51 protein-coding genes and 1 riboswitch (2 of these 52 running past the window's edge) are annotated in these 57,671 nt (G+C 37.3%); of the genes, 45 read left to right on the forward strand and 6 right to left on the reverse strand.

All coding sequences use genetic code 11. The annotated features are described in order from the left end of the window. Both ACIQXI_RS14600 and ACIQXI_RS14605 read left to right on the forward strand, forming a co-directional pair. On the forward strand, positions 1-64 hold the final stretch of the coding sequence (locus ACIQXI_RS14600) for a hypothetical protein (RefSeq protein ID WP_402926220.1). The gene continues 575 nt to the left of window position 1, outside the view; the window shows 64 of its 639 coding nt (coding positions 576-639); the start codon falls outside the window, past its left edge; the stop codon is at positions 62-64. 247 nt (positions 65-311) lie between these two features. Next, the gene (locus ACIQXI_RS14605; protein WP_402926222.1) at positions 312-1,373 is read left to right on the forward strand and encodes an S-layer homology domain-containing protein; all 1,062 of its coding nucleotides are present in this window, start codon (positions 312-314) and stop codon (positions 1,371-1,373) included. Positions 1,374-1,498: 125 nt separating this feature from the next. Here the strand turns inward: ACIQXI_RS14605 and ACIQXI_RS14610 are convergent, their stop codons facing one another. Together ACIQXI_RS14610 and ACIQXI_RS14615 are read right to left on the reverse strand one after the other, a co-directional pair. Then, positions 1,499-2,185: a ZIP family metal transporter gene (locus tag ACIQXI_RS14610; protein ID WP_402926504.1), complete on the reverse strand. Its 687-nt coding sequence runs from the start codon at positions 2,183-2,185 to the stop codon at positions 1,499-1,501. Positions 2,186-2,394: 209 nt separating this feature from the next. Further along, the gene (locus ACIQXI_RS14615; protein WP_402926224.1) at positions 2,395-3,297 is read right to left on the reverse strand and encodes a MerR family transcriptional regulator; all 903 of its coding nucleotides are present in this window, start codon (positions 3,295-3,297) and stop codon (positions 2,395-2,397) included. Between the two features lie 221 nt (positions 3,298-3,518). Between ACIQXI_RS14615 and ACIQXI_RS14620 the strand changes: the two genes are divergently transcribed. The 3 genes from ACIQXI_RS14620 (at position 3,519) to ACIQXI_RS14630 (ending at position 7,602) form a co-directional block, all read left to right on the forward strand. Then, positions 3,519-4,826, forward strand: coding sequence for a protoglobin domain-containing protein (locus ACIQXI_RS14620; protein ID WP_402926226.1), 1,308 nt, complete (start codon positions 3,519-3,521; stop codon positions 4,824-4,826). 232 nt (positions 4,827-5,058) lie between these two features. Further along, positions 5,059-5,784, forward strand: coding sequence for a tryptophan-rich sensory protein (locus ACIQXI_RS14625; RefSeq protein ID WP_402926228.1), 726 nt, complete (start codon positions 5,059-5,061; stop codon positions 5,782-5,784). Between the two features lie 126 nt (positions 5,785-5,910). After that, positions 5,911-7,602, forward strand: a complete 1,692-nt coding sequence (locus ACIQXI_RS14630) for a GNAT family N-acetyltransferase (RefSeq protein WP_402926229.1) — start codon at positions 5,911-5,913, stop codon at positions 7,600-7,602. A gap of 52 nt (positions 7,603-7,654) precedes the next feature. Here the strand turns inward: ACIQXI_RS14630 and ACIQXI_RS14635 are convergent, their stop codons facing one another. Further along, positions 7,655-8,248, reverse strand: a complete 594-nt coding sequence (locus tag ACIQXI_RS14635; RefSeq protein ID WP_402926231.1) for a 3-ketosteroid-delta-1-dehydrogenase — start codon at positions 8,246-8,248, stop codon at positions 7,655-7,657. A gap of 175 nt (positions 8,249-8,423) precedes the next feature. Between ACIQXI_RS14635 and ACIQXI_RS14640 the strand changes: the two genes are divergently transcribed. The 10 genes from ACIQXI_RS14640 (at position 8,424) to ACIQXI_RS14685 (ending at position 17,269) form a co-directional block, all read left to right on the forward strand. Continuing rightward, positions 8,424-8,627: a helix-turn-helix transcriptional regulator gene (locus ACIQXI_RS14640; protein ID WP_173479531.1), complete on the forward strand. Its 204-nt coding sequence runs from the start codon at positions 8,424-8,426 to the stop codon at positions 8,625-8,627. A gap of 1 nt (position 8,628) precedes the next feature. Continuing rightward, on the forward strand, positions 8,629-8,931 hold the full coding sequence (locus tag ACIQXI_RS14645) for a hypothetical protein (RefSeq protein ID WP_402926234.1): 303 nt from the start codon (positions 8,629-8,631) through the stop codon (positions 8,929-8,931). A gap of 45 nt (positions 8,932-8,976) precedes the next feature. Then, entirely contained in the window at positions 8,977-9,420 is a 444-nt protein-coding gene (locus ACIQXI_RS14650; RefSeq protein WP_402926506.1) for an SACOL1771 family peroxiredoxin, read from the forward strand. Positions 9,421-9,573: 153 nt separating this feature from the next. After that, on the forward strand, positions 9,574-10,209 hold the full coding sequence (locus ACIQXI_RS14655) for a sugar transferase (protein WP_402926237.1): 636 nt from the start codon (positions 9,574-9,576) through the stop codon (positions 10,207-10,209). A gap of 50 nt (positions 10,210-10,259) precedes the next feature. Next, a complete protein-coding gene (locus tag ACIQXI_RS14660; protein WP_402926239.1) occupies positions 10,260-11,354 on the forward strand; it encodes a glycosyltransferase family 4 protein in 1,095 nt (364 codons plus the stop codon). Continuing rightward, entirely contained in the window at positions 11,347-13,032 is a 1,686-nt protein-coding gene (locus tag ACIQXI_RS14665; RefSeq protein WP_402926240.1) for a GNAT family N-acetyltransferase, read from the forward strand. The genes ACIQXI_RS14660 and ACIQXI_RS14665 overlap by 8 nt, the downstream gene beginning before the upstream one ends. A 22-nt stretch (positions 13,033-13,054) precedes the next feature. After that, positions 13,055-13,759, forward strand: a complete 705-nt coding sequence (locus tag ACIQXI_RS14670; RefSeq protein ID WP_402926242.1) for a hypothetical protein — start codon at positions 13,055-13,057, stop codon at positions 13,757-13,759. Beyond that, the gene (locus tag ACIQXI_RS14675) at positions 13,747-14,763 is read left to right on the forward strand and encodes a polysaccharide deacetylase family protein (protein WP_402926244.1); all 1,017 of its coding nucleotides are present in this window, start codon (positions 13,747-13,749) and stop codon (positions 14,761-14,763) included. Before ACIQXI_RS14670 ends, ACIQXI_RS14675 begins: the two co-directional genes overlap by 13 nt. A gap of 185 nt (positions 14,764-14,948) precedes the next feature. Beyond that, entirely contained in the window at positions 14,949-16,220 is a 1,272-nt protein-coding gene (gene hutI / locus ACIQXI_RS14680) for an imidazolonepropionase (RefSeq protein ID WP_402926246.1), read from the forward strand. Positions 16,221-16,381: 161 nt separating this feature from the next. Then, a complete protein-coding gene (locus tag ACIQXI_RS14685) occupies positions 16,382-17,269 on the forward strand; it encodes a 5'-3' exonuclease (protein ID WP_402926247.1) in 888 nt (295 codons plus the stop codon). Here the strand turns inward: ACIQXI_RS14685 and ACIQXI_RS14690 are convergent. Then, the gene (locus tag ACIQXI_RS14690) at positions 17,262-17,765 is read right to left on the reverse strand and encodes a C39 family peptidase (RefSeq protein WP_402926249.1); all 504 of its coding nucleotides are present in this window, start codon (positions 17,763-17,765) and stop codon (positions 17,262-17,264) included. The genes ACIQXI_RS14685 and ACIQXI_RS14690 overlap by 8 nt on opposite strands. Positions 17,766-17,984: 219 nt before the next feature. Beyond that, a complete protein-coding gene (locus ACIQXI_RS14695; protein WP_402926509.1) occupies positions 17,985-18,389 on the reverse strand; it encodes a thioredoxin family protein in 405 nt (134 codons plus the stop codon). Between the two features lie 353 nt (positions 18,390-18,742). Here ACIQXI_RS14695 and ACIQXI_RS14700 point away from each other — a divergent pair, with 353 nt between their 5' ends. The 19 genes from ACIQXI_RS14700 to ACIQXI_RS14790 all read left to right on the forward strand — a co-directional run bounded on the left by ACIQXI_RS14700 (position 18,743) and on the right by ACIQXI_RS14790 (position 42,880). Then, positions 18,743-21,127: a 3-hydroxyacyl-CoA dehydrogenase/enoyl-CoA hydratase family protein gene (locus tag ACIQXI_RS14700; protein WP_402926251.1), complete on the forward strand. Its 2,385-nt coding sequence runs from the start codon at positions 18,743-18,745 to the stop codon at positions 21,125-21,127. 44 nt (positions 21,128-21,171) lie between these two features. After that, positions 21,172-22,344, forward strand: coding sequence for an acetyl-CoA C-acetyltransferase (locus ACIQXI_RS14705; RefSeq protein WP_402926252.1), 1,173 nt, complete (start codon positions 21,172-21,174; stop codon positions 22,342-22,344). Positions 22,345-22,424: 80 nt separating this feature from the next. Then, on the forward strand, positions 22,425-24,209 hold the full coding sequence (locus ACIQXI_RS14710; RefSeq protein ID WP_402926255.1) for an acyl-CoA dehydrogenase family protein: 1,785 nt from the start codon (positions 22,425-22,427) through the stop codon (positions 24,207-24,209). 280 nt (positions 24,210-24,489) lie between these two features. Further along, positions 24,490-24,843 (forward strand): arsenate reductase family protein, encoded by a 354-nt coding sequence (locus ACIQXI_RS14715; protein ID WP_402926257.1) that lies wholly within the window; start codon positions 24,490-24,492, stop codon positions 24,841-24,843. Between the two features lie 81 nt (positions 24,844-24,924). Beyond that, positions 24,925-25,305, forward strand: a complete 381-nt coding sequence (gene gcvH / locus ACIQXI_RS14720) for a glycine cleavage system protein GcvH (protein WP_402926259.1) — start codon at positions 24,925-24,927, stop codon at positions 25,303-25,305. Positions 25,306-25,520: 215 nt separating this feature from the next. Beyond that, a complete protein-coding gene (locus ACIQXI_RS14725; protein ID WP_402926261.1) occupies positions 25,521-25,862 on the forward strand; it encodes a toprim domain-containing protein in 342 nt (113 codons plus the stop codon). Positions 25,863-25,876: 14 nt separating this feature from the next. Then, on the forward strand, positions 25,877-26,188 hold the full coding sequence (locus ACIQXI_RS14730; RefSeq protein WP_402926263.1) for a thioredoxin family protein: 312 nt from the start codon (positions 25,877-25,879) through the stop codon (positions 26,186-26,188). Between the two features lie 55 nt (positions 26,189-26,243). Further along, a riboswitch (SAM riboswitch) is annotated at positions 26,244-26,348 on the forward strand. Between the two features lie 85 nt (positions 26,349-26,433). Then, on the forward strand, positions 26,434-27,462 hold the full coding sequence (locus ACIQXI_RS14735) for a methionine ABC transporter ATP-binding protein (protein WP_402926265.1): 1,029 nt from the start codon (positions 26,434-26,436) through the stop codon (positions 27,460-27,462). After that, entirely contained in the window at positions 27,452-28,120 is a 669-nt protein-coding gene (locus ACIQXI_RS14740) for a methionine ABC transporter permease (RefSeq protein WP_402926268.1), read from the forward strand. The genes ACIQXI_RS14735 and ACIQXI_RS14740 overlap by 11 nt, the downstream gene beginning before the upstream one ends. Positions 28,121-28,180: 60 nt before the next feature. Further along, complete coding sequence (locus tag ACIQXI_RS14745) at positions 28,181-29,041, forward strand: MetQ/NlpA family ABC transporter substrate-binding protein (RefSeq protein WP_402926270.1); 861 nt, start codon at positions 28,181-28,183, stop codon at positions 29,039-29,041. A gap of 262 nt (positions 29,042-29,303) precedes the next feature. Beyond that, positions 29,304-30,317 carry a hypothetical protein gene (locus ACIQXI_RS14750; RefSeq protein ID WP_402926272.1) on the forward strand — a complete coding sequence of 338 codons (1,014 nt, stop codon included), beginning with the start codon at positions 29,304-29,306 and terminating at the stop codon, positions 30,315-30,317. Then, positions 30,292-31,149 carry a diguanylate cyclase domain-containing protein gene (locus tag ACIQXI_RS14755; RefSeq protein WP_402926275.1) on the forward strand — a complete coding sequence of 286 codons (858 nt, stop codon included), beginning with the start codon at positions 30,292-30,294 and terminating at the stop codon, positions 31,147-31,149. The genes ACIQXI_RS14750 and ACIQXI_RS14755 overlap by 26 nt, the downstream gene beginning before the upstream one ends. Further along, the gene (locus ACIQXI_RS14760; protein ID WP_402926277.1) at positions 31,139-32,578 is read left to right on the forward strand and encodes a hypothetical protein; all 1,440 of its coding nucleotides are present in this window, start codon (positions 31,139-31,141) and stop codon (positions 32,576-32,578) included. Before ACIQXI_RS14755 ends, ACIQXI_RS14760 begins: the two co-directional genes overlap by 11 nt. Beyond that, the gene (locus ACIQXI_RS14765) at positions 32,571-33,830 is read left to right on the forward strand and encodes a glycosyltransferase family 2 protein (RefSeq protein ID WP_402926280.1); all 1,260 of its coding nucleotides are present in this window, start codon (positions 32,571-32,573) and stop codon (positions 33,828-33,830) included. The genes ACIQXI_RS14760 and ACIQXI_RS14765 overlap by 8 nt, the downstream gene beginning before the upstream one ends. Positions 33,831-33,841: 11 nt before the next feature. Then, positions 33,842-35,896 carry a cellulose biosynthesis cyclic di-GMP-binding regulatory protein BcsB gene (locus ACIQXI_RS14770; RefSeq protein ID WP_402926283.1) on the forward strand — a complete coding sequence of 685 codons (2,055 nt, stop codon included), beginning with the start codon at positions 33,842-33,844 and terminating at the stop codon, positions 35,894-35,896. Positions 35,897-36,355: 459 nt separating this feature from the next. Beyond that, positions 36,356-37,240 carry a response regulator gene (locus ACIQXI_RS14775; RefSeq protein ID WP_402926286.1) on the forward strand — a complete coding sequence of 295 codons (885 nt, stop codon included), beginning with the start codon at positions 36,356-36,358 and terminating at the stop codon, positions 37,238-37,240. Next, positions 37,237-38,283: a HEAT repeat domain-containing protein gene (locus ACIQXI_RS14780; RefSeq protein WP_402926288.1), complete on the forward strand. Its 1,047-nt coding sequence runs from the start codon at positions 37,237-37,239 to the stop codon at positions 38,281-38,283. The genes ACIQXI_RS14775 and ACIQXI_RS14780 overlap by 4 nt, the downstream gene beginning before the upstream one ends. Continuing rightward, complete coding sequence (locus tag ACIQXI_RS14785; protein ID WP_402926290.1) at positions 38,280-39,701, forward strand: glycosyltransferase family 2 protein; 1,422 nt, start codon at positions 38,280-38,282, stop codon at positions 39,699-39,701. The genes ACIQXI_RS14780 and ACIQXI_RS14785 overlap by 4 nt, the downstream gene beginning before the upstream one ends. Next, positions 39,698-42,880 carry a hypothetical protein gene (locus tag ACIQXI_RS14790; RefSeq protein WP_402926293.1) on the forward strand — a complete coding sequence of 1,061 codons (3,183 nt, stop codon included), beginning with the start codon at positions 39,698-39,700 and terminating at the stop codon, positions 42,878-42,880. The genes ACIQXI_RS14785 and ACIQXI_RS14790 overlap by 4 nt, the downstream gene beginning before the upstream one ends. Before the next feature lie 95 nt (positions 42,881-42,975). Here ACIQXI_RS14790 and gltC read toward each other — a convergent pair whose 3' ends face one another. Further along, the gene (gene gltC, locus ACIQXI_RS14795; RefSeq protein WP_402926296.1) at positions 42,976-43,878 is read right to left on the reverse strand and encodes a glutamate biosynthesis transcriptional regulator GltC; all 903 of its coding nucleotides are present in this window, start codon (positions 43,876-43,878) and stop codon (positions 42,976-42,978) included. A gap of 238 nt (positions 43,879-44,116) precedes the next feature. Here gltC and ACIQXI_RS14800 point away from each other — a divergent pair, with 238 nt between their 5' ends. From ACIQXI_RS14800 to ACIQXI_RS14850, 11 genes are all read left to right on the forward strand, one after another. Next, the gene (locus ACIQXI_RS14800) at positions 44,117-47,062 is read left to right on the forward strand and encodes a response regulator (RefSeq protein ID WP_402926298.1); all 2,946 of its coding nucleotides are present in this window, start codon (positions 44,117-44,119) and stop codon (positions 47,060-47,062) included. Next, a complete protein-coding gene (locus tag ACIQXI_RS14805) occupies positions 47,034-47,792 on the forward strand; it encodes a response regulator (RefSeq protein WP_402926300.1) in 759 nt (252 codons plus the stop codon). Before ACIQXI_RS14800 ends, ACIQXI_RS14805 begins: the two co-directional genes overlap by 29 nt. A gap of 686 nt (positions 47,793-48,478) precedes the next feature. Beyond that, positions 48,479-49,258: a Fe-S cluster assembly ATPase SufC gene (gene sufC / locus ACIQXI_RS14810; protein ID WP_370635669.1), complete on the forward strand. Its 780-nt coding sequence runs from the start codon at positions 48,479-48,481 to the stop codon at positions 49,256-49,258. 18 nt (positions 49,259-49,276) lie between these two features. After that, positions 49,277-50,581, forward strand: coding sequence for a Fe-S cluster assembly protein SufD (gene sufD / locus ACIQXI_RS14815; protein ID WP_402926302.1), 1,305 nt, complete (start codon positions 49,277-49,279; stop codon positions 50,579-50,581). Beyond that, the gene (locus ACIQXI_RS14820; protein ID WP_402926304.1) at positions 50,581-51,810 is read left to right on the forward strand and encodes a cysteine desulfurase; all 1,230 of its coding nucleotides are present in this window, start codon (positions 50,581-50,583) and stop codon (positions 51,808-51,810) included. The genes sufD and ACIQXI_RS14820 overlap by 1 nt, the downstream gene beginning before the upstream one ends. Beyond that, positions 51,800-52,228 (forward strand): Fe-S cluster assembly sulfur transfer protein SufU, encoded by a 429-nt coding sequence (sufU, locus tag ACIQXI_RS14825; protein ID WP_402926306.1) that lies wholly within the window; start codon positions 51,800-51,802, stop codon positions 52,226-52,228. Before ACIQXI_RS14820 ends, sufU begins: the two co-directional genes overlap by 11 nt. 24 nt (positions 52,229-52,252) lie before the next feature. Next, positions 52,253-53,650, forward strand: coding sequence for a Fe-S cluster assembly protein SufB (gene sufB, locus ACIQXI_RS14830; protein ID WP_402926308.1), 1,398 nt, complete (start codon positions 52,253-52,255; stop codon positions 53,648-53,650). Positions 53,651-53,752: 102 nt separating this feature from the next. Continuing rightward, positions 53,753-54,610 carry a DUF72 domain-containing protein gene (locus ACIQXI_RS14835; RefSeq protein WP_402926310.1) on the forward strand — a complete coding sequence of 286 codons (858 nt, stop codon included), beginning with the start codon at positions 53,753-53,755 and terminating at the stop codon, positions 54,608-54,610. Further along, positions 54,610-55,431, forward strand: coding sequence for a sulfite exporter TauE/SafE family protein (locus ACIQXI_RS14840; protein WP_402926311.1), 822 nt, complete (start codon positions 54,610-54,612; stop codon positions 55,429-55,431). Before ACIQXI_RS14835 ends, ACIQXI_RS14840 begins: the two co-directional genes overlap by 1 nt. Before the next feature lie 16 nt (positions 55,432-55,447). Then, positions 55,448-56,815, forward strand: a complete 1,368-nt coding sequence (locus ACIQXI_RS14845; protein WP_402926313.1) for a bifunctional metallophosphatase/5'-nucleotidase — start codon at positions 55,448-55,450, stop codon at positions 56,813-56,815. Between the two features lie 39 nt (positions 56,816-56,854). Next, on the forward strand, positions 56,855-57,671 hold the 5' portion of the coding sequence (locus ACIQXI_RS14850) for an HD-GYP domain-containing protein (RefSeq protein WP_402926316.1). It continues 293 nt past the right edge of the window; 817 of the gene's 1,110 nt are visible here — the first part of the coding sequence; it begins with the start codon at positions 56,855-56,857; its stop codon lies beyond the right edge, outside the window.

A 57,671-nucleotide genomic window follows, 5' to 3' on the forward strand; every position in this document is an offset into this window, starting at 1 on the left:
ACCTCCTAAAAATATATATGATATTAAAGTAGTGAATGCCCAAGGGGAAAATTTAATTGAGTAAAATTGTATGAGTGCCAGTCACTCATACAATTCTCACACAATTAGCGAGTGGTATTATTAGGGTTGTTTTTTTCTTTTTAACCATTGTGTTTGTAGATGTTTAGACTTAGGTGGCTAAAGATTAAGTCACTATCTTCGTTTTTAAAAAATAGGACTTTATAATAATTTTCAATATTTTACATATATTTATAGATTTGTAGATAGGGAATTGAGTACACTGATTTTATGACTTGAAGGGGGAAAGAGAAATGAAGAAAACGATTTTAGCTGGAGCTTTAAGTATTGCGTGTTTTACAGGGGGATTCGGTATACAAGCGTATGCAAAAGGTAATGAAGATGTAGTAAACATTATTCATCCAAAACAGGTCGTTGCAGCGACAAATCAAGTGCAATCCATGTCATATCAAGATGTTTACAAAATGCTATTACTTTCTAAGCTAGGGTTTGACAATGAGGATGATTTAACTTTAGTTACAACTAAAAATAGCATTACTGTTAAAATTTCGCTAAAGGCAATAATGGAAACTTATGCGGATGGGACAAACTTATTCCCTGAAGGCGAAAAGGCATTACAAGAAAATTTAGCCGAGTTTAAAAAACTGTTTGGTGATGCGATTCAAATGAGAATTACTCAATCAGGCAATAGTTTCACGGTTGAAATTTTTACAGCGGGGAAATGGCAAGCTGCAAGCAAAGAAGACATGAATGATTTAATTACAGTATTTAACCGCGCAGATGTAAATTTAAGACCAGGAGGCTATTTTACAGATGCAATTGGCCATTGGGCTGAGAGTTATATACAAGTACTTTATCAAGCAGGAATTGTCACGGGCACTACTGATACAACCTTCAATCCTAATGGGCAAGTAACGCGTGGGCAATTAGCAGCAATGATTTTCCGAGCTTCAGGGTTGGATGTAAATGAAGATTATGAAGGGCCAGCTTCTTACAAAGATATGCAAGGATTCTGGGGTGCAAAAGAAGTAGCGATTTTACAGGAATATGGTTTACTCGAAATTTTCGACGGTGAATATTTTGAGCCAAACAAGCCTGCTACCCGCGAGGAAATGGCACATGTAACAGCAAGCTATCTAGAAGCAATGGACTTTAATGTAGCGAGTGCCAATAAAAATAATACTTTCTCGGATAAAAATCAGATGCGCAATGAAGCTGTAGAAGCGATTGGCTTATTACAGCAATTAGGAATTATAGAAGGAGCAAACGGTAAGTTTAATCCAAAAGCGAACCTTACACGTGCTCAGTTTTCAAAAATTTTAACACTTACGTTAATGATGGCGAGTGAAGAATAAAGAGTGCCAGGCACTCACACAATTTAATACAATTCACTAAGTAAAAATCCACTCAGTTTCTGCGGCTTACATCGTGCACGCGAAAAGCGAAGTGGATTTTTATTCTTTAGAAAACCTCATTTTACTTATCCTACGAAAACATGGAACATATAGCTTAAAAAATAGCCTAATAGAATATAAGTAAGGAAGGCTTTTAAAGTTACGGTTTGTACATGGTGTAAAATAAATTCTGAAATACTAGCTGTGCCGATTAAACCAATTGATAGCCCCATCAATATGCCTTGTGCCCGTATTGTTAAATCCCAAAATTGACCTATTAAAATAAATACTATAAAGAAAATCGAAAACGCGATGAAATAAATAACTAATTTCCATAGCTTTGTACTTTGTGATAGGAATGCTGTTGTTAGTGCAAAGCCTTCAGGAAGATGATGGAGAATAATGGAGGCTGTAAGTGTAATACTTAGTGCAGAATTTCCTAGTAAGTTTCCTACGGTAAGACTAATTGGGATGGTATGAATAACCATAGCAATGGCAAGTAAGGTTACAGAGGAGTTTTGAAAATTAGTAGGATGAAAAAAACTATGGAGTAGCTGGAACACTAAATAGCCAAGAAGAATCCCTATTATAATGCCAAATGACTTGTACATTTGAAAAGAAGATGGAATGATATCTAGAAGAAGTAAACCTATTAAAAAACCACCACATAATAATGATAAGCCTTGGGTTGTATGTTGAAAAAGCTTAGAAAAAACCCAAGCGATTGTTCCACCTATGCTCACGCTGAAAAATAGAAATCCTCCAAGTATCATTGCACTCAACTGCGAAATTCCTCCGCCCCATATTAAACTGAAGTCCGTTTTACAAAATATATGCAACGTAAGGGGTTATATGAGGAAGCGTTGTCAAAAATAAATGGCAAGTTCATTTTTAAACATTTCTTTCTAAAGAACAATATAATTCACTACATACAAATGAAAGGAAAATCAGCAAAGTCCCTTCCATTTGTAGATAATATGCCTTACTGGAAAACCTCTTCTATCGATTGTGCAATTGAAATGCGTGTTAATTTTTTATCTTTTGTATATTCAATAGCGCCAGCTCCGCCTAAATAAAACTTGATAGAAGGATACGTGGCTGCAAAATCCTCCAATTGTTGTAAAAGAAAAGGATAGGTTTCAAATGGTATTGTCGTTACAGCTGACAGTAACACAATTTTAGGCTGAAATTTAGAAACGAGTGATTCAATTGCACCCATGGCAGGAGAGCTCCCAATTAAAAATGATTTCCATCCAAGTAACATTGCTTGTAAAAGTAAAATATGGAGCGGAACTTCATGGTATTCTCCAGGCAAACATGCACCCATAATAAGTGGGGCATCCTCTTTGTATTGATAACTGCGTCGTATCTGTACTAAATAATCACGTATAACCATCGTGATGACAGCTTCTTGATATTCGGACCATTCCCTTTTTTCCCAACGCATCCCTACTTCAAGTAATAATGGTATGACTACAGTAGATAGGAATTTGGGCAAGCCAAGTGCGTAATGTGCTTCTTGCAGAATTCGATTAATTTCGATTTCATCACAATGAGCGCCTTTTTCTAAAAGAAGAAACACAAAATCGTTCATTTCAGCATGTACAGGAGGCACGCTTGTTTCTATAGGCTGATCTTCCGGCTTCATCGTTTTTACAACGGAAGCAGCTTGTTTTATAGAATACCCTTGTTCGGATAGTTTTCGTACCTTTAACAGTATTTGAATATCTTTTTCAGTGTAAACTCTATGTCCATTGTCCAAGCGCTTAGGCTCAACAAGTTGATAGCGTTCTTCCCACTTTCGAATAACTTGCTTTGAAAGACCAGTTACTTCGGAAACTTGTGTAATATTATAATGCCATGTTGTTGAATTGACAGATGTCATAGTTCGTCAACCCTCTTTCCAGTTTGAAAAGTATCGAATTATCTTAACAATTATACTGTAGGTTTATTAAGAGTGAAAATCAAACCTATAGATATATTTTAACGGATAAAAAGCAATTTGTATAACTATTGTATAATTATTGGTTAGTAAAGTTTGACATTAATTAATTTTTCATGGTATACAGGTACTATAGAAAATTTTCGATGATGGGGGTGGGACATATGGCTAAATGGTGGAAACGGAAGGTAGCACATTCCAAAGATGGAATGTTTAGTTCGCCAAGCGACTTTAAACCAGTGATTGACTTGTCCGAAATGCCAGAGTTAGAAAAGCAGATGGCATTAATTGGACTTAAAATAGAGGATCTTTACATAATAAAAGCATGTCAGCCATTTGTTCGAGAGGGAATTGAAGATGTAACGGCTATATTTTACCAAAACATACTTGCTGTTCCGACGTTACGTCAAATCATTGAAGAGCGTACCCAAATCGAGCACTTAAAGAAATTGTTAGGTAATTATTTAATTGCGATGTTTGATGGTGTTTTTAATGCTGAAGCTATTGAAAGAAAAAGAAAGCTTGCTCGTATGCATTTCACAATTGGCTTAGAACCGAAATGGTATATGGGGACGTTTCAACATATCCAAGAAGCCATCATAAATTTAATTGTCAAAGAGATGACAGTACCTGCACTGCGTGAGCAAATAATGTTCACTGTATCAAAATTAATTAATCTTGAAATGCAAATTGTTTTGGAAGAATATGAAAAAGAAAATGTTAAAATAAGAAATAGTCAATACAATCAAATTAAAAATGAGCTAAAACAAAAGATTTCTTTAATCAGTCACGATTTAGCAAATTTGACCGAAGAAACAAATACATCAATCGATGCAGTAGATGAACAAACTACGTTTATTGCTCAAATTATTGAAAAAAATGTAGAAACAGTCCATTTAATAAATCAAGATGCAAACATCGGTAATCAACAAGTGATAAGGCTAGAAGAAGAGATGCGTCAAATCTCGAATAGTACAGAAGAAATGGGTGCGTTAATAGGCAATTTAAAACAATCCTCTGATCGAATTATAGATATTGTATTATTAGTAAAGGGCATAGCCGACCAAACAAATTTGCTTGCATTAAATGCTTCTATAGAAGCGGCCAGAGCAGGTGAGCATGGTAAAGGATTTGCTGTTGTAGCCCAAGAAGTTCGTAATTTGGCCGAACAGTCCAAGAAATCTGTTGAAGAAATTACCCAACTTGTCCAAACGTCGACCTCTCTTACAATGCGAGCAGTGGATATGATTGATTGTATTGAGGAACGTGTTGCCGATGGTGTAGGGGCTGCGCTTGAAACCCAAACTAAATTTCAAGATATTTTGCAAGCTATTGTGAAAAACGAACAGTTAATTGTTCAAGTAGAAGCTGATGTAAAAAATTTAGAAAAAGTTATTAGTTCTATCGGGAATGAAACACGTACGGTGGCGAGTACAGCCGATAGTTTATATCAAACAGCGATGCATTTATAAGTAACAAAATAAAATCAACCATAAAATAGAACCATTGCATGTAGTGCAGATGGTTCTATTTTTTATGTTTTGGAGATGATAATTTATATCTCAGACCCGATGTTGGAATTGTTTCAAAAGTATAATTTACAGGAATAAAAGGGTAACACTACTTTTAATAGGAATAACAAGGTATATCATGAATTGACTAGCTATATAGTAGCTTAAATAGGTTTCTAAGGGGGAGATGATATTGAAATGGGCTGCACTTGCAAGCTATTTAGTGATGATTATTATCAATGTTTTAGCAAGCACAATTGGTATTAACGGCAAAACAACAGGAGAAATATCGAATGAATTGCAGGTACTATTTACACCAGCAGGTTATGTTTTTTCTATTTGGCTCGTGATTTATGTGTTATTAGGTATATGGCTCTTTCTCCAGCTATTTTCAAAGAAAGTCACTCGGGACTCGGCCATTATCAGTCTAGTAACGTCAACATGTTTGTATAATATTGCTTGGCTCTTATGTTGGCATTATGAATTTTTTGCCTTATCTATTGTCATGATGGTCGGACTCTTGGTCAGCTTAATTTTCATTTATTCAAGTTATCCTAAAGAAGATAATCGTTTTGGGGGGAGATTGCCTTTTTCCATTTACTTAAGTTGGATTAGTGTAGCGTTAATGGCGAATATTAGTTTTGTGCTTACATACTATCAATGGGATGGCTTCGGCATATCTGCAGTATGGTGGGCAAATTTACTGCTATTCGTTGCTACATGTCTTGCGCTATATATTCGTTATGTTGAAGTAGATATTTTCTTCCCGATGGTTATAATTTGGGCTTTTATTGGTATCGCTGTTGAAAATGGTGTGGATGCAGGAAGCTTATTTTATATGCCAATTTTGTATAGCATCGTCCTTGTCATTTGGATTGTTATCGGAAAACAGCGATCGCCAAAAAGTGTCATCAACTAATGGCACATTACTTATGTAAACAACACAGCAAGTCCAATTGTTCTAATGCGGTTCTTATATGAATATAGTGGCTACTAAGTGCAGAAATAGTAAGAATGCAATGCTTTAAAAGGGGAGGACTCACACGTGCTAGCATATAAAGTCCTGACAACGATTAACGAGCTAGAGCCGTATAAGGAAACTTGGTCTGCAATACTAGAATGTCAACAAAACGATAATCCATTTATTGAATATGAATGGATTTCTACATGGTGGAAGGTTTTTGGGCAAGAAGAGAATGTGGAAATTTATATTGTGGAGCATAATGGGGAGGTCGTAGCCTTTTTCCCGTTTGTTCATAGTATTCGTTTTGGAAATATTCATCAATTTAGCTTTCTAGGACAAGGACTTGCTTCTTATATGGAGGTCATTTCTGATAGAAAATGGAAAGAGCAGGCTGTGTATTATGTATTAAAAGAAATTATAAGTCAATTTACACGGGTTCTCTTCGTCTTCCATGGTTTGCTCGAAAGTAAGGATACATCTCAAATACTGGAACAATATACATTAGAACGTCAATTGCCACATTCCGTTTTTCGTGTCGTCACACCGTATATAGATTATAAAACGATTGACTTGCCAGATTTTTTAAAGAAACATAAACGAAAGTTTAAGAGTATTCATCGAAGAGAGAAGCGATTAAAACAATTTGGTCAAGTAACTTTTCAAAGAGTGCACGGCGGAGATTTCGATAACATGTTTCAGCTGTTTGAAAGAAGATGGCAGAAGAAAATGGATACAAGTGAATTTACACATGAGCGAACACGGGCATTTATTGAACAGCTGGCAAATCAACAGAATGCTGCACTTTGTTTAAGAGTGCATAGTCTGCTATTTGAAAATATATGGATTGGATTTACAATAGATATTTGTTGCCGAGGGAGAAATTTTTGCCACGCTATGGGACATGAGCCGGATTTCTATATGTTTGGGCCTGGTCGTTTAATTGAGAAGGAAAATATGCTTGAGGCACACAGTGCAAACTTTCGGCTCTACGATTTTGGTAGTGGATATGAGCCTTATAAATTTGAATGGTATACCCATTTAGATTTTACGAGAAAATTCATTATGAGTACGACAGGTTTTAGAGAGCGATCATTGCGTAATGTAATAGTGCTGCAAGAAACGATTTTGGCCATGTTAAAAACAAATCGCAAAATTGTAGAATGGAAACGCAACACTTTAGGAGAATTACGGTATTTATTCACAAAAGCAAATATTAACGAGTGGCTAACGATGTTAAAATGTAAAGTTATTAATAGTCATATTTTTACGATTTATTACTTAGAGAAAAAAAGTGGAGAAAGCAAATCAAATTTTCATGAAATAGCTATCCAATCCGTACTCGAACACAATAAGCGTGCGGAAATCCTTACGAATTATTTTCAAGGGTATAAACTTTATGGGCTAAATAATCAGGAAATTGCATACTTACGCCATGATCAATGTATCCGTGAGGAGGCGGTTGGATTTATGCAGGAACTGCCTTTAAATACTACATATATTAAAAATTACGAACTACCAAAACTCCATCTTATCGTCAATGAAGTGCAGCGAGAAGGGCGAGCAATTAGTACTACTGCCAAATGGTTTGAATGGCGAAAACGTAAGCAGTTAGCTGCGTTAGGGTTTCAACGGGTAGAACATGTTTGGATGCATCAACTTTTTAAATGGAAAAAGGTGTATCGCCAACAATATAAATGGGGAAAATATTTATCCAGCCAAGGGCGGAAGTTAGAACATGGATGGCATTTAACATTGCTATCCCTATTAATATAAAAAAATCCTTAGCGTCTTAATAGATGCTAAGGATTTTTGCAGTCAGCGCTAGTTAAAAGTGAATACCAGGCTTGTCAATGAGCTTACAGCCTGTGCCATATTTTGCTTTTAAAGCACCTTTAAATTTTGTTTCCTCAAGCTCGGGGAAAGTCTGTTTCCATAATTCAAAGACATTATGGTTAGATGCTGTGCCATCCTTTGTTAAACGGACAATATGGAACCCATATTCATCATTGCAGCGTGTTAGTGGACGATTTTCACGCACTGTAATAATACGACCACTTGCTGTGATGTGATAAAGTTCTTCATAGCCTGTTATTGCACGGCTTTCTTCATCTGCATTTGCTGGTTTTTCGGCTTTCTTTACCGTTTCTTGTTTAATAGCTGGCGCTTCTGTTGTATTTTCTTCAGGTAGTTGTTCGACGATTATAAAATCTTTGTTGGAAGCTTTATCACTCATCGTTGCCATTACGTTCATAATGGAACCTACATAATGCATTGGTTTATCATTACCTTCTTCATATACGAAAATATTATAGTCTGTTTTATTGATTTTTTTCATAATAATATTTCCAGTTGTAATCGTAAATCCGATGAATTTGTTTTTATTAAGTGCTTGTAGTGCTTGTTGTTTTGTTAAAGTCATTACTAAATCTCCTAAAAAATTGTTTTTTCTATTTTACCATAAAATAAGATTGTGCTGTTTTTTAAGTCAGTTGTTATCCATATTGTGGCGAAAAATGTAAAGTGTACTTTACAAAGAGTGCGGTAGTAAAGTATACTTTACGTAAAGTTAACTTTACATCTTGCGGCGGTGAAATATGGAACAACGTATAAAAGAACTAAGAGCATCATTTGGTTGGACACAAGAACAGCTTGCCGAAAAATTAGGCGTATCGAGGCAAACGATTATTTCTATAGAAAATGGTCGTTACAATCCTTCTTTAGAGCTGGCGTATAAAATCGCAAAATCATTTCAATTAAGTATTGAAGAAGTATTTATTTTTGAGAAAGGTAGTGATTAACATGTCTTTGGAACAAATGCTAGGTTTTCTCGGTATAGGGCTAGGCATTTCTGGTGGTCTTTTTGGACTTTGGTGGGGACGTAAAATGGCAGCGCGTAAAAATGGACTCGATGAAAGGTATGATAAAATAACCATCCATTCATTGGCGAATGGATGGAAAATAACAGTTGTTTTCATATATTTGTTATTTCTACTATTCATAGCTGGTGTTCAATTATCTACTGCTCAAGTTTTAGGTATTCTATTATTAATTCATATGGCAGGATGGGCATTTTCTACAGTTTATTATCATGTGAAGTATTAAAAAAGCTTGAAGGGAGCAAATTCAACAGTGGAACATCAGTTTACGATGAACTTATCATGGTCTGAAGGTCGAAATGGGACCGGAAACTTAACAGCAACTAATTTGAATACAATTGTTTCTATTCCTCGGGAAATGAATGGACCAGGAATAGGCACTAATCCGGATGAAATGTTATTAGGTGCTTCAGCAACTTGTTATTTAATAACTTTTGCGGCATTACTTGAAAACGCAAAAATACCAGTAGTGGCATTGTCAATGGAATCTCAAGGTTTTGTGGATGTGACGGACGGTGTTTTTACATATCAAAAAATTGTTCATAAACCAAATGTCAAAGTGCTACAACTAACCGAACATGAAGAAAATCGACTATCTCGTCTAGCGCAAAAAGCGGAACAAACTTGTATGATTAGTAAAGCATTAAAGGGCAATGTGCACATTGAATGTCACCTTCAAATTGAGCATACATCTGATTGCCAACAATCAACCTAATACATGTAACGATAAAGGAATTATGCCAGAAGTTTTTCTGGTGTAATTCCTTTTGTCATATTTGCATGGTATTTGCTTTGTCTGAAATAGTTCTATAAATGGGTGAAATGAATATATAAAGTTAAGCACTAAAAAAATGTAAAGGATGATGTATTGCACGTACAGACAGCTGAGACACTTACATTTTATGGTCAGTATGGAAAACGAATTTTTGATATAGTGGGGGCCTTTATTTTATTACTTATGACATTTCCTCTTATGTTAGGTGTATTCCTCCTATTACTCATAACTACTGGACGCCCCATCTTTTTCAAACAAATTCGAACGGGATATGATCATCAACGTTTTATCATTTGGAAATTAAGAACAATGACCGTACAGGCAACTCCTGTCAATATGCCTGCAATTTGTGCGGAAGGGATACCCGATGATTATTATTTTAAAACTGACCAAGATACGCGCATTACAAAGATAGGAGCAATACTTCGTAAGTTAAGCATCGATGAAATTCCACAGCTTTTGAATGTCTTAAAAGGTGATATGAGTATTGTTGGGCCAAGGCCTGAAGTGCCAACAATAACAAATAGTTACAGTGCATTACAGGCGCGTCGTTTGGAAGTAAGACCAGGTTTAACAGGGCTTGCACAAATAAACGGACGATCCAATATTTCACATGGACAGAAAATTTCGTATGACATTCATTATGTCGATAATATATCGTTTTGGGTTGATTTTAAAATTGTCGTGAAAACCCTTTTTGTAGTGCTCGCTCGAACAGGTGCTTATTAATTAAATGCTGGAGGTGACGAATACTGAATATTGTTCAATTAATAACGCGGATGGATAAAGTAGGGGGCGCTCAAAAACATGTAGAGGCCCTTGCCATAAAGTTAAAGCAAGATGCCCATGAAGTGACGATTGTGACAGGTGCTTACGATGCATCATTATGGCGTTTACAAGAGGAGCAAATTACTGTCATTAGTATCCCGGCCATGCAGCGGGCTATTCATTTGACTAAAGATATTCAGGCGCTTTGGCAATTGCGAGTAGCTTTTAAAAAAATACAGCCGGATGTTATTGCGGCACATTCTTCTAAAGCGGGTGCCATAGGGCGTATTATTGGCCGCCTGTTACGAATCCCAACCATTTTTACTGCACATAGTTGGAGTTTTACAGAAGGGGTGCCGCAAAATAAGCAACGAATGTATCGCCAGCTTGAAAAAACGGTTCAGCCTTTAACAACCAAAATTATTACAGTTTCTGACTATGATCGTAAGTTGGCATTAACGAAAGGCATTGCACCTGCTCATAAAATGCTAACGATTCATAATGGCATTGAACAGATAGAGGGAGCAAATGTACCAAAAAGAGAGCATAATGAGCATCCTCATATTGTTATGGTTGCTCGTTTTGAAGTTCCAAAAAGACAAGATTTATTGTTACAAGCTTTGTTGGAGTTAACGGACATCCCGTGGCACCTTCGTTTGATTGGGGATGGTTCTTTACGACCTCAAGCAGAACAATTTGTGAAAGAAAAAGGTTTATTAGAGCGTGTATCATTTCTAGGCAATCAATTAGATATATCGCCATTGCTTGCCAAAAGTCAAATTTTCGTACTGTTATCGGACTGGGAGGGGTTACCTATTTCGATTATTGAAGCTATGCGAGCGGGGCTTCCTATCATCGCTACAAATGTTGGTGGGGTCAATGAGTTAGTGACGGATTATAACAATGGATTTTTAATTCCTCGCAATGATCACAGCTTGCTAACAACTAGGCTTCGACAGCTTTTAACAGATCCAACACTATGTGAAAAAATGGGCGATGCTAGTGAACGTCGCTTTTTACGGAACTTTACGTTTTCTCCTATGTACCAGAAAACCGTATCAATCTATGAACAGGCTATTTTAAAGTTTGCTAAGAAAGGTGATTAAATTGCAACTAATTCGCATAAGAACTGACGATGAACTGGTGTTTTATAAGGAATTATGGGACGGCATTTTAGCGAATGAACACAATGATAATCCATTTATTGAATATACGTGGTTTTATAACTGGTGGATCACCGTTGGGAAAAAAGAACGAGTTGAGTTGTATGCAGTACAAAATAATGGAGATATTATCGCATTTGTTCCATTTACAGTACAACAGCAATGGGGTGTACGAATATATGCCTTTGCAGGAGAAAGAATCGCTCATTATACGGGCATTGTGGCAAGAAAGGGTTGGCAATTACCTGCACTAGCATTTGTCTTAGATGAGCTTATAAAGAAACATCGCCATGTCGTTTTTGCTTTTCATGGCTTGCTAGAAAGTAAAGAATCATCCAAGGTGATAGAACAATACTTAGTTGAAAGGCAAATGCGACCGCATATTTTTCGGGTAGTTACACCGTTTCTTGCCTTTAATGAGGTCGATGTCCCTAGCTATATTAATAAGCACAATCATATACACGCTGTTGAGCAACGGGAAAAAAAGTTACGTAATTTTGGTTTGCTAAGAAGAATTGCCCCTAAACAGGAAGAATTACATCAGCTTTTTCATTTATACGAGCGTCGTTGGACAAAAAAACGGACTGCTACAAATGACTTTACAAAAGGAAAGAAAAAAGATTTTTTTGAACAGCTTTTGACTGTTAATGATGGAGCGATGCGCGTAGAAGTTGAAGCGCTTGCTTTTGACAACCAATGGTTAGCTTTTAGCTATGGTATTAGCTGTCGAGGACGATATGTAACGTATGCTCTCGGCCATGAACCGAACTTTGTGAGTTTTGGCCTTGAACATTTACTGAATCAGTCAACAATAAAGCGCACTTTTACGGAAAACTATCGACTGTACGATATGGCGATGGGCATGGAGCCATCCAAATTAGAGTGGCGCTCTGGTATGGATTTTACAAGACGTATAATCGCGAGTAGTAAAACGAAACGAGCTAAGCTAATGCGTAGTCAATTGGTATTGAAGCAACGATTCAAGGAGTTGTTTGAAGGCACTCACCCCTTCGTTAAATGGACACGTCATACATTTACTCAATTACGCTATTTAGGAAAGTATGGGAAAGGGAAAGATTGGCTAGAATATGGACAACAATTCGTTGAAAAGTTTGTTCGTTTGAAGCTAGTGGAATTGTACGAGTTATCCCCGAATGATCGGGTCATTCCGCAACAACCAGTAGGGGAGTTGTTTGAGGAAATGACGATGCAAGAGGCAATGCAAACCGATCAACAAGAGCTTATTTCTTTACTTTCTAAGGGGTACATCATTTATAAAGATTCCTTTGCACAAACGATTAAGCCTGCATTTGCGCTACATAAAGAAACTTTACGTGTGGATGCATTGGATATTGTGGAACCTTTGCCAAAGCATGCTTATTTTTTATCTTATAATCTCTATAAAAATATTGAGGTTGTGACGGCATTTATGCAAAAAATAAAGCCCAATCAAACACTTTGGATGACAGCAAGTTTTTGGCAATGGCGAAAACGTAAACGACTGCAGCAAATAGGCTATAAACGTATTTCTCGAATGAAGCATTTTAAATGCGCTCGTTATGAGCGCAATCATGTAGAAAATTACACAGAGAATGGGGGCGATGTTCATTCTATCCATTAGAAGTAAGCGATGGAATATCGCAATGCAGCATATTTATTTTGCAGAAAAGCTAGCAAATACTCGGCAGTCCATGAAGCTAGTTTGTCACACACATTCACTTGTCCCGAGCCGTAAGCTTGCTAAGCGTGAGGCGGTTCATATCCCCTTAACAGGTTATGAGTGCACGATGTATTCAGCGCTTTCGAAAAACAATCGAAAACTGCTACGGCGTGCCCAGCAAGAGGAATATCAAGTATTTTTATATAAAGAGCCTTCGGATGAGAACTTACGAGCTTTTCAGCACTTTTATAATGATTTTGCTAAAAGGAAAAAAATTGAGCAAATTACAAAATCTCAAATGGAAGCCATTGCGCTTTTAAATCAAAAAAACGCGTTGCTCTTGTCTGAAGTACGTAGTGTTTGTGGACAAACATTATGTTATCGACTGGATATTGTTCATGCACAAAAAGCGATGTCCTATTATGTAGCGACATGCAATGCTTTGGCGTTACCTGCACAATTAAATCGTCCTATTCGTTATGCCAATCGATTTTTACTGTGGCATAATTTAATGTATTTAAAGCAGCAGGGATATGTGCTGTATGATATGGGCGAGCTAACAAATGTCGAAACGATTCGTCAATTTAAAATGAGCTTCGGTGGACAAGTGGTGAACGTCTATTCGGGCTACATCGCACAATCGAAAATGAGTGCGTTGTTATTGGGCGTGCAAAAGTGGAGAAAATAGCAAGCAACAAACATCACGGTGGTTTAGTAATTTCATTGGATTTTGAGCTGAATTGGGGTGTCCATGATACATATAGGCATGGACAATATAATAAAAATTTATATGGTGTACGACAAGCTTTACCGAAAATCCTGATGCTGTTTAAGCAATACGAAATTCATGCGACATGGGCTACGGTAGGCTTATTGTTTGCAGAATCCAAGGGAGAAATGGCTCACTACTTGCGGGGCATTCCAGTGAAATATAAACAGATGCGCTATGCAGCTCATTCACAGCTTGTAAAAGTTGGGGAAAATGAGCAAGAGGACCCTTTACACTTTGGTAAATCATTAATTGAAAAAATTATGGATACACCACATCAGGAAATTGGCAGCCATACGTTTTCCCATTTTTATTGTTTAGAAAGTGGACAAACAGCCATGGACTTCAGTGCGGATTTACACGCAATGCGCACAATTTGTGATGGTTATATTGAACCGATGAAGTCAATCGTCTTTCCGCGTAATCAAGTGAACGAAGACTATTTTGCGGCTTGCCAGCAAGCAGGATTTATTTGCTATAGAGGCAATGAGCTACATGAATTATACAGTCCGAAAAAGTTCACTAGAAAAGATCGCTTAACATTAGGTCCTAGAAAGTGGCTAGATAGTTATGTGAATTTAACGGGCAATCATATGGTACGACTAGAAGAGATGAAAGACAATGCATTTATTAATGTTCGAGCGAGTGCATTTTTAAGACCCTATAACAGTCTGTTGCGCGCATTTGAAAAACGCAAAATACAACGAATTAAAGAAGGTATGCTTGCTGCTGCAAAGGAAGGGGCTTTTTATCATTTGTGGTGGCATCCGCATAACTTTGGAAAACATACAGAAAAAAACTTGGCGATGCTTGAGGAGCTTTTGCAATATTATCAACAATTACAAAAAGATTATCAATTCCAAAGCTATTCGATGCATGAGGTCGCCATGCTATGTAAAGTCAGCAATAACATTTCTGAATAGAGTGTTATTGCTTTTTTGTATTCAGGGAATTTTATGTGAATAAAAGGGAAATTACCTGTGGATGACGAAGATGTAAGTTGCTTACTATAAGAAGGCTTGGTAGTGTAGTTGCCTTCTAAAATGTAGCAATGAGCAGTTGAAGCAGACGCAGTATGCGTTTATACATAGACAAAGGGGAGTTAGGGATGACGCAAAAGCAACAAAAGCCAACTTGGATTCAAAATATTTCTCAATTAGTGACGCTTGCAAGTGACAAGAAGGGCCCCCGTGTACGCGAAGAAATGCGAGAACTCGGGATTATCGAAGGAGGAAGCGTGTGGATTGAAGATGGTGTTATTCAAGATCTCGGCACGACACGCGATATGATTTTGAAATATTTACCACGTGCAGAGGAAGCGGAGATTATAGATGCAACGGGGAAAATTGTAACGCCTGGATTAATTGATCCGCATACCCATGTCGTTTTTGGCGGTAGCCGTGAACATGAATTTGAGATGCGTTTAGAAGGTGCCAGCTATATGGACATTATGAATGCTGGAGGTGGCATTCATGCAACAACTCGAAAAATGCGCTCGTTGACAGAGGAGCATATTTTCAATCAAACGACGAGACGCTTGGACTTATTTTTACAGCATGGTGTCACAACATTGGAAAGTAAAAGTGGCTACGGCTTAGATGTGGAAAACGAGTTAAAGCAATTACGGGTGATGCAACGTTTGCAAAAAAAGCATCCAATGGATATCGTACCAACCTTTATGGGCGCACATGCAGTGCCCGAGGAATATCGAGACAATCCAGAGCACTATGTTGATTTAGTTATTAATGAAATGATTCCTGCAGTCGTGCAAGAAAATCTTGCGAAATTTATCGATGTATTTTGTGAAGTAGATGTTTTTACACCGGAGCAAGCACAACGTATTTTATTGGCGGGTAAGGCACATGGGCTTATCCCCAAAATACATGCTGATGAAATGGCAGAAAATCAAGGTGCACATGTTGCGGCAAAAGTTGGTGCGATATCAGCCGAGCATTTATTAAAAGTGTCGGATGATGGGATAGAAGAGCTTGCTAAATCGGGTGTGATGGCGTGCTTATTACCAGCCACAGCATTGTATTTGGGGGAACAACCAGCCCGTGCTCGAGACATTATTGATGCAGGTGTGCCTGTCGCCATTTCAACTGATTGTAATCCGGGGTCATCGCCAACGATTTCGCTTCCACTAGTGATGAACTTAGCGTGTATCACTATGAAAATGACTCCGGCAGAAAGCTTATGTGCTGCGACCTATAATGCGGCTTGTGCGTTGCAAATTGAAGATCGTGTTGGCTCAATCGAAGTAGGAAAGCAAGCGGATATCGTGCTTTGGGATGTTCATAACCATCAAAAGCTGCACTATATTTTCGGTGTCAATCATGTGAAAAAGGTTTGGAAAAAAGGTGTAAGAGTGGTAGGGTAAGCTGTTTATCCAAATTGAATGGCAATCGGTTTAAAAATTGGCTCAACTATGCAGTAGGTTCCGGTCATAAATAACAGAGAAGTTAGTAATAATTTGCTATAATAGAACAATGCTTATTACGCTTTAGCTAATAGGATAATGGATTAGAGAGGATTTTTATTATGACTATAAAACCAAAATTGCTCATTGTCGATGGCATGGCATTGTTATTTCGTTCTTTTTTTGCATCAGCTGCAATGGGGCATTTTATTCGTTTAGAAGATGGCACACCTACGAATGGTGCGCAAGGATTTGTGCGCCACGTATTGACAGCCCAATCAATTATGCGACCAACTCATTTAGCTATTTGCTGGGATATGGGTGCACAAACATTCCGCAATGAATTATATGATGGCTATAAGGCCAATCGCCCTGCACCACCTGAGGAAATGCTACCGCAATTCGATATGGCTAAAAACTTAGCCGCACAAATTGGCTGGCAAAACTTCGGCGTTGTCGGTATGGAGGCGGATGATTTAATCGGCTCGATGATTACAAAATGGCAAGATGAAGCTGATATTACAGTTATTAGTGGTGATAAAGATTTATTGCAATTGTTAACACCGACAACGCAAATTGCTTTTACGAAAAAAGGGTATACAGAGTATGATTTGTATACACATGCTCGCTTTAAAGAAGAGTATGGTATTGAACCGATACAATTTGCGCAAGTGAAAGCTTTTATGGGGGATACGAGTGATGGCTATCCTGGAGTGAAAGGCATTGGTCCGAAGCAGGCATTAACACTTATTCAAAACTACGGCTCGATTGACAATGTCATCAATTCCTTAGAGGAATTAAAGCCTGGTCAACGGACGAAAATTCAAGACAATCTTGATATGTTGAAGCTCTCACATGAACTTGCGACGATTCAAACAAATGTACCGATAGAAGCAGATTTTGCCCAGTTAGTCGTACCTAACTATGAGCAGCAGACATTTAAAGCAATCGAACAACGCGGCTATTCACTTATTGCGAAACAGGCTCGTTCATTGTACGCCCTTATTTAGGCGCTATTTTAACGAATTGCAATACTTTTGCGTTATTTTGAAAAAGAGCAGTACGAATTTGACTATCACGATTTTGGCCGCCATTATCGTGGAAAATGAGCAATAGCGTATCATTATGGACTTCATAGCCTATAAGTGGTACCCAATGATAAGCAAAGGTAGATTTTTTATTGAACCATTGTAGGCTAAAATAACGGTCAAAACGCATGGCAACGGGGCGTCCTGCATCGATTTCTTGCAGCGCCTCTTTCAATGTACAGCTGCGTATATCCCATGTCGGCAACAGCTTTCGAAGATTATGAAGCAAACGCCATTTAAACAAACCAATTTTTGTGCCGCCGAGTTTTTGATAAAGCTCGTTTACTGATGGGGCAGACGTATTAACGTACTGCAGGATAACATGAATAGTTGTCGGCCCACAGGCAGAGTTACGATAATGCGGTGCAATGGATGAATCGTATTGTGATTTTCCTTGTAACGACAATTGCTGTTTCATAAATGGCTCCCTTCGGAAAAGTTATTGTTGAAAATGGTCGTCTTTTACATCATTATTTTTTTAGTAGCGCAGACCGCCACTCCTGCTGAAGAAAGCATAGCACAAAAGACGAGGGCATTCCGCGATTAAGCAGAGCTGCAGCCGTAGTGCTTTACCATAGCATTGCAAAAAAGTGTTAGATTGATTGTAGTCAATCTAACACTTTTTCTTTGTTGATTATTATTGCTGAGCAGCTAAAAACTCAGTCACTTGCTGTGGTGTTTTAGCGTTTGCACTATGTAAGTGTGCTAATTTTTCACCGTTTTGGAAAATTAATAAGCTTGGAATACCCATTACATCGTATTTATCAGCGATTTCAGGCAGCTCGTCACGGTTTAGCTCGTACCAATCAAATTGGTTGTACTCTTCAATAATTGGATCGATGAACATATTCATGCGCGTGCAATCAGGGCACCATCCTGCATAAAATTTTACAAGTACTTTTTGGTCACCAGAGATTAGCTCATTAAATTGTTCAGCAGTAGTAATTGTTTTCATTCGTATTTCACTCTCCTTGCTTTCCATTCTACACATTTTTTCTCCATCCTGAAAGTTTTCTGTTTGGGATAGAGAGAAGCTACTTATTGTTTGATTTTCGCTCGTAAAAAACAAAAAAAGTTGTATAGTGCAAAAATAAATAAAGAAAAAAGATTGCTAATTTAGACAAAATAATCTACACTAAAAGCAGAAAAAGTAGTTTTTATTACCATTCAGTGGCAAACATCTCTCAATATATTTTAGAGTGAAATCCAACTGGATGCTAATACGTCTTTGGTGACCGCCTTAGATATAGCGCGTTTAGTGAAGATTATGAGCCTTCATTGAAATGGGGAAAGCGTTAAAATCTAGGCAAAAAAACACTAAAGCGAGATGTTGATTTTTTTTGGACAAAAAATGAATGGCTATTCATTCAATGGAAGAAAAAGGGGGAATTGCTTGTGACTTATCACATTAAAAAGGCGGCTGTTCTAGGTTCTGGGGTAATGGGTTCTGGAATTGCTGTACATTTAGCAAACATCGGTATTCCAACATTATTATTAGACATTGCACCAAAGGAACTGACGAAAGAGGAGGAAGCAAAGGGTCTTACATTAACACATCCAGCTGTAAGAAATCGCTTTGTGAATGGTGCTCTTCAAAAGTTAGTGAAGCAAAAGCCGGCACCACTTACTTCTAAGAAAAAATTATCACTACTGTCGGTAGGGAACTTTGATGACGATTTAGACAAACTAAAAGATGTAGATTGGATTATAGAAGTAGTTGTTGAAAATTTAGCGATTAAACAAAGTTTATATGAAAAAATTGATGCTGTGCGTACGCCAGGTACGATTATTAGTTCCAATACATCCGGTATTAGTATTAATGCAATGGCAGAAGGACGTTCAGAAGATTTCCAAAAGCATTTTTTAGGGACGCATTTCTTCAATCCTCCGCGCTATTTAAAATTACTTGAAGTCATCCCAGCAACGACAACTGCACCAGAAGTTGTAGACTTTATGAAAAAATTCGGTGAGGACATACTCGGCAAAGGCGTCGTATTAGCGAAGGACACACCAAACTTTATTGCCAATCGTATAGGCACATACGGACTGCTCGTTACTTTACAGGAAATGATGAAAGGTGGCTATTCAGTTGGCGAAGTAGATTCTGTGACAGGTCCACTGATTGGTCGTCCGAAATCCGCTACTTTCCGTACATTAGATGTGGTCGGCTTAGATACATTTATCCATGTGGCAAAAAACGTCTATGACCAAACAACGGGTGAGGAACAGCAAGTATTTGCAGTACCGGAGTTTCTACAAAAAATGGTTACAAACGGCTGGCTCGGTGCTAAGTCTGGGCAAGGTTTCTTCCTAAAGCAAGGGAAAGAAATTTTAGAAATTGATCCAACTACATTAACATATAGTCCAGCAAAAAAATTACAAACACCTTCACTTGAAATGGCGAAACAAACGCGTGGATTAGCTAATAAGGTAAAAGCATTAACATATGCGAAAGACCGCACAGGTGAACTATTATGGGGGATTTTTGCTCCTACATTAATTTACTCTGCACAGCTACACGGTGAAATTGCTGATGATATCGTGGCCATTGATAATGCTATGAAATGGGGCTTCGGCTGGCAACAAGGACCATTTGAAATTTGGGATGCCATTGGTGTAACAGAGTCAGTTGCGAAAATGGAAGCGGAAGGACTTGATGTTCCGCTATTTGTGAAAGAGATGTTAGCAAAAGGCTTTACTTCATTTTATTCCGAACTAGATGGAGACGTAGCGTATTACAACGGTTCACAATACGTAAAAGTTCCTATTAATGAAAAGGAAATTAACTTAAAGCGCTATAAGAAAAAACATGGCGTTATTAAGTCCAATACAGGTGCTAGCTTAATAGATTTAGGGGACGGCATTGCATTACTTGAGTTCCATTCCCAATCCAATGCGATCGGTTTAGATATTATTCAAATGATTAATTATGCAATAGATGAAGTGGAAGCAAATTATAAAGGCTTAGTGATCGGAAACCAAGGGAAAAACTTCTGTGTCGGTGCGAACTTAGGTATGATTTTAGTAGAAGCGCAGGATGATAATATTTTTGAACTAGACTTTGTAATTAAAGCATTCCAAGATGCGATGCAAAAAATAAAATATTCGAGCAAGCCGGTTGTAGCTGCACCATTTGCTATGACATTAGGTGGGGGCGCAGAAGTGTGCTTACCTGCTGCGCATATCCAAGCGACGATGGAAACATATATGGGCTTAGTAGAAGTCGGTGTTGGTTTAATTCCTGGAGGTGGCGGTAATAAAGCGCTTTACCAAAAGTTCTTAAAAGGCTTACCGAATGGCGTTGAAGTAGACTATCAACATATTGCCAATAAAGTATTTGAGACAATTGCGATGGCGAAAGTTTCAACTTCAGGAGAAGAAGCGCGCGAAAATAATTTCCTAGACTTTGCAGATGGTATTTCAGTCAATGCAGATCACCAAATTTATGATGCTAAGCAAGCGGCTTTAGCACTTTATGAAGCAGGCTACCAACCACCAGTGCCAACGAAAGTACCTGTTGTCGGTGCATCGGGCTACGGCACGTTATTAATTGGTGCGCAAGGGATGTTTGAATCAGGTTTTATTAGTGAGCATGATTTGAAAATTGCGAAGAAGTTAGCTTATGTCATTGCGGGCGGCAAGGTTCCATATGGCACATTCGTTGATGAGCAATACTTATTAAACTTAGAACGTGAAGCATTCCTCAGCTTAGTTGCAGATCCACTTTCGCAACAAAGAATGCAACACATGTTATTAAAAGGGAAACCACTTCGTAACTAACGAGACGAAAATGTTTGCACATGAAACAAAGGGGGATTTAGACGATGCATGAAGCCGTAATTGTAGCAGGAGCACGAACTCCTATTGGAAAAGCGAAGAAAGGTTCATTAGCAACGGTAAGACCAGATGATTTTGGGGCAGCAGTTGTCAAAGAAACATTGAAAAGAGCGGGCTATGAAGGTCCTGTCGATGACTTAATTTTAGGATGTGCAATGCCGGAAGCAGAGCAAGGTATGAATGTCGCACGTAGTATCGGAGCGCTAGCAGGGCTACCGGATACGACCCCTGCCCTGACAATTAACCGATTCTGTTCTTCAGGTTTACAAGCAATCGCCTATGCAGCGGAACGTATTATGCTCGGTCATTCAAAGGCCATTCTTGCTGGCGGAGTGGAATCCATGAGTATGGTGCCTATGGTAGGGAATACACCACGCTTAAATCCAACGTTAGCTGAAACTGCACCGCAATATTACATGGGGATGGGGCATACAGCAGAGGAAGTAGCGCGTCAGTATAATGTCAGTCGTGAAGATCAAGATGCATTTGCTGTACGCTCGCATATGCTTGCAGAGAAAGCAATCAAAGAAGGTAAATTTAATGATGAGATTGTTCCAATTGAAGTGGAACAACATTATGTGGATGACAACAATAAATTACAAGTGAAAAAATTTACGTTTAGTGTCGATGAGGGAGTACGTCCTGGGACATCTGTAGAAGGTTTAGCGAAACTTCGCCCTGCTTTCCATGTAAAAGGGAGTGTTACAGCAGGGAATGCTTCGCAAACTTCTGATGGCGCAGCAGCTGTTCTTGTCATGGATCGTGCGGAAGCAGAAAAGCTAGGTATGACACCGATGGCGAAGTTTTTAGGCTTTGCAGTTGGCGGCGTTCCACCGGAAGTGATGGGCATCGGCCCAATCGTAGCTGTACCAAAAGCGCTTGAAATTGCCGGTTTATCCATTCAGGACATTGATTTGTGGGAAATTAACGAAGCGTTTGCCTCACAGTCATTACAAGTAGTGCGTCATCTAGGCATTGACCAAGAGAAAGTGAACGTCAATGGTGGTGCTATTGCTTTAGGACACCCGCTTGGCGCAACTGGTGCCATTTTAACATTAAAGCTAATTCATGAGTTAAAGCGTCAAGGCAAAAAATATGGTGTTGTCACAATGTGTATCGGCGGCGGTATGGGCGCTGCTGGCGTATTTGAAATTTTATAAGTTGTAGGTATTGTTTTGAAAATTGTGAATTATACGAATTGCGTGAGTGCCTGGCACCGTAAAATAAGGAGGAATTGGATATGACAGAAAAAACAACAGATTTCATTAAAGGCGGCGGATTTATTATTGAGGACGTGGCTTTAGACCGCGTATTTACTCCAGAAGATTTTACAGATGAGCATAAAATGATTGCCAAAACAACGGAAGAGTATGTGGCAAATGAAGTATTACCTGTCGTTGAAAATTTAGAGCATCATGAGTTTGAGCATTCAGTACGTCTACTAAAAAGCGCAGGAGAGCTTGGCTTGTTAGCGGCAGATGTACCGGAAGAATATCAAGGTCTTGGATTAGATAAAGTATCATCTGCGTTAATCGCAGAGAAAATGTCTGTGGCTGGTGGCTTCTCGATTACACATGGTGCACATGTTGGAATCGGTTCATTACCGATTGTGCTTTTCGGGAACGATGACCAAAAGCAAAAGTATTTACCAAAGCTAGCTTCAGGTGAATTGATTGCTGCTTATGCATTAACAGAGCCAGGTTCAGGTTCAGATGCACTAGGTGCTAAAACAACAGCCAAGCTTAATGCAGCCGGTACGCATTATGTATTAAACGGTGAAAAACAATGGATTACGAACGCTGGATTTGCGGATGTCTTTGTAGTATACGCAAAAATCGATGGCGATAAATTCTCAGCATTTATCGTTGAACGTGCGTACAATGGGGTTTCTGTTGGGCCTGAAGAAAAGAAAATGGGTATTAAATCTTCATCCACTCGTACATTAGTGCTTGAGGATGCAGAAGTCCCTGTTGAAAATCTTCTAGGTGAAGTAGGACGTGGGCACGTCATTGCCTTTAACATTTTAAATATCGGTCGCTATAAATTAGGTGTAGGAACAATCGGTGGTTCTAAGCGTGCATTAGAACTAGCCATTCAATATACGAACCAACGTCAACAATTTAAAACAAAGCTTTCTGATTTCAACTTAACGAAAGAAAAACTTTCAACAATGGCGTCTCAATTATATGCGTCTGAGTCGTTAAATTACCGTACAGTAGGTTTATTCGAAGATCGTTTAAGCCAGCTAAGCCCTGAAGAACAAAAGCAAGGAAAAGTCATTGCCAATGCCATTGCTGAATATGCGATTGAATGTTCGATTGCAAAAGTGTTTGGGTCAGAAACTTTAGATTATATCGCGGATGAAGCGGTACAATTACATGGTGGCTATGGTTTTATGGCAGAATATGAAGTGGAACGTATTTATCGCGACTCCCGCATTAACCGTATTTTCGAAGGAACAAATGAAATTAACCGCATGATCGTGCCTGGCACATTTATGAAAAAAGCATTAAAAGGCGAATTGCCATTATTGCAAGTTGCACAGAACTTACAACAAGAGCTGCTTATGATGATGCCTGAAGAAGTAGGCACAGAGCCGCTAGCTCAAGAAAAATATCTTGTGAAAAACGCGAAGAAAATTGCTGTGTTAGCAGCAGGTATGGCAGCACAACGCTATGGAGCGAAGCTGGACCAAGAGCAAGAAGTGTTAGTGAATATCGCTAATATTGCCAACCAATTATTCGCTATGGAGTCTGCTGTGTTACGTACAGAAAAAGCGATTGCACGTGAAGGTGCGGAAAAATCGCAACAAAAACTACTTTACACACAAATTTTCTGCCAAGAAGCATTTGCAGAAATTGAAAAAGAAGCAAAGGATACAATTCTTGCTTCAGCAGATGGCGATGCTGCACGTATGACTTTATCTGCGCTACGTAAACTAACTCGCAACAATCCGTATAACCTAATAGCTAAAAAACGCGAAGCTTCCGTTAAACTAATCGAAGCCGAAAAATTCATCGTATAATATATTTTTTAACCTAGCTACTTGCTAAAAGTAGCTAGGTCTTTTGTTATGTATGAACCTATGTATGTGCCAGGCACTCAAACAATTCTGAATATTGCAGGACGGAATAGGAGCCGATATTGTGCGGTGTATCTATGGGAAAGTGCCTATGCAAAAGTGCCAGGCACTCACACAATTAGGTCCTCAAACAATTATAAAGCTACCTAAAAATTGTTTCATTTTGGCTCATGCTAGGGATGATGGTATACTACAGGAAATGATAGCAGAGGAGCCTACAAATATGATTCAATTAATCCATTATCCTAAATGTACAACTTGTAAAAAAGCTCAGAAGTGGTTAAACGACAATGGCGTTTCATACGAAGAGGTACACATCGTTGAACAAGCACCTACGAAAGAACAATTGAAGGCTATTTGGCAAGCGAGCGGACAGCCGCTAAAGAAGTTTTTTAACACATCTGGCATGAAATATCGTGAGCTTGGGTTGAAGGATAAACTGGCGGAAATGCCTGAAGATGAACAACTTGCATTACTTGCTTCTGACGGAATGTTGATTAAACGCCCAATTGTGACGGATGGAAAAAAAGTAACGTTAGGTTTTAAAGAAACAGAATTTGAACAAGCTTGGAATTAACTGCTTTTATCCTTGTTTTTATGAAAGAAGTATGGCACACTGAAAGTGAATATATTACATATTTATGGAGGGGTTTTTGGCATGAGCACACCTAAAGACTTACGTTACTCTGAAGAACACGAATGGGTAAAATTAGAAGATGGTAAAGTACGTATCGGTATTTCACATTTTGCACAATCAGAATTAGGAGATATCGTTTTCGTTGAGCTTCCACAAGTTGGCGACGAGATCAAAACAGATGATCCATTCGGAAGCGTAGAATCAGTTAAAACTGTATCAGAATTATACGCACCAATTTCAGGTACTGTAGTGGAAGTAAATGCAGACTTAGAAGATAGCCCAGAGTTCGTAAATGAATCACCATATGAAAAAGCATGGATGATCGTAGTCGAGCCTGCTGATGCATCAGAGATTGAAAACCTTATGACTGCAGAACAATACGAAGAATTAATTGCAGAATAAACAAGCCTATAATAGAAAAACGTCGGACAACATACCGGCGTTTTTTATTATATAATCGGTTCGTTTTATTCAGCTAGTAAACGATTTAAGTATTTAGAGAGCTAAATATTTTAGTGCCTAGCCGGTATAATGAATAGTAATATTGTCCAAATGGCAAAGCTGCAAACATGTAGGTCTTAGCATAGTAAGATAACTGTCTAAATGGGGGTGGCGTGATGTTCGAAGGGAAATGTTTAATCGTGGAAGGCCGTTCGGATAAGCTTCAAATTGAACCTATTTTGAGTGAAGATGTTACAATACTTTGTACGAATGGAACAATTGGTGTGCATCAGCTAGAAGAATTACTCGACCCATATGAGGGCTGTGAGCTATATACATTTTTTGACGCAGATGCATCTGGAGATAAACTCCGAGCATTAATGGACAGACATTATCCAGAGGCGGAGCATCTACGGACAATGCCTACTTATAAAGAAGTAGAAACAACACCGAGGAAAGTGCTTGCAACAATTTTATTGCGCGCGCATTTTTCCATCCATAATGAATATATTTTATAAGGTTGCGTGAAACAATGGAAGAATGGACAAAAGAGCAGTGGGAAACGGCTGTAAAGTCTGGTGAAAAAACTGCCTTTTATTTATATACACCGATGTGCGGAACATGTGCCGTCGCATCCAAAATGATGGATATTATTGACCAGTTATTGCCACAGCTTCAAATCGGCAAGGCAAATATTAATTTTTTAGAGCAAATCGCTTATGATTATCAAATCGAAAGTGTCCCTTGTTTACTCGTTAGTGATGGCGGTAAAGTGAGCGAAAAAGTGTATGCTTTTCAATCCGTACCATTTTTATACGAATTGTTAAAAAAATCAATTGACTGAACTTTGCTAGCGTGGTAAAGTAACAAATATATTAAAAAACATTAAATATATCGAACTCTTATAAAGAGTGGCGGAGGGAAGTGCCCTATGAAGCCCGGCAACCATCACGTATGTGAAAAGGTGCCAAATCACTCAAAGATTTATCTTTGAAAGATGAGAGAACGGTTTAGCGTATAAAAGTACGTGACCCCTTCTACTTGTCCATGAGTGAAGGGGTTTTTTATATAAGAAAAGGAGTATTCGCTATGATACAGCTGCAAAATATAACGAAGAAATACAAAACCGCAAATGGCGAATTAACTGCTGTCAAAGATGTCAATCTTACGATAAACAAAGGTGAAATTTTTGGCATTATCGGCTATAGTGGCGCTGGTAAAAGTACGATGATTCGTTTATTAAACGGTTTAGAAAAGCCAACAACAGGTACCGTGAAAGTTAACAACCAAGAATTTTCTTCTATTAGAGGTCAAAAGTTACGTGATGCCAGACAAAAAGTAAGTATGATTTTCCAACATTTTAACTTACTTTGGTCTAGAACTGTTGCAGAAAACATAGCCTTCCCGTTAGAAATTGCAGGGGTTGCAAAGAAAGAGCGAGAGGCACGCGTCAAAGAGCTTATTGCACTTGTTGGATTAGAAGGTCGTGACAAGGCGTATCCTTCACAGCTATCAGGTGGTCAAAAGCAACGTGTTGGGATAGCACGAGCGCTTGCTAATAATCCAGAAGTATTATTATGTGATGAAGCGACATCAGCACTGGATCCTGAAACAACGGATGCGATTCTTGATCTTCTGGTTGATATTAACGAGCGTTTAGGCTTAACTATTGTGTTAATTACCCATGAAATGCATGTTATCCGCAAAATTTGTCATCGTGTGGCGGTAATGGAAGCTGGGGAAATAGTAGAGCGCGGTGAAGTATTGCAGGTGTTCCAAGCTCCGCAGGCAGCCATTACGAAAAAATTCGTTTCTCAAATTACCGATAATAAGGAAACGCAGGAGACAGTGGCACAGCTAAGAATAAATTATCCGACAGGACAACTTGTGAAGCTTGTTTTTGTAGGTGAAAAAACAGAACAGCCGGTTATATCACATTTAGTGAAGCAGTTTGATGTAGAAATAAGTATTGTCCATGGCAATATTTCGCAAACGAAAAACGGCGCATATGGCACATTAATTGTGCAAATTGATGGCACAGAGGTAAATGTAGCTGCAGCTTTAAGTTATTTAAATACAGTTGAAGTACAAACGGAGGTGATTGCAAATGCTAACTAGTCTATTTCCGAATGTCGATTGGGAAAAAATGTGGTCCGCAACATATGAAACACTTTATATGACTACGCTGTCCACAGTCGTCACATTTATCCTTGGTTTAGCCATTGGCATAATCCTCTTTTTAACAAGTCCCAACCAACTATGGGCAAATAAGATGGTTAACTTTTTAACAGGATCGGTCGTCAATATATTCCGATCAATACCATTTATCGTATTAATTATTTTATTAATACCATTTACAAAGTTTTTACTTGGGACAATTCGAGGAGCAAATGCAGCTCTACCTGCACTCATTATCGGTGCTGCACCATTTTATGCGCGAATGGTTTTAATTGCATTACGAGAAATTGATAAAGGTGTTATTGAAGCGGCACGCTCGATGGGTGCTAAAACATCTACGATTATATGGAAAGTGCTTATTCCAGAATCATTACCGGCACTTATTTCAGGAATTACAGTTACAGCTGTAGCACTTGTTGGCTATACGGCGATGGCTGGTATTATCGGCGCTGGTGGTCTAGGAAACTTAGCATTCTTAGATGGCTTCCAACGCAATCGCCAAGATGTGACATTAATGGCAACTATTTTGATCTTAGTAGTTGTATTTATCATCCAATGGATTGGCGATATGATTACAACGAAAACGGACAAACGTTAAACAGGTTACACCGGTTATTGACCGCTAACATATTGAACTTATTAAAGGGAGTGTAGACAAATGAAGAAGTTATTAGCAGGGTTATTATTATCAGTACTTGTACTTGCTTTAGCAGCTTGTGGTGCTGGTAACAAAGACGAAGCAGGTTCTGGCGATAAAACAGAAGGTAGTGCAGATACAGCAGAAAACGTAACATTAAAAATTGGTGCATCGAACACACCTCACGCAGTAATTTTAGAAAAAGCAAAACCGATTTTAGCTAAAGAAGGTATTGATTTAGAAATTGAACCATACCAAGATTATATACTACCTAACCAAAATTTAGATTCTGGTGATATTGACGCAAACTATTTCCAACACATTCCGTACTTTAATCAGCAAATAAAAGATAATGGCTATGATTTCGCCATTGCTGGTGAAATTCATATCGAGCCAATCGGTATTTACTCTAAAAAATATAAATCTCTTGAAGAGCTACCTAAAGGTGCGACAATTTTATTATCAAACTCAGTTACAGACCACGGTCGTATGCTGTCATTATTAGAAGCAAAAGGCTTAATTAAATTAAAAGAAGGTATCGACAAAACAGCAGCAGAAATTAAAGATATTGTAGAAAATCCAAAAGACTTTAAATTCGATGCCAATACTGCACCAGAATTACTTGTGCAAATGTACGAAAATGAAGAAGGCGATGCCGTTCTTATCAACTCAAACTATGCAATTGACAATGGTATTAACCCAATCGAGGATTCTATTGCACTTGAAGATAGTCAAGAATCTCCATATGTAAATATTATTGCTGTACGTGCTGGTGATGAAAATAAACCAGAAATTAAAAAACTAGTAGAAGTATTAAAATCGAAAGAAATTCAAGACTTTATTATGGATGAATGGAAAGGTTCAGTTCTTCCAGCTAAATAATATTTTATTACGCAAGTAAAAAATAGTACAAGCCATGAAAATGGTTTGTACTATTTTTTTTGGGGGATAATAATTTCTAAGATCACAGCCTTTCCCGAATTGTTTAGAAATTGTTTAGATTTATTTAATATGCTTACTGTTATAATATGTTTCGATAATTAATATAGGAAATTTCGTTTTTTAGTCCTAATGGAGGTGGAATATTATAACAAAGAAGTTTAAGGGTGGTCTTTTAGTTATAGTTATCCTTGTTTTTGTGTTGATGAGTTGTTCACAAGGAAGTGACAAGATAATAAAGCAACCGATTTCATCTACAGAGGAGTTTGTTATCGATAAACTTATGACAAAAGATGACCTATTACGTACGGATTTAACGCAACAAAAAAATGTATTTTTATCTGAATCAGTAGGATTATGGTTGACTTACTTACTAGAAAAGGATGATCAAGTTCGTTTTAATGAGCAATTTGAGGTAATAAATGCTTATTTTTTAGAAAAAGAATTTATAGTGTGGCGACTTGACGGAAAAAAACAAGCGTCTGTTAACGCACTGATTGATGATTTTAGAATTATTCAAGCGCTAATAGGAGCAGGCGAAAAATGGCATGATAAGCGTTATATTGCATTAGGCAAGGCATTAGGTAAAAATCTTGTGAAATACGGAATGCTAGAAAATACATTTGTTGATTATGTAGATGTCCATACCCATCAACAAGCTACAAACCTAACATTAAGCTATATTATGCCTTCCGCTCTTTTACAGATGCGACAATATAAACTCATCTCGAAAGCCCAACTAAAACAACAATTAGCTATATTAGCGAATGCACCCAAAGCGGAAGCGGGTTATTATCCGAAATATTATGATATCACTTCCAAAAACTATGAATATGATACAGAGTTACACCTAATCGATCAATTATATACGGCCTATCATAGTGCAACAGCAGGTTTGGAAACAGAGGCTTTTTCCAACTGGTTGCTTTCTTTATATAGTAGAGATCATAAATTATACGGTCGCTATGATGCGAAAACAGGTGAGCCAGCTGTACTTTTCGAATCACCAGCTGTCTATGCTTTAGCTACTTGTTATATGTTAGAAATCCATAATGATGAAATGGCGGAGCAATTTTATCAAAAAATGGAATCGCTCAAGGTGAGTGAAAATACTGGATATGTAGACCCGCAAACGAATGCGACACATATCTTTGATAATTTATTACCACTATTGGCTGAAAGAGAGGTCGACGATGCGAACAGCAATAAAATGGAATAAAACTATATTTCTTTATGCAATTTTACTTATATTGCTTCTACAATTACCATCCTACTTTTTATTACACCAAGATAGTGAAAGTTTATTATTATATATCTTTCTGTTACTTTTAGTGCTGGTCACGCTTTGGAGAGGTACGGTTACAGGGCTAATTAGTAGTTTGTTATTTATTTTTATTAGTGGTTCTACATTACTATATATCGGGATGACGGAATCAGTAGCAATGTTAAGTAAAGCATTTTCTATGCAGTTATTTTTGCTGTATGGTGTAGTATTATTGCTTCTCGTATTATGTGCTGGAAAGATACATGAACTATTAAAAGCGCAAGAAAATTATATAAAAAACTTACAACGGGATGTCAAAAACTTTGTAGCCATAGATGTGGTAACGGGTTTTGAGAATGAATCGCGTATGCATGTTGTTGTAAATGAAGAAATGCGTAGAGCTGATCGCCATCAACATACTTTTGTGTTTATTATGCTAAAGCTTGAAAACTATGAGAAATTTAAAAAGCTGTATGGTTTCAAAGAAGCACAATATCTATGGAAGCAACTGGCGGAAAAAATACAACAATCTGTTCGACAAACAGATAAAAAATTTCGTTACCGTGAAAATTATTTGGCCCTTTTATTAATTGATACATCGGACCAATACATTGATATCATTTACGATAAGTTGGATCAAGCGCTAAAAAACCATCAATTATTGAATAAGCGTTGGGTGACCCTTAGCTATAAAACAAGTTATTTTACTTATACCCCACAGATGGAGCAAAGCTTCGATGATTTATTAGCAGAGATGGAAAGGGAGATGAGATCAAGTGCGCTTTAAATTTGGCATACTCGTCTTCATTAGTCTTTTTTATTTGTTTAGTATGCCTCAGCATTATCAAGCAAGTGCAGATGGCAAAGATCTTGCCCTTATTTATGTGACGAGCAATCGTCAAGTAGATGAAGAGGTACAAATTTTACGTGAAATGCTAGAAGCTTATACCACAGTAGATGTCATACCAATTGAAAATGTTCAAGAAAATACATTGGCTGATTATAAGCGCGTTGTATTGTTCAATGGCTATAAAATGCAAATTCCAGCCACAGCATTACAAGCATTAAATAAATTTCAAGGACCAGCCGTTGCTATAGGGGAAAATATTGAACAATTGGCTCCATTTGCACATTGGCACTGGAGAAAGACGGTGGAACTGCGAAAAATCGGTGAGCATGTATTAGAAAGGCCCCTCGAATGGCACGTGATACACCCACCTGATGACGTTGAAATGAAAGTGATGGCATCTTCATTTAATGCGGAGTTCCCCTTTGTTATGAAAGAAAGGACCAGCAATTGGTCTTATATAGGGGGAGTTATCCAATCATCGCCTGTTCTATATGACTGGCCAGCTATATTGGGTGATTTATTAATACTTCCACCCCCGACCATACATCCGGCATTTATTGTGTTAACAGATATTAATATGGAAACGGATGTTGGGGAATTAAAGAAAGTAGTACAACAATTACAGCATTATAACGTACCTATAAATTTACAAATTACACCCTTATATGAGGAGGATGGTGGGCTTTATTATTTACAAAACAATAAAGCATTACTGAAATATTTACAGCAATTACAGCAGGATGGGGTTACTTTTATTTTATCTTCTTCACAGGCTAACATCGAAAAGAGCTTAGAGATTTTAGTATTGCGACATATTTACCCTACTTTAGTCCAAGGAGATAGTACGTTTTTCAACGGAGTATTACGACAAAAGGAGAATCACTTTTATATAACAAAAAATGATTCTCAAAATATATATCCGTATACGATAGCGGCTATAAATGAAATGGATGTACAACCACTTTATGCGCTCCAACAGTCAATTCGACATATTAAGAGTGCACCAGGTTCAGCAATCGGTATTCAATATCCTAGTTATTTAGGAGCCCATCATGTGCAAGAGTTAGTTGAGCTATTGACTAAACAACTACAGTTCGAATGGTTTGATTTTAGAAAAACAGAACAATTTGTCAAAACATCAAAAGTTACCATCATGCAATCGACAAATGGGGAGCAAAAGGTACAGCTTGCTTTTACCAACATAGATCGCTTAAAAATGCGGTTTGATGAACGGCCATTTGAAATGGTTCTTTGGCTATTAGTAATCATTGTATCGTTATTTGTTACCGTATTTTTTATGAATACTTTGCGACTACGTGTAACATTACGAAAGCGATTATTTGAGGAGAGGAAACATAATGGCTGATATTTTCTTTTATATTTCATTGTTTCTCATATGGATTATGCTGTTATACCATATGTTTTTAATGCAAGGCGGCTATATGCATTTCCAATCGTATGAAAAGGACATCGACGAATGGTCAAAAAAAATGGTAGATGTGCCGACAGTGAGTGTCTTTATTCCTGCGCATAATGAGGAAGTTGTCATTGAGCAAACTTTACGTGCAATGTCCCGATTATATTATCCGAAAGATAAGTTAGAAGTAATCGTCATTAACGATAATTCATCGGATAAAACAGGGGATATCGCAAAAAAGTTTACGGAGAAATATCCATTTATACGGGTGATTGAAACAGTAGAACCGTATAAAGGTAAAGGTAAATCTTCGGCGTTAAATGCAGCATTAGCCGATTCGACCGGGGAAGTTGTCATTGTCTATGATGCCGATAACACACCAGAACGTATGGCCATTTGGTATTTAGTCATGGGTCTTGTGAATGACCCTAAAGCTGCTGCAACAGTAGGGAAATTCCGGGTAGTCAATGCGGCAGAAACATGGTTAACCCGTTTTATTAATATTGAAACGATTTGTTTTCAGTGGATGGCACAAGGTGGTCGTTGGAAGTGGTTTAATATTGCAACAATTCCGGGGACCAATTTCGCCATTCGTCGTAGTATTTTAGATCAATTAGGTGGATGGGATGTAAAAGCGTTAGCGGAAGATACTGAATTGACGATTCGGGTTTATAATCTAGGCTATCATATCCGCTTTTTCCCTAAGGCTATTACGTGGGAGCAAGAGCCAGAGACGTTGAAAGTATGGTGGAAACAACGGACACGCTGGGCACGAGGAAATCAGTATGTTGTGCTAAAATTTTTAAGCCAATTTTTCACATTAAAAAGAAAAAGTATTATTTTTGATTTGTTTTATTTCTTTTTTACTTACTTTTTATTTTTCTTCGGTGTTATTTTGTCCAATGTTTTATTTATAACAAATCTGTTTTACGATATTGGCCTTACTGTAGGGGATATTGCCATTGTTTTATGGGTGTTGGCTTTCTTGTTATTTTTAGGTGAAGTCATGATTACCCTTAGCATTGAAAAAACAGAGATGAATCGCAAAAATTTTTTCTACGTTATTTTAATGTATTTTACGTATTCACAAATGTGGATTGTATTAGTTGTGTGGTCGCTATTTTTAGAAATAAAAAGAGCTTTTACTGGTCAAGAAGTGCAATGGTATAAAACGGAGCGCTTTGCAAAGAAAACAAAATAAGGAGATTAATCATGAGAGTCTTACTATCTATTTTTACAATCTTAATCAGTTTGCCGTTCTTAGTTTCGCATGCCATCGCTGCACCAATTACAGTAGATAAACAAACAATGGCTATTGAGGTAAATGGCTTAGCTAAAAAACCATTGCTATCACAAGCAATTGATTTACAAGGACCATCCTCCTCTAGAGATTTCTATTACACGCTCAATGAAGATGTCACAACGAAGGGACATACTGTATCATTTCAAATACAGCATTCAGAGTTATTAATAGCCCCTTCTTCTTTTACAATAAAAGTAGATAATACAGCATTGAAATCAATCCCCTTAACATCAGATACATTGAAGCAAACTGTTACGGTATCATTACCGGAAAGTGCTTTGAAAAAAGGGTCGCATAAAATAACAGCTAGCTTCTATGGCATTTTAAAAGAAGGGGTATGTGTAGCGCCAGGTAATGATGGAAACTGGCTACGTATTGATATTTTATCTTCTATCTCTTTTGTGGATGATAGTACAAATCAATGGACATTAAGCAGCTATCCTGAAGCATTTGTAGGCTATGAAGATTATCAAACAATACTCATTGTCCCTGATAAAGCTTCACAACAAACATTGAATGCGAGTTATCAACTTGCGGCGTATTTGTCAGAACGAGGGGATAAAGACGTCGATGTTAAAAGGGAATCTGCTGTAGCGCGTGTTACTGGTCCGGTTATCGTTGTTGGAGCAAAAGATGAGTTTAGTACAAACTATATGATACAAATGCTCAACACGGCCAAAGTTCAATATGAAGATGGTCTTACATTAAGTATGCATAGCCTAAAAAATGAGGATAGCAATCAAAGTGTACCGTTATTATTTGTCTCGGCATCATCGGCAAATGCCTTGCAAGAACGAATTACCTTATTAACAGATGCAAAGCTTTTTAGTCAATTTGCTGGAAGTACGTTAACAGTGGATCAATTACCATCAGGTTCCAGTACAAATGAATCCACAGTGTTATTTTCTCAACTAGGTTTCAATGAGCAAACATTATCGAGTCAAGTAACGGAGACGCCTCACTATTATGTGTCATTACCAGCGCTCGAGCCTGATAAAGAAGCGAACATGCGATTACTTTTAAAGAAATCAACATTGTTACCTGAAAAAGGGCAAGATAATGAGCGAGAGGTAGAATTAATTGTTTGGGTTAATGCTGTACCACATGCGGTTGATCTTCAGAATTTAGAGTCTGCTTCTTCAGATTTATACGAAGTCAATGTACCAATCCAAACAAATGTAATGAATAAACAATCACTAACAGATATACAATTTGAAGTGACAGGATTTCAATTAGAAGATCCTTGTGAAACGACAAATGAACGTTATTGGCTTTATATTGATGAGAGTAGTTCATTAACTCTTACAAAAGAAGCCATTACACCAACCTTTACGTTAAGAGATTTCCCAAATGCATTTCACGAACAAACATTAATTATTGTTCCGAATAATGCGGCACCTAATGATATGCAAATGCTCTTACTGTATAAGGCTTTAATGATGAATGGTGAAAATGCACAAACACTATTAAAAAAAGAACAAGACGTGACGGATGAGGAATTAAAACAACATGCTGTTATTTTTGTTGGTGCTTCAGCACAATTTTCAAAGCTTATTGGCGATAAAAACGATGTAGGTCAATCAACAGAAGATTTTCTACAGCAAGGATTCCTTCCAGAAACAATTGCCCAACATACATTTATTACGCAAAGTTTTTGGAATGATAAACAACCGCTATTGGTAATACAAACAATGGATGCAGCGGCCAACCAAAAAGATTTTTTAGCACAACTAAAGGGCACAAATGAAAAAGTAAGTGCGGCGATTGAAACAAAAGAGGGAAAATTCATTGTGGCAGCTAAAAGTGCAACTGATTCTAAGCAATCTGTATCGGAACAACAAAACACGAATGTATGGATGCTTATTGTTGAATTTGCATTATTAATAATAGTTATTGGGATTATTCTTTATTTTATTTTACGCAGAAAAAGAAAAAATCAACTTGTTGAGGATGAAGAAGTGTAATAAATTTGGGACAAAAATAAGAGGTGTTAGATTGAGTGCCATCAATCTAACACTTTTTTGCTTATGGAGTTATGTTTAGAAATTGTTTAGTTTCAGTTAGTACTATAGGGATGTTATGAAGATGACAAAAGAAGGAAGTTAGCAACTTGAGAGGCTATGTACGATACACTTTCATATAAAATGAAGGATGCCTTGGAAGGTTTAATAATACTAGCATAGGGCAGTAAAAAGGTGAAGACTTGAACAAGGAAGGTGTTTCACAAATAAACGATTGGTGTGTGACTGATAGGTGAACTGATGAATACAAGTTCCACTAAATCTGATAATAAATTGCTAAATATGGTAGTCTTAAATTTTTAAAAGCTATATAATGATAAAATTAGCAAGCGTCGCCATTGTGCGCTCGGCAAGATGTAGCAGCATCATCATTTCTATGCGTTCTACAAGGAGGTATAAAGAATGGTTGAAGTAAAATTAACAAAAGAATTAATGCAAGAACAAGATGTGAGAAAGTATTTTGAAATTATGCTCGAAAGTGTTATACGCTCTCATATGACGATTACTACTATATTTTTAAAATGTGTAAAAAATACCTCATCAGAAGTAGATTATAGTAATGTGAACACACAATTATCCCATTTTTTAATGGACAATATCCGAAAGACAGATTTACTTTTTCAATTGGACGATGGAGAGCATTGGGGCATTGTATTTTTACAAAGTAGCGATGTAGAAGCAAATGCGTTTTTACAAAGAATCTTTAAATTACTAAAGAGAAATAGGACAATACCAAATGATGTTGCCTTAAAAGCCTCTATTACAGAAATTCGAAATAATGATATTAATTTTGATACGCTAGTGGAGAAAAACAAAACCTTACTAGCAGATGATCATCAACCGAAATGGATGATCGGGCAAATTGATGATTACTGTAAACAATCCATTGAACATGTGAAAGTGAGTATTATAGAGCAAAATGCAATCTTTAGAAAAGTTTTAGAAACAACTTTGAACTCTATGGATATTGCGAATTTTACGTTTGAAGTCACAGCATATGAAGACGGTTATAATTTTTTACAAACGAAATCTTATCAATCTGGACATTTACATTTAATCATTATGAATGATATTTTACCACGTAACAATGGCTTAGAAATTTTACACAGTTTAAGAGCACTGCCAAATGAAAAAAAATTCATTATTTACATGATGTCTGAACGAAATTCGGAGATTGCCGCACTGAATGCCTATGAGGGTGGGGTCGATGAATTACTTGTCAAGCCATTTAATTTACGTCTATTAGAAGCGAAAATTAAACGGACATTTGCGAGGTATTGGTTATGATTGAACTATCGCTGGAGTTTCTTTTAGCAATGATAGTACTGCTGTTAACTGTGCTCAGTGTATTTATGTTGTATATATTTTATCAACGTCAACGTGAAGTTTTATTTAATAAATCTAGAGATCATTATTTAAAAGACTACTCGCAACTTTGGTATGACTATTTTTTTAATAAAGAAATTTTTTCAGTCGTACTTATTCCACGTGGAAAGCCGCAAGTGAGGGCAATCGAAATGATTTTTTCATCGTATTTAAAGAATGTTACAAATGAAGAAATGCGATGGAAAATGAGGGACTTTGCCAATATATACTTAAAACAGTTTTATGAGAAGGAATTAATGAGTAGACGTTGGAGTATTCGGATGAACGCTTTATATCGGATTGCGGAATTTCAGATAGAAGAGTTATTAGGTGCTTGCCAAAGACTAGAGGAAACGAATTATTCTAAAGAAGAGTTTTTTCAACTACTTAAAATCTATTCCATATTTCAGCCAGAATTGTTTATGCAAAAAATAAAAATGCCGAATGCTACTTATGCTGAAAGTGAATATAGAAGATTATTCGTTTTATTAGAGGAAGATGTATTTCTACAATTTTTTGATGACTTTACTAGTTGGCCAGCTAATATTCAATTTGCTGTCATTGATACAGCAGGGGCTAAAAGAAATATGAAATATATTGAAAAACTAGAGCAGCTATTAATGAATGACAGTGATGAAATTAAAATACGAGCATTAAAAGGACTTTTTGAAATTGGTGTGATAGAAAATATCGATCCATATTTGCCTTTCGTTACTTCTAATTTATGGGAAGTACGATTAATGGTAGGGAAAATTTTTAAATACGTGCCACTTGCCTATACTTATCCGTATTTAAAGCAACTGCTACAAGATGAGAATTGGTGGGTTCGAAACCAGGCGGCGAAAACAATCGCTGAGGATCGTGATGGAATCGAGAAATTGAAAGAGTTTATTTCTTCTTCGCAAGATACCTATGCATTGGAAATGGCACAGGAAATAATAACGAGAAAGCAGGGAAGCAAATGATATTTTTACATTACTCCATGTTGTTCTTTGGCGGCGTCATCGTATTGTATATGCTATTTGTTATTGTTTCTTATTGCACGATGTTTGCGATAGCTATGTTTGATTTGCGTAAGCGTTATCGCTTAGATCCTTCAGAATATGATGATGCACATATAGACGCCTTTTATTCAAAACCTGTGTCACTGTTAGTTCCAGCTTACAATGAAGAAATAGGTGTAGTCGATACAGTTTATTCTTTGCTTAATTTACGTTACCCGCAAACAGAGATTATCATTATTAATGATGGCTCAACAGATCGTACACTAGAAACCGTGATTAAGCATTTTCATATGAAGCCTGTTAATAAAATTGTTCGTACCAATATTCCAACGAAGGAAGTTAGACAAATCTATGAATCTGAAATTTATATGAATTGCCTATTAGTAGATAAAGTAAATGGCGGCAAGGCAGATGCCTTAAATGTGGGAATTAATGTCTCACAATATCCGTATTTTTGTTCGATTGATGGTGATTCCATATTAGATGACAAAGCATTGCTTCGTGTGATGAAACCAATTGTTTTATCTGACGGGGAGGTGATTGCGGCTGGGGGCAATATACGGATTGCCAATGGTGCAAAAATGCAACTTGGCTCAATTTATGATATGCAGTTGCCTAATAATTATTTAGTTATTATGCAGGTCATCGAATATTTAAGGGCCTTTTTAATGGGACGAATTGCTTTAAGTAAATTTAATCTTGTATTAATTATATCGGGAGCCTTTAGTGTCTTTTCAAAAAAATGGGCTGTGGAAGCAGGGGGTTATGCGACCAATATTATTGGCGAAGATATGGAGCTTGTCGTAAATATCCATCGACTCATAAAAGAGAAAAAGGCCAATAAACGCATTGAATTTGTCCCGGATCCGGTTTGTTGGACAGAGGCACCGCACACATTAGGTGTATTGCGTAATCAGCGAAGACGTTGGCATCAAGGGATGTTTGAGAGTCTTTGGAAACATAAAAAAATGACGTTAAATCCACGCTACGGTTTGATCGGACTAGTTTCGTTCCCATATTTTTGGCTTGTGGAATGTTTAGGACCTATTGTCGAGCTAGGTGGTTATATTTATATCATTATCGCATTTTTCTTAGGGCAAATTTATTATGAAATAGCGATTTTATTATTATTACTTTTCGTTATATATGGTGTTATTTTTTCTGTTGCTTCCGTATTATTTGAAGCTTGGAGCATGAATACGTATCCAAGAAAGAGAGACTTAATACGGATGGTTCTTTTAGCGCTTTCAGAAATTTTTTGGTACCGTCCACTCACGCTCTTATGGCGTTGTGAAGGCTTAGTTCGTTTTTTACGTAAAAAAAGTGAATGGGGCAATATGAAGCGTGTAGGGATTGCTGAAAAGGAGAAAAGTGTATGAAGCGAATATATATAGGAATTATCGTGGCATTCATTGTTGTGTGTACACCAATACTTCTTTGGTTCTTGGACGATAAAACCAAGCTAAACGTAGCTATTTTAGATAAAACGGTACCAAATGAAACATATCGAGAACATATTGGTGTGAATTGGTTTTTAAATCATTATAAGTACACGTTGGACAATCAACCTTATGATTTAACGCAAAGTTACTTCGGTACTTATCCAGATGACAAATCGAAAAGTGTAACGGAAAAGAAATTTCCAACTGATTACAGTGATTATGATGTAATTTATCTAGCGGATACGTATGGGGTTTATAAAGATGATTTAAAAGAGCAAAAACGGCTTGGACAACGCTCAGAAAAAATCGTTGGGGGCTTAGAGATGGAGGAATGGCAAGCGATTGTCTCTCGTCTTGCGAGCAATAAAAAAAGCATGCTTATAGCCGAATATAATACATTCGCTTCTCCGACTTCTGAAGCAGTTCGAAAAGAGCTGCAAGATTACCTAGGAATTTCATGGTCTGGATGGATTGGACGTTATTTTAATGAGCTAGATTATCACAAAAACCCCGAAATTCCTCAATGGGTAGTAGATGAATATGGTAATGACTGGCCCTATAAAGGTGGAGGCTTTTTAGTCTTTAATGAAATTAGTGAAAAGCTAGTAGTATTGGAGATGGACAAGCATGTAAAGACAGCGGGGATTCAGCTGCAGTTTACTGAAGAGGGCAAGCAATTTTTTAATACCTCAAGTCGTGCAGATTATGAGTATTGGTTTGATATCATTAAGCCCAAATATGCTGAAGATGCACTAGCCAATTATAAGTGGAATTTAACAGAAGAAGGCTCCAAGTTATTAGATGAAAATAATATTCCACAACAATTTGCTGCGATTGTAGCACAAGATAAACGTTATACAACGAGCTATTATTTTGCAGGAGACTTCAATGATATGGCGCGTGTACCTAATTTCTACAAAATCAAAGGTTTACCTACTATTTATAAATATGCTGAAAAATTTGCTGATAGTTCATTTTATTGGTCTATCTACATACCCGTGATGCACAAAATATTTGAGACATTTGATAACAAGGAAATAAAGGAAGCGAGTCAACCACAGGGGTTAAATTATAATGCGCGCGTTCAAGGTGAAACGTTTGAAGTGTTACAGAATGGAAAATGGGAAGCAATAACATTTAAAGGTGTCAATATTGGTATGGGGAAACCAGGTGCATTTCCTGGCGAAGCCGCTATCACCGAAGAAGAGTATTATCGTTGGTTTAATCAAATTGCTGCCATGAACGCTAATACAATACGCGTTTATACGTTACATCCACCTGGTTTCTACCGAGCGTTAGCAAAGTACAATGAAGAAAATCCAGATAAAACGCTATATGTGTTACACGGTGTGTGGATAAATGAAGAAGGCTTAGCGGAATCGCTTGATGCTTATAATGAACCGACGTTAAAGGACTTCCAACATGAAATGCAGCAAATGGTTGATGTGATTCATGGCAATATTTATGTAGAGCCTGTTGCAGGCCATGCATCTGGTTTATATGATGTTGACGTTTCACAATATATCATTGGTTGGGTGCTTGGCATTGAGTGGTATCCAAAAATGGTCGTGGGTACAAATGAAAAGCATGCAAATATTGGTCAATATAATGGCACATTTTTTGAAACAAAAAATGCTTCACCATTCGAGCATTGGTTAGCTGAGCAAATGGATACAATAACAATTTATGAGAAGAACAAATATAATTGGATGCGACCGATGAGTTTTACGAACTGGGTCACAACTGATTTACTGGAACATCCATCTGAACCATCAGAAGATGAAGACTTAGTAGGTGTAAACCCGAATGTCATCTTGACGAAGGGAGACATGCAAAAACCAGGACAATTTGCTTCGTATCATGTCTATCCTTATTACCCAGATTTCTTTAATTTCGATAAAGATTATTTAAATTATGTCGATTTCCGTGGTCAGAAAAATAGTTATGCTGCCTATTTAAAAGAATTGCATGAAGCACATACAATGCCGATACTGATTGCCGAATTTGGTATTCCCGCATCTCGAGGCATGACACATGAAAATGTCTACGGCTGGAATCAAGGGCATATGTCTGAAAAGGCACAAGGTGAGACATTGCAACATTTATATGAAGATATTATGCATGAAGGCTTGCTAGGCGGTCTTGTTTTTACTTGGCAGGATGAATGGTTTAAGCGCACGTGGAATACGATGGACTACGATGATCCAAATCGACGACCGTTCTGGTCGAATGCTCAAACGAATGAACAACAGTTCGGACTGATGAGCTTTGATAGAAATAAAATTTTAGTAGATGGTAAATTACAAGATTGGCAAGAGGGCACACAACTTTACGGAACATCGCCCACTAGCGATATTGACTTTGCAGTAGATTACGATGAAAAGTATCTTTACATGAAATTGAAAAGTGAGGATTTATCCAATACTTCACCACGTATTTTATTAGATGTCGTGCCAAATCAGGGCAATACATTTGCCTCAACGATGAAAGATATGACATTTTCAAATGGTGTAGATTTTATGGTCGAATTGAATAAAGATAGTGATTCTCGAGTTGTCATTGATGAATACTATGATTTCTATGATTATTTTTATGGACATCGTTTGAACATGATACCTCCTCGCATGCAAGAAGCGATAAAAAATAGTGGTAAGTTTGCGCCGATTAATTATGTGTTAAATAAACAACTCTATTTACCAGAACAAAAAGTAACGACAGACTTTAGTTTCTATGAAACAGGGAAATTGCTACAAGGCAATGCAAATCCTGAGGCACCAGATTATAATTCACTTGTTGACTTCACATGGACTGATGATAATGTTATTGAACTCCGAATACCTTGGCTCCTTATACAAGCAAAAGATCCAAGTCAGCGTGAGTTTATGGGAGATTTATATGTATATGGTGAAACAGCGTCCATAAAAGTTGAAGATATTTTTATCGGTTTAGTATTTGTTGATAGGGAAGGGAAGGTAGTGCAATCTTTACCGAAGACAAATAATGATGTATTGCCAGCTCTTGCACCATATAGTTGGAATACTTGGCAACAACCGAAATACAATGAACGTTTAAAACAATCCTATTATATTTTACAGGAGCTTTTTAAAGAAAAATAAACGTTGTAGTTGATCGTGTTTAAGTCAATAAAGGTTGAAAAAACTACCCTTTGGATTGTCAATTCCATTGGGTAGTTTTTATTTTAATAATTTATTTACTGAAATTGAGAAAGACGAGAAAAGAAATTCGTGACGAAGTCTAAAAATATTTTTTCAGATGGAGCAATTTCTCGATTTACAGGTGAGATAATACCAACTGTTCTTGGAATAATAGGTGATTCAATCGGCACTTTAATAGTAAAACGTGCTGCTGAATCGTATAGAGAGCTTTCGGGTAATAAGCTGACACCAATACCAGCGGCCACCAATCCTTTTAAGGCATCTAAGTCTTCCCCTTCAGAGATGACATTTGGTAGGAAACCTGCTGCACGACATGCATCCATCGCCACTTTATGCAAAATATAGCCATCTGGAAAAAGGACGAAAAGGTCATTACGTAAATCGGCCAGCTGAATACTTTCGCGTTTTGCTAAAGGATGGTTTGCTGGCAATAAGGCTGCAATGTTTTCGGTGAATAAAATGGTTGATTGTATCGCTTCGTCCTTCGGTGGAAGCGGACCTAAAAATGCTAAGTTCAGTTCACGGTTTTTAACGGCATCAATTAAAAAACGATATGAGCCTTGCCGCAGTTGGAATTGCAATTCGGGGTATTCACGCTTGAAGGCGGAAATAACAGTTGGCAAAACATAGCTTGCTAAGCTAGTTGGAAAGCCAATTTTAATCGTACCTTTAGCGGGATCTAAATATTCCTCTACTTGTTTCGCTGCAAAATCTATTGCTTTTAAAGCGGTAATTGTATGTTCAAGAAATGTTTTACCTATCGGTGTTAATTTTACATTTCGGCCAACGCGTTCAAAAAGCGGTGTACCTAATTCATCTTCTAAGTTAGCAATTTGACGACTAATTGCTGATTGGGCAACGTGAAGATGTTCGGCAGCCTCAGAAATATGCTCACGCTCTGCAACCTCTACAAAATAACGTAATTGACGTAATTCCACTAAATATTCACCTCTATTAATCGAAAAATACGATTGCTTATATTTTAATTATATAATATTTAATAGATAAAAAGACTGAAAAATTAGCATAGTGCAAAATAAAAGGAAGAAAGATGATAAACAACACATGAAGTCGGTTAAATTAGCAAAATAAGTCTATAGAGAACGCGAGGTTCCTACTAGTTTTGTTAGTAATTTGAGAGTTTAGTCTTGTAAAATAAGTTCGAGGTGGAGATTTATGATAAAGAAGGGAATCAGTTGGCTGCTTATCATTTTAGCAATTGCCATGTTAGCTGGTTTAACGTTTAACGATCAGGAAGCGACTAATACTAAGTTGCAGGCGAAAGATGGGCTATTAGATCTTTCGGGGATTTCTAGAAATGAAAAAGTCATTGCCCTCTCTGGAGAATGGAAGTTTATAGGGGGTAAATATGTTGAGGCAAGTCATTTCCCACAAAATGCAACGTTGGAAAGGGTACCTGGTTCTTGGAGCGAGGATGTCCAGTATGGAACGTATCAGCTCAAAGTTGAATTACCTCCACATTTCGAAAAAATAGGTCTCCGTGTGCGAAATATTTGGTCTGCACACCGCCTTTTTATAAATGGTAAAGAACTTGCGTCTTATGGCACTCTTGGAACTGAAAAGGAGGGAGCTATAGCTAGTAATCCAGTGTATGAATTATATTTTACACCTACAACAAAATCACTGACGATTACATTGCAAGTAGCTGATTTTTTTAATGCCCGGCATGGCATTATATTTCCGATTGATATCGGTGTTGCAGAGACGATAGCTAATGATGTCGTAAAAGATGTAAATTTAGAAAAAACAACAATTATTATTTTATTTATTTTTTCAATCTTTCACTGTAGCTTGTATTTATTAAGAACAAAAGATAGAGCGTTTTTTTATAGTGCCGTGTACTTCTTTACACTTGCCTTGCTCGTATCAACGCGTGGAGAAAGGACGCTTTTTCGAGAGTTTCCAAATATATCATTTGAACTGTACTTTCGATTACAAGATTTTATCACCTATATAAATGCTGTTACCCTATTCTTTTTCTTTGTTTATACGGTTGAAACGATGGTCAAGCGCCGAACAGCAATACTATTGACGCTCCCTCTTATTTTATACGGACTAGGATCACTGCTATGTCCGGCAAGGTCATTATCATCTTTACAATATATCTTTTTTGGTTACATAAATGGCTTGGCTCTCGTTATTATCGCTAGATTAATTTATTTATGTTTCGCTAAAAATACGAAGATTCCTAATAATGAGTTAATCATACTGAGTGCATCAGTGTTTTCACTCTTTATTTTTTCGTTAAGTGGTGCATTTGATCAGCTATTTTTCTCAGGGAAAAATATTTTTAATCGAATGGGTGTGCTATTTTTTATTTTAGGAATGAATGTCTTTTTAGCAATGCGACTCATTAATCGGACGACAGAAGCAGAGATTTTTAGTGAACGGTTGGAAAAAGCTACGATTGGTAAAGATTCTTTTTTAGAAGTCACAACAAAGGAACTCGAGCAACCACTTTATCATGCGCTGAACGTCACAAAATCATTATCAGCACAGCGAGCTTTAGTGGAACATCAATTGTTGGAACAACAACTTGAACGCTTATTATATTTAGTGAATGATTTAAAGGATTTTACAAAAATTCGTTTTCAGGATTTTCAGATAGATGTCCTTCCGGTAAATGTTCAAATGATTATTCAACATGTCGTTAAAATGCATGAACGTACGATGGAAAAAGCAAATATTAAATATTATATGCATGCAGATAGTCAACTCCTTATACTGGCAGATGAGCAAAGAATGGGCCAAATTGTGTATCGTATAGTCGAAACGGCTATTGCGCATGCAGGTAATGGCGAAGTAGTCCTTAGTATAATGCGTCTTGGCGCAGATGTCAGAATAGCAGTGGAAGGTACAGGGCCAGATATTATTGAACAAATTGCCGCAGATGTCACAGGGCAATCTATTGGCAAGGCAATTATAGAACAAATGGGAGGCTCCTATTCGGTCGATTTATTACATGATGGCATTCGCTTTTTAATAACATTGCCTTTTGGTGGCTATGAAGAAAAACAACTAAATAAAACGAACGTTATACTGCCATTGTCTTCTCCGACAATGAATGACCATTTACCAACTTTATTAATTGTCGAGGATGATGTAATCCATGCTGACGTGCTCCAAAGCCTTCTGCAGCAGCATTACGCCATTTCTTTAGCGCATAATGCTAAGGAGGCATTTCAATCAATCCAACATAAAAAGCCAGATTTTATACTAATTGATGAAGTGATGCCAGGGATGGATGGCTTAGTGCTCACGCAAAAAATAAGGCAACAATATAGTTATATGGATTTGCCGATTATTATGCTAGTAGCAAATGAATATCCTACAAATATTTCACTAGTACTTGAATCAGGTGCAAATGATTTTATTCGTAAGCCTGCTTCGAAAGAAACGTTATTAGCACGCTTATCTACCATTTCTTTAACGAAAGAAGCGATAACAAATGCGATAGAGCATGAGATGGCATTTCTACAAGCGCAAATTAAACCACACTTTTTATATAATGCACTGAGTAGTATTATTTCCTTCTGCTATACGGATGGAGATCGGGCAGGCCATTTATTAACGATGTTGTCCACGTATTTACGGTATATTTTTGATTCTGGTAAGGAAGGTTTTCGCGCAACACTTGAAAAAGAACTGGAAATTATACAAGCCTATGTGGAAATTGAACAAGCTCGATTTGGTGCTAGACTAAGTGTTATTTTGGAAATTGATGAAGCTATTGATACAGCAAAAGTTGAGGTTCCGAGTTTGCTCATTCAGCCACTCGTAGAAAATGCCATTCGTCATGGGATTTTTGAAAAAGAAGGAAATGGCAATGTTCTTGTAAAAATCATAAAAGAAGAAAATTTCATGCTCGTTCAAGTTGTGGATGATGGCGTTGGGATGACGACAGAGCAAGTAGCTAATTTAGCAATGGGAAAAAATATTAGCTCAAATGGAATAGGATTTACGAATGTTTTGCGTCGCGTAAAAGAATTACCGCATGCTACGCTGACCATACAATCTAAAGTAAATGAAGGAACAACAATGATTTTAAAGCAACCTTTAAAGGAGTATGCCAATGTGGAACATTATTATGGTAGAAGATGAAGAGCCTATTCTAAACTTACATAAACGGTTACTGGAAAAGGATGGTCTTTTTAAGGTGATTGCCACCTTTACTTCACCGATCGAAGCAGCAAAAGAACTTTCAAAAATCCAAGCCGATGCTATTCTTTTAGATATTGAAATGCCTAAATTGAATGGCTTAGAGCTAGCGATAAAGCTAGTAGAGGAAGGGATCGATGTACCAATCGTTTTTTCAACAGCATACACCAAATATGCCGTTGATGCTTTTCGGGTACAGGCGCTCGATTATGTTTTAAAGCCGATGACACCGAATACTGTCCTACAATTAGATGAACGACTTGCAAAATATTACGGTCGTCAGAAACAGCATGCTATTGCGAAGTTAGAAGTCCGTCTTAGAGGTGATGCAGGAACACGGATGAATGGTCAAGCTATTAAATGGCGCACAAAAGTAACGGAGGAATTGTTCTATTATTTGTTACTGAACGAAGGAGCAGTTGTTTCAAAATATCGCATTTTAGATGATATTTGGCCCAATCTTGATGAGCGTAAAGCATTAGCAAATCTGTATAACACGATTTATCGATTACGCCAAATGTTTAACGAGCTTGAAGTACCTATTCAAATTGAACGCATCAATGATGGCTATGAAATGAAAACAAATAATGCTGTTATGCTGCAAATGCCAAACGATCCTGATTCATTCCTCCTTGAATCAAAGGGCTATTTATGGGCTTATAAAATAAGTTAATTTCTTTAGTAAGAAGTGAAAATAAAGCTAGGCAAAAGAAAAAAAGTGATAGATTGATTGCCGTCAATCTATCACTTTTTTGTTACCGTTTTTGTCTGCTACGGCGGTGCTTTCAGCAGTAGTTACCGCCTGCGCTACCATTAACTAGAGTTTGTCTACTTTTTTACTTATTGCAAATGAGTGAATCGCTGAGGTCATATTCATATTGCATAGTGAAAATTTATTAAAGACTTTCTGGCTTCTGAGATGTAAATACAAAATTATGTAGACTCGCATTGCTGCAAAATTTTAAACAATATGAGCGTGCTAGTACTCTATAATTTTATTTCTTTATAATGATTCCATTTTAATGAAATAGGATATAGTATAGATATGGTTGTTTGTGCATATTTGTCACAAAACCGCTACAATTAACGCTTTATGCGAGGTTTCCACTATGTAGCTAGATGAAATCCATTCTCATTTAGGGATATTTTATTGAAAATAGACTTTATTGATTCTCAATGTCACTTTCGTTTAGTAATAAACTGAAAATGCTTACAAAGTCTTTATATTTCAAGATTTCCTTATAGAAAAGTGAAAGTGGTCAAAATGGTTTGCATAGAGAACGATTTTCAGTTAAGATTAGAATGATGATAATTAAGGAATGGTTGCCCATTCACAGAACACACTATGGAGGTATTTTCATGTCAACTTTAGTAATTAAAGATCTTCACGTTGAAATCGACGGGAAAGAGATTTTAAAAGGCGTAAACCTTACAATTAATACAAATGAAATCCATGCAATTATGGGACCAAACGGAACTGGTAAATCAACACTAGCTTCTGCAATTATGGGACACCCTAAATATGAAGTTACTTCTGGTACAGTTGAACTTGATGGTGAAAACGTACTTGAAATGGAAGTAGATGAGCGTGCACAAGCTGGCTTATTCCTAGCTATGCAATATCCATCAGAAATCGCTGGTGTAACAAACGCTGATTTCTTACGTTCAGCAATTAATGCACGCCGTGAAGAGGGCGACGAAATTTCATTAATGAAATTCATTCGTGAATTAGATAAAAATATGGAATTCCTTGAAATGAACGAAGATATGGCACAACGTTATCTAAATGAAGGTTTCTCAGGTGGTGAGAAAAAACGTAACGAGATTCTTCAATTAATGATGATTAAGCCAACGTTCGCTATTTTAGATGAAATTGACTCTGGGCTTGACATTGATGCATTAAAAGTTGTTTCTAAAGGTATTAATGCAATGCGTGGCGAAGGCTTCGGCTGCTTAATGATCACGCACTACCAACGTCTACTTAACTACATCACACCAGATCATGTACACGTAATGATGCAAGGCCGTGTAGTAAAATCAGGTGGCGCAGAATTAGCACAACGTTTAGAAGCAGAAGGTTATGACTGGATTAAAAAAGAATTAGGTATCGAAGAAGAAACAGAAGAACAAGAAGCATAAGAAGGAGGACGAATTAGCATGACAGTGGAACTTAACTTGCCTGTAACAGTACAGGACGTGCGCTCGTTCTCAGAAGCTAACGGTGAACCAACTTGGTTTGCTGAGCTTCGTACGGCAGCACTAGACAAAGCAGCTGGTTTAGATATGCCAAAACCAGATAGAACAAATATTACAAAATGGGATTTTATGAATTTCCCAAGTCATTCAGTTGTCAGTGAAAAATACGCTTCACTGGATGAACTACCAGAAGAGGCACGAGGCTTAATTAACCTTGAGCAAGAAAACCTATATATTCAACGCAACAACACACCAGCGTTTATAAAAACATCACAAGAGCTTGCTGATAAAGGTGTTATTTTTACAGACATGCTAACGGCTGTACGTGAACATGGTGAGCTTGTACAAAAATACTTTATGACAGAAGCAGTAAAAGTTGATGAACACAAATTAACTGCTCTTCACGCAGCACTTGTCAATGGAGGCGTATTTGTTTACGTACCGAAAAATGTTGTAATCGAGCAACCTTTACAAGTTGTGTTTTTAAATGACAATGCAGAAGCTTCACTATATAACCACGTATTAGTCGTAGCTGAAGCAAATGCAGCTATTACGTATGTTGAAACATATATTTCAACAGTTGAAGAAGCAAAAGGTCAAGCTAACATTATTTCAGAGGTTATTGTCCAAGATAATGCACAAGTTATTTACGGTGCGGTTGATGTACTTGCTAAAGGTTATACTACTTATGTAAATCGTCGTGCTCGTTTAGCGCGTGATGCAAAAGTAGATTGGGCACTTGGTTTAATGAATGATTCAGATACAATTTCTGAAAACATTACACACCTTGTTGGTGACGGTTCTCATGCTGATACTAAAACAGTAGTTGTTGGTCGTGGAGAGCAAAAACTAAACTTTACAACAGAAGTTCGTCACTGGGGTAAAAACTCAAATGGTCACATTTTAAAACACGGTGTGATGAAAGATGCAGCACAGTCAATCTTTAACGGTATTGGCTACATTGAACACGGTGCTACAAAAGCGGATGCGCAACAAGAATCACGTGTCCTTATGCTTTCTGAAAAAGCACGTGGCGATGCGAACCCAATTCTTTTAATTGACGAAGATGATGTAACAGCAGGACACGCAGCATCTGTAGGTCGAGTAGATCCACTACAACTTTATTACTTAATGAGTCGTGGTATCTCGAAAGCAGAAGCAGAGCGCCTTGTTATCCATGGATTCCTTGCGCCAGTTGTTACGCAATTACCAATCGAGGGCGTTCAAAAGCAACTGACGGAGGTTATTGAAAGGAAAGTTCGCTAATGATCAATAAAGACATTAAAAGCTATTTCCCAATATTAAATCAACAAGTCAATGGTCATCCACTTGTTTACCTTGATAGTGCAGCAACATCTCAAAAGCCTAGTCAAGTAATTGAAGCAATCAAGCATTACTATGAATTCGATAACTCGAATGTTCACCGAGGTGTGCATACATTGGGAAATCGTGCGACTGACAAATACGAGGGTGCTCGTGAAAAGGTGCGCAACTTCATTAATGCGAAATCGACAGAAGAAATTATCTTTACTCGCGGTACAACAACTGCGTTAAATACAGTAGCTTCGAGTTATGGTCGTGCAAATGTTGGGCAAGGTGATGAAATTGTTATTACACAGATGGAGCACCATTCCAATATTATTCCTTGGCAACAACTTGCTAAAGAAAAAAATGCAACATTAAAGTACATTGATCTTGAGGCAGATGGCACACTTGATCTTGAAAAAGTTCGTGCGACAATTACGCCGAAAACAAAAATCGTGTCAGTTTCCATGGCATCGAATGTTCTCGGTACGATTAATCCGATTAAAGAAATTGCACAAATTGCACATGCAAATGGTGCCGTAATGGTAGCAGATGCTGCACAAGCTGCACCGCATATGAAAATAGATGTACAAGATTTAGATGTAGATTTTTTAGGATTTTCAGGACATAAAATGTGCGGACCGACTGGAATAGGTGTACTATATGGTAAAAAAGAGCACCTAGAAAAGATGGAGCCAATTGAATTTGGTGGCGAAATGATCGACTTTGTTGGACTGCATGATTCAACGTGGAAAGAATTACCGTGGAAATTTGAAGGTGGTACGCCTATTATTGCAGGTGCAATCGGTTTAGGTGCTGCTATTGATTTCTTAAATGAAGTAGGGTTAGATAATATTGCACAGCATGAGCATAAGCTTGTAGGCTATGCAATGGATCAGCTTGAAACAATTGAGGGACTGAAAATTTTTGGACCACGTGATCCAATGAAACGTTGTGGACTTGTTACATTTAACTTAGATGATGTACATCCACATGATGTAGCGACAGTTCTTGACATGAACGGTATTGCTGTTCGTGCAGGTCATCACTGTGCACAGCCACTAATGAAATGTCTCCAACAAGTAGCGACAGCGCGCGCAAGCTTCTATCTGTATAATACGGAAGAAGATATTGACCGCTTAGTTGCTGGGTTGCGTACTGCGAAGGAGTATTTTGGCGATGTCTTTTAATAATTTAGATCAACTATACCGTTCAGTTATCATGGATCATTATAAAAATCCGCGCAATAAAGGATCTTTAGAAACAGATGCTGTAACAATAGATATGAACAATCCGACTTGTGGCGACCGCATTCACTTGACGCTTAAAGTGAACGATGGTGTTGTAGAAGATGCGAAATTTGACGGTGAAGGCTGTTCGATTTCGATGTCTTCTGCATCGATGATGACACAAATTATCAAAGGGAAAAAAGTAGAAGAAGCATTAGAGCTTGCTGATATTTTCTCAAAAATGATGATGGGTGAAGATTATAGCGACAAATACGACCTAGAGGATGTCGAGGCACTGCAAGGTGTTTCACAATTCCCTGCACGAATTAAATGTGCAACATTGGCTTGGAAAGCAATGGAAAAAGGCGTAAAAGAATAATAATTCGTGAACGGAGGAGAAATAATGGCTAAAAAAATGCCGGATATTGGCGATTACAAATACGGATTCCATGACAAGGACGTATCAATTTTCCGTTCAAAACGTGGTTTGACTGAAGAAATCGTCCGTGAAATTTCAAATATGAAGCAAGAGCCTGAGTGGATGTTAGAATACCGCTTAAAAGCGCTTGAAACTTTCTATAAAAAACCAATGCCTCAGTGGGGTGGCGAACTTGGCGATTTAGATTTCGATGAAATTACGTACTACGTAAAACCATCTGAAGCTACGCAAAAATCTTGGGATGAAGTACCTGAAGAAATTAAAGCTACATTCGATAAATTAGGTATTCCTGAAGCAGAACAAAAATATCTTGCTGGTGTATCTGCTCAGTACGAATCTGAAGTAGTATATCACAATATGAAACAAGATTTAGAAGATCTTGGTATTGTATTCAAGGATACGGATTCAGCTTTACGCGAAAATGAAGATATTTTCAAAAAATACTGGGGTAAAGTAATTCCTTACACTGACAATAAATTTGCTGCGTTAAACTCAGCAGTTTGGTCAGGTGGTTCATTTATCTATGTGCCACCAGGTGTCAAAGTTGAAACACCTTTACAAGCTTACTTCCGTATTAACTCTGAAAACATGGGTCAATTCGAACGTACGCTCATTATTGTTGATGAAGGCGCACATGTACACTATGTTGAAGGATGTACAGCTCCTGTTTATACAACAAACTCTTTACACTCAGCAGTAGTAGAAATTATCGTCGAAAAAAATGCTTACTGCCGTTATACAACGATTCAAAACTGGGCGAACAACGTTTACAACTTAGTAACAAAACGTACTGTTGTTGAAGAAAACGGTACGATGGAATGGATCGATGGTAATATTGGTTCTAAATTAACGATGAAATACCCAGCTTGTATCCTTAAAGGTGAAGGCGCTCGTGGTATGACATTATCCATTGCATTAGCAGGTAAAGGGCAACACCAACATGCTGGAGCAAAAATGATTCATATGGCACCTAACACATCTTCTACAATCGTTTCTAAATCGATTGCGAAACAAGGTGGTAAAGTAACATATATGGGTCAAGTACGTTTCGGTCCGAAAGCAAGTGGGGCGCGTGCTAACATTGAATGTGATACGTTAATCATGGATAACCAATCTACTTCGGATACAATTCCATACAATGAAATTTTAAATGATAATGTTTCTTTAGAGCATGAAGCGAAAGTTTCAAAAGTGTCGGAAGAACAATTATTCTACTTAATGTCTCGTGGTATTTCTGAAGAAGAAGCAACTGAAATGATTGTAATGGGCTTTATCGAACCATTTACGAAAGAATTACCAATGGAATATGCAGTAGAAATGAACCGTCTCATCAAGTTCGAGATGGAAGGTTCTATCGGCTGATTTTTTGTTGATGTGCATGCGACTAGAGCTATTTTAGCTTTAGTCGCTTTTTATATTTGTTGAAAGTGTATGCTATCATTATGTACATAAGGAGGGAGTCACTTGATTCGAGTAGGGTTAACAGGCTGGGGCGATCATCCTTCGTTATATAGTAGTGTGACTGCCTCAAAGGACAAATTATTCGATTATGCAGGTCATTTTTTAACCGTAGAATTAGATACTTCTTTTTATGCGATACCATCAGTGGAGAATGTTCGTAAATGGTGTGCGCAAACGCCAGACTCATTTCGTTTTGTAATAAAAGCCTATCAGGGAATGACCGGTCATTTACGCGGAGAAATTCCTTTCGAATCTAAAAACGATATGTTCAATGCTTTTATTGACTGTGCAAATGAATTTAAACGTCATGGTAAGTTAGCGATGGTCTTAGCACAATTTCCACCATGGTTTGATTGTCAGTCGAAAAATGTACAATATTTATTGTATATTAGGCAACAATTAAAAGCATTTGATGTAGCGATTGAATTTCGCAATCAGACATGGTATGCACAGAAAGTTGTCCAACAAACGATGGATTTTTTAAAGGAACATCAATTTATCCATACTATTTGTGATGAACCGCAAGCTGGTAGTGGTTCTGTGCCCTTTTATCCTGAAGTAACGGCCAATAAGGCACTTGTCCGTATACATGGACGCAATATTCACGGTTGGCGTAATACGGGAAATGCAGAGAACTGGCGCAAAGTTCGTTTTTTATATGACTATAATAAAGAAGAACTACAGCAAATCGGCGAGCATGTTCAAAGGATAGAGCCTAACGTACAAGAGCTCTTTGTTTTATTTAATAATAACTCTGGCCAGCATGCCGCGAAAAATGCCAAGGAACTACAGGCATTACTAGCCCTCCAAGATAGAGGTTTAGCACCAAAACAATTAAATATGTTTGAAGGAGAACTATAATGGAGTTTATTCTTTTAATAGTAATTGCACTACTATCCGGGCTAATTGGCTCGCTTGTAGGTCTAGGTGGAGGGATTATTTTAGTACCGGCCACTTTATTTGTTGGTATAAATCTTGGGATGATCCCAGAAATTACACCACAAAAGGTCGTTGGGCTATCTGTTGTAATGATGATCTTCACCGGTTTAGCATCAACATTAAGCTACATGAAATCCAAAACAGTAGATTATAAAAGTGGATTTATATTTTTTCTAGGCAGTATTCCGGGGACGATGGTAGGTGCATGGGTCAATAAAGGATTGGATTTACCGTCATTTAACTTATATTTTGGCATATTGTTAATCGTCATATCGGTAATTTTACTTATCCGAGATAAATTGAAGCCAGTACAATGGTTTGTGAAAAATGGTACACAACATCAATTTGTAGATGTTGAAGGGAAAACGTATGTGTACGGCTATCCAATTTGGTTTGCGTTATTATTTTGCTTTACTGTTGGTTTTGCTTCAGGCTTATTTGGCATCGGGGGTGGTGCGTTAATTGTGCCTGCAATGATAATTTTATTTTTATTTCCGCCACATGTTGCCGTGGCCACATCGATGTTTATGGTATTTCTAAATTCGATTATTAACTCCGCAAGTCATATTTATTTAGGAAATGTTCCATGGCTGTATACAATTCCTGTTATTCCTGGTGCATACATCGGGGCAAAGCTTGGGGCAGCGCTAAATAAAAAAATTAAATCAGATACACTTGTCCTTGCACTGCGAATTATTTTATTATTATTAGGAATTCGTTCCATTATAGAGGGCTTATTGTAAAGAAGAGGTGGCTTGAATGCTGGAAAAAATTCATATTTTTCATACAAATGATTTGCATAGTCATTTTAAGTATTGGCCGCGCATGGCAAGCTATGTCAATACACAACGGGCTCATTTGGCTGCTTTAGGTGAAACTAGCTTTCTAGTTGATGTTGGGGATCATGTAGATAGATCGAATATCTATACGGATGCTACCGTTGGGAAGGGCAATGTGAAACTATTAAATAACGCTGGTTATGATGTGGTGACAATCGGTAATAATGAAGGCATTACATTATCCCATGAAGAGCTATTTCATCTATATGATGATGCGCGATTTGACGTTGTAGTAGCGAATGTTACAGCAGCTAAAGGAGAAAATCCAGCATGGTTAAAGCCATATGTTGTAAAAACGTCGAAATACGGAACGAAAATTGCTGTGATTGCTGCAACCGCGATGTTCGAGATTTATTATAAAGAATTGAACTGGCATATTGAAGATGCACGAAGCTCGCTTATTCGCTTAACGCACCAACTGCGTCAAGAAGTAGATATTGTTGTTTGTCTGTCACATTTAGGCATTACTGAAGATGAATTATTAGCGGAGGAATGCCCAGAAATCGACGTTATCTTTGGTTCACACACACATCATACACTACCAACTGGTAAGTACGTTAATGGGGTATTGCTCACTGGCGGAGGAAAATTCGGACAATATACGGGACATTTAGTGGTAGAATATGATAAAAAAACGAGGGAAATTGTTGAAAAAAAGGATACTTTAATTCATAATAAGGACTTGCCAATTGTTGAAAATGAAAATGAGTTTTTACTATCTTTAGAAGAAGAAGGTAATCAATTATTAGACAAGCCCGTTTTTTTAACGAAAAAAGCGTACAATAAGGAATGGTTCCATTACTCGCAATTATCACACTTATTTGCACAAGCGATTTTAGAAAAAAGTGGTGCGGATTGTGCGTTATTTAACGCAGGCATATTTTTAGAAGGTCTTCCAAAAGGAACAGTTACCGCGCTTGATTTGCATAAAATTTTTCCTCACCCGATTAATTTATGTACAATTGAATTGTCCGTTTCGGAAATGAAGGAAATTTTCCAGCAATCTAAAAATGAAGAATGGCCGAATATGGAGCTTAAAGGTTTAGGGTTTAGGGGCGTTATTTTTGGCAAGATGCTAACGTATGGCTTTACGATGAATGAAGATCGTCAATTGCTCATTAATGGACAAATAGCAGATAATGAGCGTACTTATACATTAGTAACACTTGATTTGTTTACGTTCGGTTATTTTTATCCAAGCTTTAAATATGCAAAGAAAAAATATATTTTACCTGATTTTTTACGCAATATTATGTTAGAGTACGGGCAAAGTTTCTTTAAGCTATAGATATATAAAATGCTTTAAGAATGGATTGGGGAAGAAGTCATGCGATTAATTTCAATCGATGTATTAAAAGAAGGAATGGTATTAGGAAGAACCATCTGGAATGAGGCAGGTCATCCACTTTTAAAGAAAGATGTTGTCATTAATGAACGTATTATTGAGAGACTTCAACAGTTGAATACGCATTATTTATATATTGATGACAAAATTTCTGAAGGGATTGAAGTAAAGGAAACGGTTCCTCCTGATGTCCGAAATAAAACAATCTCAACCATTAAAGATTCTTTCCAATCCTTAAATGGTTTAAGTACAGTGAATGCCTCTTATATACTTGATCAGCAATCGAAAGCGATTGTGACGATTGTCGATGAACTACTTTCAGCTGTTACAGGCAATGATGAAATTTTAACGATTTTAACAGATGCTTATTTATTCGATGAATACTTATATCAGCATTCTTTTCATGTAACCTTATATTCAATTGCTATCGCGAAAGAATTAGGGCATTCAGCCGAGGATCTACGTTTAATTGGGATTGGTGCCTTATTGCATGATGTTGGAAAGATTATGGTGCCGAAAGAGATATTAAAAAAACCAGGGCGATTATCGCATGAGGAATTTGAAATGATGAAAATGCACACTCGTTTTGGGTTTGATTTATTACGTAATTTACATTCCATTTCCTTACTGGTTGCACATTGCGCTTTTCAACATCATGAACGCATCGATGGAAGTGGCTATCCACGAGGTTTAGTTGATTTTGAAATCCATCCTTTTGCCAAAATTATTGGCGTAGCGGATGTATTTGATGCGGTGACGACTAACCGTGTATATCGTGAAAAAATGCTTCCTTCCCAAG

The sequence above is a fragment of the Lysinibacillus sp. NPDC097195 genome, from assembly GCF_044762075.1.
GTDB lineage: Bacteria > Bacillota > Bacilli > Bacillales_A > Planococcaceae > Lysinibacillus.

Coding starts and splice junctions, on each gene's coding strand:
- ACIQXI_RS14670 (WP_402926242.1), top strand. CDS start 13,055: ATGCAGCATATTTATTTTGCAGAAAAGCTAGCAAATACTCGGCAGTCC.
- ACIQXI_RS14785 (WP_402926290.1), top strand. CDS start 38,280: ATGATATTTTTACATTACTCCATGTTGTTCTTTGGCGGCGTCATCGTA.
- ACIQXI_RS14755 (WP_402926275.1), top strand. CDS start 30,292: ATGCGAACAGCAATAAAATGGAATAAAACTATATTTCTTTATGCAATT.
- ACIQXI_RS14745 (WP_402926270.1), top strand. CDS start 28,181: ATGAAGAAGTTATTAGCAGGGTTATTATTATCAGTACTTGTACTTGCT.
- ACIQXI_RS14805 (WP_402926300.1), top strand. CDS start 47,034: ATGTGGAACATTATTATGGTAGAAGATGAAGAGCCTATTCTAAACTTA.
- ACIQXI_RS14705 (WP_402926252.1), top strand. CDS start 21,172: ATGCATGAAGCCGTAATTGTAGCAGGAGCACGAACTCCTATTGGAAAA.
- ACIQXI_RS14650 (WP_402926506.1), top strand. CDS start 8,977: ATGAACTTATCATGGTCTGAAGGTCGAAATGGGACCGGAAACTTAACA.
- ACIQXI_RS14840 (WP_402926311.1), top strand. CDS start 54,610: ATGGAGTTTATTCTTTTAATAGTAATTGCACTACTATCCGGGCTAATT.
- ACIQXI_RS14610 (WP_402926504.1), bottom strand. CDS start 2,185: ATGATACTTGGAGGATTTCTATTTTTCAGCGTGAGCATAGGTGGAACA.
- ACIQXI_RS14820 (WP_402926304.1), top strand. CDS start 50,581: ATGATCAATAAAGACATTAAAAGCTATTTCCCAATATTAAATCAACAA.
- ACIQXI_RS14735 (WP_402926265.1), top strand. CDS start 26,434: ATGATACAGCTGCAAAATATAACGAAGAAATACAAAACCGCAAATGGC.
- hutI (WP_402926246.1), top strand. CDS start 14,949: ATGACGCAAAAGCAACAAAAGCCAACTTGGATTCAAAATATTTCTCAA.
- ACIQXI_RS14615 (WP_402926224.1), bottom strand. CDS start 3,297: ATGACATCTGTCAATTCAACAACATGGCATTATAATATTACACAAGTT.
- ACIQXI_RS14730 (WP_402926263.1), top strand. CDS start 25,877: ATGGAAGAATGGACAAAAGAGCAGTGGGAAACGGCTGTAAAGTCTGGT.
- ACIQXI_RS14690 (WP_402926249.1), bottom strand. CDS start 17,765: ATGAAACAGCAATTGTCGTTACAAGGAAAATCACAATACGATTCATCC.
- ACIQXI_RS14780 (WP_402926288.1), top strand. CDS start 37,237: ATGATTGAACTATCGCTGGAGTTTCTTTTAGCAATGATAGTACTGCTG.
- ACIQXI_RS14660 (WP_402926239.1), top strand. CDS start 10,260: ATGGATAAAGTAGGGGGCGCTCAAAAACATGTAGAGGCCCTTGCCATA.
- ACIQXI_RS14800 (WP_402926298.1), top strand. CDS start 44,117: ATGATAAAGAAGGGAATCAGTTGGCTGCTTATCATTTTAGCAATTGCC.
- ACIQXI_RS14845 (WP_402926313.1), top strand. CDS start 55,448: ATGCTGGAAAAAATTCATATTTTTCATACAAATGATTTGCATAGTCAT.
- ACIQXI_RS14605 (WP_402926222.1), top strand. CDS start 312: ATGAAGAAAACGATTTTAGCTGGAGCTTTAAGTATTGCGTGTTTTACA.
- sufB (WP_402926308.1), top strand. CDS start 52,253: ATGGCTAAAAAAATGCCGGATATTGGCGATTACAAATACGGATTCCAT.
- sufD (WP_402926302.1), top strand. CDS start 49,277: ATGACAGTGGAACTTAACTTGCCTGTAACAGTACAGGACGTGCGCTCG.
- ACIQXI_RS14645 (WP_402926234.1), top strand. CDS start 8,629: ATGTCTTTGGAACAAATGCTAGGTTTTCTCGGTATAGGGCTAGGCATT.
- ACIQXI_RS14775 (WP_402926286.1), top strand. CDS start 36,356: ATGGTTGAAGTAAAATTAACAAAAGAATTAATGCAAGAACAAGATGTG.
- ACIQXI_RS14750 (WP_402926272.1), top strand. CDS start 29,304: ATGAGTTGTTCACAAGGAAGTGACAAGATAATAAAGCAACCGATTTCA.
- ACIQXI_RS14685 (WP_402926247.1), top strand. CDS start 16,382: ATGACTATAAAACCAAAATTGCTCATTGTCGATGGCATGGCATTGTTA.
- gcvH (WP_402926259.1), top strand. CDS start 24,925: ATGAGCACACCTAAAGACTTACGTTACTCTGAAGAACACGAATGGGTA.
- ACIQXI_RS14725 (WP_402926261.1), top strand. CDS start 25,521: ATGTTCGAAGGGAAATGTTTAATCGTGGAAGGCCGTTCGGATAAGCTT.
- ACIQXI_RS14710 (WP_402926255.1), top strand. CDS start 22,425: ATGACAGAAAAAACAACAGATTTCATTAAAGGCGGCGGATTTATTATT.
- ACIQXI_RS14765 (WP_402926280.1), top strand. CDS start 32,571: ATGGCTGATATTTTCTTTTATATTTCATTGTTTCTCATATGGATTATG.
- ACIQXI_RS14715 (WP_402926257.1), top strand. CDS start 24,490: ATGATTCAATTAATCCATTATCCTAAATGTACAACTTGTAAAAAAGCT.
- ACIQXI_RS14740 (WP_402926268.1), top strand. CDS start 27,452: ATGCTAACTAGTCTATTTCCGAATGTCGATTGGGAAAAAATGTGGTCC.
- sufC (WP_370635669.1), top strand. CDS start 48,479: ATGTCAACTTTAGTAATTAAAGATCTTCACGTTGAAATCGACGGGAAA.
- ACIQXI_RS14635 (WP_402926231.1), bottom strand. CDS start 8,248: ATGACTTTAACAAAACAACAAGCACTACAAGCACTTAATAAAAACAAA.
- sufU (WP_402926306.1), top strand. CDS start 51,800: ATGTCTTTTAATAATTTAGATCAACTATACCGTTCAGTTATCATGGAT.
- ACIQXI_RS14640 (WP_173479531.1), top strand. CDS start 8,424: ATGGAACAACGTATAAAAGAACTAAGAGCATCATTTGGTTGGACACAA.
- ACIQXI_RS14770 (WP_402926283.1), top strand. CDS start 33,842: ATGAGAGTCTTACTATCTATTTTTACAATCTTAATCAGTTTGCCGTTC.
- ACIQXI_RS14790 (WP_402926293.1), top strand. CDS start 39,698: ATGAAGCGAATATATATAGGAATTATCGTGGCATTCATTGTTGTGTGT.
- ACIQXI_RS14620 (WP_402926226.1), top strand. CDS start 3,519: ATGGCTAAATGGTGGAAACGGAAGGTAGCACATTCCAAAGATGGAATG.